Source organism: Rhizobium cauense (assembly GCF_019511525.1).
GTDB classification, from domain to species: domain Bacteria; phylum Pseudomonadota; class Alphaproteobacteria; order Rhizobiales; family Rhizobiaceae; genus Rhizobium; species Rhizobium cauense.
Map to the genome: position 1 here is coordinate 115,343 of NZ_JAEUAT010000005.1, position 55,618 is coordinate 170,960.

Sequence of the window (55,618 nt, forward strand, 5' to 3'; positions counted from 1 at the left end):
ACGCCGAACATGAAAGGGTTCGATGCCGCCGTAGCGGCAGGCGCAGACGAAGTCGCCATCTTCGCTTCCGCCTCGGAAAGTTTTTCTCAAAAGAATATCAACTGCTCGATCGCCGAGAGCATCGAGCGCTTCAAGCCGGTTGCGGAAGCAAGCCGCCGGCGGGGCATCCCGATGCGCGGTTATGTCAGTTGCGTCGTCGAATGTCCCTATGAGGGCGCCATTTCGCCGGATGCCGCGGCGCGCGTGGTCGAGAGCCTGCATGCCTTGGGCTGCTACGAAATCAGCCTTGGCGATACGATCGGCAAAGGTCAGCCGGAGGAGGTCGATCAGATGCTGGTGACGGTTCTATCCTATGCGCCGGCGACGATGCTTGCCGGCCATTTCCATGACACCGACGGCTGGGCTCTCGACAATATCGAAGTGTCGTTGAAGCACGGGTTGAGGGTTTTCGACGCGGCGATCGGCGGTCTGGGCGGTTGCCCTTATGCCCCGGGCGCGAAGGGCAATGTCGACACTTTGGCTGTCGCGCAATTTCTTGCCCGAAAGGGCTACCGGACCGGGCTTTTGCCGGAGAAGCTAGAGCAGGCCGCGCATTTTGCGCAAAGCCTCAGGAGCGCGTGATATGCCGGAAACGCTGATGATTTCGATCGACGAACGCGGTGTCGCGCGGCTTACACTCGCTCGCGAAGACAAGCACAATGCCATGTCCGCCAAAATGATCGATGAATTGACGGAGGCCGCAAATGTGCTTGGATCGGACAGGAATGTGCGCGCTATCGTGCTGGCCGGGGCGGGCAAAAGCTTCTGTGCCGGCGGCGACCTGGAGTGGATGAGAGCCCAGTTCAAGGCGGGCCGGACGGAAAGGATGACGGAAGCACGGCGGCTCGCAATGATGTTCAAGGTCCTGAACGAGGTTCCGAAGCCACTCATCGGCCGCGTTCACGGAAGTGCCTTCGGTGGTGGTATTGGATTGATCAGCGTCTGCGACACTGTGATCGCCTCGGAGACCGCGCGTTTCGGTCTGACGGAAGTCCGGCTTGGCCTGATACCGGCAACGATCAGCCCTTATGTGGTGGCGCGCATCGGCGCCGCCGCGCGATCTCTCTTTGTTTCCGGTCGAACATTCGACGCTGCCGAAGCCAAGTCAATCGGTCTTGTTGCTTCCGTTGTGGCGCCTGGTGACCTTGATCAGGCCGTGGGTAGGGAAGTGGCCGAATTTATCGCGGCTTCACCGCAGGCTGCAGCGCGCGCCAAGGCACTCGTGCGTTCTCTAGCGACGCCCATCACGAACGAGGTCATAGAAAGCGTGGTTGCTCAGCTCGCAGACAGCTGGGAAACGGACGAGGCAAAGGCTGGCATCGCAGCTTTTTTCGAAAAGCGTTCGTAGAACGAACGGGCATCAGGTTTTGAGAACTGCTGATTTGAATCAATGGCGGAGAGGGTGGGATTCGAACCCACGATACGGTTGCCCGTATGCCGCATTTCGAGTGCGGTGCTTTCGACCACTCAGCCACCTCTCCGCTTCGTTGGTCGGCGCTTGTTCGGCGCGGGCTGTCTCATAGCGATGAAAGTTCGGGCTGGCAAGACGAAATCTCAAGGTTTTCATCCTTTTGCCTTGACAGTGTTTTGGGCCTCGCGTATCTCGGCTTCGCAATAGGTGTGGATAAGTCTGCGCCTTACCAGTCCTGCGCTCGCGCGGGGCGGATCATCGGCAGTGAGATTCGGGGCGAAAGCCGCTGAAATCCCTGCTTAACCTCGACTGATAAAAAGACGGCCACCTGCTTGTTGCGGGTATGAGCCGGAACGAACATGAAAGGATAAAAAATGTTCGCAGTCATCAAGACCGGCGGTAAGCAGTACCGTGTGGCGGCAAACGACGTGCTGACCATCGAGAAGCTTGAAGCAACCGCTGGCGACGCAATTGAATTCACCGAAGTCCTCGTAATCGGCGAAGGCGCCGACGCTGCGATTGGTGCTCCCTTCGTCAAGGGCGCTTCCGTCAAGGCCGAAGTGGTCGAGCACAACCGCGGCAAGAAGGTCATCGCCTTCAAGAAGCGCCGTCGTCAGAACTCGAAGCGTTCGCGCGGCCATCGCCAGCACCACACTGTTGTCCGCATCACGGACATCGTGGCTGCCAAGTAAGATCACGGGACTTAAGGTTTAAAGGAGAACACCAATGGCACACAAAAAAGCTGGCGGTTCATCGCGCAACGGTCGTGATTCCGAATCCAAGCGCCTTGGCGTGAAGAAGTTCGGTGGCGAAACCGTCATCGCAGGCAACATCATCGTGCGTCAGCGCGGTACGCAGTGGCATCCGGGCGCCAACGTCGGCCTCGGCAAGGACCACACCATTTTTGCGCTTACGGCCGGCAATGTGAACTACCGTACGAAGGCCAATGGCCGCGTGTACGTGTCTGTAATGCCGAAAGCGGAAGCAGCGGAATAAGCCGGTAGCGCTCTAAAACAGCCGGCGTCTCATCGACCCGGCTGAGCGTATCAGGTTCAGTCCAGAAAACAGGGGAGATGGGGCGCCATCTCCCCTTTTTTCTTGTCCAACGAAGGAGGACTGAACATGCAAGGCGAATTGTTGAGGGAAGGCCAATCGCGGTCTTTCAGGGAAGACCAGCGGTCTCCCAAGGAACGGCTGAGGCCGGAGCGGTTAAGGACCGATTGCCCTGTCTTACTCTCGGAACGGCTCGTCATGCGCGCGCCGCACGAAGAAGACATTGACGCCCTTGCCCATCTTGCCAACAACGCCAAAGTCGCCACCATGGTGTCGCGTATGCCGCACCCGTACACGGCCAATGATGCCGCCGACTTCGTGCGACGCACGAAAAACGGCGAGATTGGCAAGTGCGTCTATGCGATTACCAAAGCCGAGAACGGCGCCTTCATGGGGTGCTGCGGAGTTGAGCCGCATCTTGACGGCCGGACCGTCGAGATCGGTTACTGGCTAGGAGAACCGTACTGGAATCAAGGCTTTATGACCGAGGCGTGCCACGCCCTGGTCGATATGGTCTTTCGCACGCGTGAAGATGTCGATCAGATCGATGCCCGGTGCCGGGTGATGAACGTCGCGTCGCGGCGGGTCATCCAGAAGTGCGGCTTCCAGTTCCAGGGATCGGGGCTTGCGGCGTCGCTGGCGCTTGGCAGCAACGTGCCGGTCGAGTGGTACAGGCTTGATCGGAAGACCTGGATGTCGCTGAGAAGCTGGGGGAGCGTCTTATGAACGCGATCAGTCTTCAACGACCCAGGAGCCAGTCGATGACGCCCGGCCCGTTGCCGGTCATTGCCACCGACCGGCTCGTGCTCCGTCCACACAGGCTGAGCGATGCAGATGCGATCGCGGACACGCTGTCCGATTTCGCTGTTACCCGCATGCTCGCGCGTGTTCCGGCCCCTTACGACAGGCAGGACGCGCTCGATTGGCTGGTACCGGTGACGGCTGGCAGCATGCCCGACTGGCAGTTTGCGATCACGACTGGCGACGATGCTCATATCGGCGTCGTCGCCGTCGAGCTTCGCCATGGTCTATGGCACGTTGGCTACTGGCTGAACCGCTTCTACTGGCGGCGCGGCTACATGAGCGAAGCGGTATCGGCCGTGTTGGAGCGCTTTTCGCACCGCATGCCCGATACGACGGTTCACTCCGGCGTGTTCGCCGACAATCCGGCCTCGCTGAAGTTGCAGGAAAAGCTCGGCTTTCGCATGATCGGCTGCAGTGAGATCTACAGCTTCGCGCGCAACACCATGGTCACACATGTCGAGACGATGCTGAAGCCGGGTGCCCTGCAACAGGCGAGGATCGCTTGAAGTGAAGAAAGAGGCGTCCCGATGCGTCGGGGCGCCTCAACCCTCAGCTGTCGATCTCGACCCAGACAGGGAAGTGATCGGAGCCGACCGAGTCGGTATCGATCTTTGCCGATGTAAGGCGGCCCACGAGGCCGCAGCTGACAAAGATGTAATCGAGATGCATGCGTTTGCCATGATCCTTGGGATCCATCCAGCTATAGCTGCCGGGCGAGTAAGCCTCCAACGCCGCAAGCGCGTCGACAGGCGTGCCAATGCGCGGAACGCGGCCGTAATAGCCGTCCTTGGCGCCGGCAAGAATGGAGTATTCCGGCGACTCCGGCGTCATGTTGAAGTCACCCATGACGACGTAATCCTCGGGCAATGGCGGGTCATCGACCTCGAATTCAACCGCGCCCGTGACGGAGCCGCCCTCGGAGACGAACGCGTTGATGCGCTCGTTCAGATGGACGAGTTGCCGGCTGCGCTCGTCGATGGAGACGTGATCGAGATGCACCGAGTAGACACGCATTGCCCCCGCTGGCGTTTCGATAACGGCCTCCGTTGCGCCGCGCTGGAGATTGACCTTGGAGATCGTTCGGCTGCGCGGCAGAAGCAGCGTTCGGGTCGAGAGGATCGGCCAGCGCGAGAGTATCATGTTGCCGAATTGGAAGCGCGTTCCGCGTGGCGGCCAGCCATCGGAACCCTCTTCGATATGCAGGTCGCAAGCCGGTCCATACACCCAGAAATGGTTGGGAAAAAGCGCCGCAAGGTCGGCCACCATGTCGGCATAGTCGTTCCTGGCGAAGCCGCGAGTGACCTCCTGGAGCGCGATGATGTCGGCGCCCTCGAGGCTCGCAGCGATTCGGTCGAGGTCGTAGATGCCATCAAGACCGAAGCCGTACTGTATGTTATAGCTCGCAAACTTCACGATAATCCTTTGACCTCCGATTGAACCGCCTATATCGAAAGCGGCAAGAGGGGCGATGAACAGCCACCGGACAATGGAAGTAAAATGAAATTTCTCGACGAAGCAAAGGTCTATATCAAGTCTGGAGACGGCGGCGCGGGCAGCGTCTCGTTCCGGCGCGAGAAATTCCTCGAATTCGGCGGCCCGGATGGTGGTGACGGCGGACGCGGCGGCGATGTCTGGGTCGAGGCAGTCAATGGCCTCAACACGCTGATCGATTTTCGCTACCAGCAGCACTTCAAGGCCAAGGTCGGCACGCACGGGATGGGCAGGGACCGTACCGGGGCCAATGGCGACCACGTGACACTGAAGGTGCCTGTCGGTACGCAGGTCTTCGAGGAAGACCAGGAAACGCTGATCTGCGACCTCACCGTGGAAGGTCAACGCTTCCGGCTCGCTACTGGCGGCAACGGGGGCTTCGGAAACGCGCACTTCAAATCCTCGGTCAACCAGGCGCCGGACTGGGCCAACCCCGGTCTTCCCGGGGAAGAAAAGACGATCTGGCTGCATCTGAAACTGATTGCAGATGCCGGTCTCGTCGGACTGCCGAACGCCGGCAAGTCTACGTTCCTTGCCGCTGTCACTCGCGCCCGGCCGAAGATCGCTAACTATCCCTTCACGACATTGCACCCGAACCTCGGTGTCGCGACGGTTGATGGCCAGGAGTTCATCCTTGCCGACATTCCGGGGTTGATTGAAGGCGCGCATGAAGGCGTCGGGATTGGGGACCGGTTCCTTGGTCACGTCGAGCGTACGCGTGTGCTGCTGCATCTTGTCTCCTCGCAGGAGGAGAAGGTTGGCAAGGCGTACACGACCGTTCGCCGTGAACTCGAGGCATACGGCGGTGATCTTGGCGACAAGCTGGAGATCGTTGCGCTTTCGCAGATCGATGTGCTTGATGATGCTACGCTGAAGAAGAAAACCAAGGAACTTGCCAAGGCCTGCGGCAGGACGCCGTTCCAGATTTCCGCAGCCACGGGCAAGGGCATGACGGAAGTGTTGCGTGCCTTGCGGGATATCATCGTCGAGGCGAATGCCGGCACGGCCGAAAAACTCGCGAAGGCACCGAAGCTGCGCCACCGCGATATGGTGTCGGACGATGAAGGCGAGGCCAATGACGACGCGTAAGTCGCTCGAGCGTTATCGCCGTGTCGTCATCAAGATCGGTTCGGCCCTCCTCGTCGATCGCAAGACGGGCCTGAAGAAGGCGTGGCTCGACGCGATGTGCCGCGATATCGCGGCCCTGAAGGCCAAGGGTGTTGATGTCCTCGTCGTTTCCTCCGGTGCTATTGCGCTTGGTCGCTCCGTCCTCGACCTGCCTTCGGGCGCCTTGAAGCTGGAGGAAAGCCAGGCGTCGGCGGCCGTCGGCCAGATTGCCTTGGCGCGCGCCTGGTCGGAAAGCCTGTCACGGGACGAGATCGTTGCCGGTCAGATTCTCCTGACGCTCGGCGATACCGAAGAGCGCCGCCGCTATCTCAACGCGCGCGCCACCATCAACCAGCTTCTGAAGATCGGCGCGGTGCCGATCATCAACGAGAACGATACTGTTGCCACCAGCGAAATCCGCTACGGCGACAATGATCGCTTGGCCGCTCGGGTCGCGACGATGACCGGGGCCGATCTGTTGATCTTGCTATCCGACATCGACGGCCTCTACACGGCGCCGCCGCACCTTGATCCGCAGGCGGAATTTCTCGCCACCATCCCCGAGATTACGGCCGAGATTGAAGCCATGGCAGGGGGCGCGGCATCAGAGTTGTCGCGTGGCGGCATGCGCACCAAGATCGATGCCGGCAAGATCGCGACGACGGCCGGCTGTGCCATGATCATTGCGTCAGGAAAGACGGACAGCCCGCTCTCGGCAATCGAGAACGGCGCGCGCTCCTCTTGGTTTGCCCCTTCCGGGACCCCTGTCACCGCCAGAAAAACCTGGATTGCCGGCCAGCTGCAGCCGGCAGGCGAGCTTCACGTCGATGAGGGCGCCGTTGCTGCACTCGGTGCCGGCAAGAGCCTGCTGCCAGCCGGCGTGCGCAAGGTTGTCGGGCTTTTCAGCCGCGGTGATACCGTGGCTATCGTCGGTCCGCATGGGCGCGAGATCGCGCGCGGACTTGCCGGATACGATGCCGAAGAGGCGCGGCAGATTACCGGGCGCAAATCGGCGGAGATCGAGGCAGTCCTCGGTTACGCGGGGCGCGCAGCAATGATCCATCGCGACGACATGGTGATGACGTCGCAGATCGGTTCGAAATCGGAAAGGCAGAAGAAGGACACAAGCTATGCTTGATACCGTTGCGCAGAGCCCCGACATTGACGCGCTGATGAACGACATCGGCCGCAAAGCCAAGGCTGCCGCGCGACCGTTGGGCTTTGTGTCCACCGAAGCCAAAAACAAGGCGCTGAATGCCATGGCGGATGCGATCCTTGCCAACAAGGATCATATCCTCGCCGAGAACGCAAAGGATCTGAAGGATGTCGCCGGCACGGATATGCTCGCGTCATTTGTCGACCGCTTAACACTGACTGAAAAGCGCGTGGCCGAGATGGCTGAAGGCATTCGCGCGATCGCTGCCCTCAAGGATCCTGTTGGCGAGGTGATTGCAGCCTGGGACCGTCCGAATGGCTTGAAGATCGAGCGCGTTCGTACGCCGCTCGGTGTCATCGGCGTGATTTTCGAGAGCCGTCCGAATGTGACGGCGGATGCCGGCGCGCTCTGCCTGAAAGCCGGTAACGCGGTAATTCTGCGTTGTGGTTCGGACTCGCGGCGTTCATCGCAGGCAATTCATGCCTGCCTCGTACAGGGCCTAAAGTCTGTCGGATTACCTGAGCACTCGATCCAGCTCGTGCCAGTAACCGATCGGGCCGCGGTCGGCGCGATGTTGCGCGGACTGGATGGTGCGATCGACGTTATCGTTCCGCGCGGCGGCAAGAGCCTTGTTGCGCGCGTTCAGAGCGAGGCGAGGGTGCCCGTTTTTGCGCACCTTGAAGGGCTTTGCCATATCTATGTGGATGCCTCGGCCGATCTTGCCATGGCCAAGGAGATCATCGTCAACGCAAAGATGCGGCGCACGGGAATCTGCGGCGCGGTGGAAACCATCCTTGTGGACAGCGCTGCGGCCAGCATCCATCTTCGCCCGTTGCTGGAGGCCCTCGCAGGCGCCGGTTGCGAGATCCGCGGTTCGGCGGCCGTCGTTCAGGCGATGCCCGGTGTGAAGGCTGCCACCGAGGAAGATTGGTCGACAGAGTATCTCGATGCCATCGTTTCTGTTGCCGTTGTCGACGGTATTTCCGGTGCGATCCAGCATATCCAGACCTACTCCTCTAATCATACCGAGGCTGTCATTGCCGAGGATCCAGATGTGGTTCAGCGGTTCTTCACCGAGGTCGATTCCGCAATCCTGCTGCACAATGCATCCACCCAGTTTGCCGATGGCGGCGAGTTCGGGATGGGGGCGGAGATCGGCATCGCCACGGGTAAGATGCATGCCCGCGGTCCCGTCGGCGTCGAGCAGCTGACATCCTTCAAATATCGGGTGCACGGCACCGGACAAACCCGGCCCTGACGTGACCAACGACGAAGTCGACCGACGCTATCTTCGCATGCCGCATACCGAGCGGGGGATGGTCGTCGGTCTGTTCGGCGGTTCGTTCAATCCGCCGCATGACGGTCATGGGCTGGTTGCCGAGATTGCGATCAAGCGGCTCGGCCTGGACCAGTTGTGGTGGATCGTCACTCCTGGCAATCCGCTCAAGGATAGACGCCAGCTTTTGCCGCTTGCAGAGCGCATTGCGTTGAGCGAGCGTCTTGCCCGACATCCTTCGATCAAGGTCACTGCGTTCGAGCGCGATTTTGCAACGAGCTTCACGGCGAACACGTTGGCGCGGGTCAAGGCGCGCAATCCGCATGTCCATTTTATCTGGATCATGGGCGCGGACAGCCTGAAGACGTTCCATCTGTGGCAGCGGTGGCAGGACATCGTCAACACGTTTCCAATTGCTGTTATCGACCGCCCGGGCTCCACGCTGTCGTTCCTGTCATCGAAGATGGCGAGGACGTTCGATTTTGCCCGTGTTGATGAGGACGATTCACGGGCGCTGTGGAAACGGCGCGCGCCAGCCTGGACCTTCATTCATGGTCCACGTTCCGGTCTTAGCTCGACCGCGATCCGCCAACGAATGGCATCCTGAAGTAACGCGATTTTTCTGCGGTTTGATAAACGAAAAGCCCGACGGGGGAGGAGATCCGTCGGGCTTCGTAAACTCGATCGACAACTGGGAGGAGGAGTGTTGCCGATCCTATCCAACGGCTTTGGGAGGAGGAGATGCCGTTCGATGAGTGTGTTGTACCATAAACCCCGGATTTTTGAAGCGGGTTCACTGCATTGCAGCAATGCGCCCAAGGCATGGCTTCGGATAGGCGCTGCGTCCAGTTTGCTCAATTCTTTTGCATCTACGACGATTTTTGCCGGAGTCTCAACTCGTTGGGAAGTTTTGCCCTAGAATTATGGGGGCACTCCTATCGTCTAGGGCGCTCGGCGACCTCAGTTATGCACTTCATGAATGCGTGAGGGCGGCCAGTGAACGGAATGGTTATGCTTGCATAAATATAGCGCTAGCCAAGGCGCTGGTAACGTTATATTTCTCCGGATATTTCGAAGAGCTCGGGGAGAAATCATGTACAGTCGCCGTCAATGGATCAAAGTCATCGCCGCTGCCGTTTCGGCAGTCTTCCTTGGTGTTGCCGCAACACCCGCAGCAGCTGCGGAGAAGGTTACCGTGTTTGCCGCGGCCAGCCTGAAGAACGCCCTCGACGCCGCCAACGCCGCTTGGGCGAAGGAGGGTAAGGAGGCTGTCGCCTCATACGCAGCGAGTTCGGCGCTTGCGAAGCAGATCGAAGGTGGTGCGCCCGCCGACATCTTCATGTCGGCTGATCTTGATTGGATGGAGTACCTTGCCAAGAAAGATCTCATCAAGGCCGACACACGATCTAATCTTTTGGGCAACAAGATCGTCCTTGTTGCGGCCAAGGATCATGCCAAGCCGGTCGATATCAAAAAGGGGTTTGACCTTGCTGCTCTGCTCGGTGACGGCAAGCTCGCCATGGGCGAAGTGAAGTCTGTGCCAGCTGGCAAGTACGGCAAAGCCGCGCTCGAATCGCTGGGTGTCTGGTCCTCGGTCGAATCCAAGGTAGCGGGTGCGGAAAGCGTTCGGGCTGCGCTCGCCCTGGTGTCGCGCGGCGAGGCGCCTTATGGCATCGTCTACCAGACCGACGCGTCCGCAGATCCGGGCGTTGCTGTGGTCGGCACGTTCCCGGCGGAATCGCATCCCCCGATCATCTATCCGGTCGCTATTCTCTCCGAGAGCAAGAACCCGGAGGCTGCTGCCTATCTGGAATTCCTGAAATCAGAAAGGGCGGCTCATTTCTTTGCCGAGCAGGGTTTCACCGTTTTGAAATGATTGCGGATTTTCGCATGAAGACATAGCGTGAGAAGGCCCGTCAGATCGGGCCTTCTATTTTTGGAGAAACGGCTTGAATGCGTTTGGCTTGAGCAACGATGAGTGGACGGCAATCTTGCTCAGCTTGCGCGTATCAGTGGTCGCGATGCTGGCGAGCCTGCCATTCGGCATCGGCGTTGCTCTCTTGCTGGCGCGCGGACGGTTCTGGGGCAAGTCGCTTCTCAACGGCTTTGTTCATTTGCCGTTGATCCTGCCGCCTGTGGTCACAGGTTTCATCTTGCTGATCCTATTTGGTCGGCGTGGACCGATCGGCAGTTTCCTGGACCAATATTTCGGCATCGTCTTCTCGTTTCGCTGGACTGGCGCGGCTCTCGCTTGCGCGGTCATGGCCTTCCCCTTGATGGTGCGCAGCATCCGGCTTTCGATCGAAGCGGTCGACAGAAAACTGGAGGAGGCGGCAGGGACGCTGGGAGCCAGTCCACTTTGGGTCTTCATGACCATAACATTGCCGCTGACGTTGCCCGGGATCATTGCCGGAATGATCCTTTCCTTTGCCAAGGCGATGGGGGAGTTCGGGGCAACAATTACGTTCGTCTCCAACATTCCAGGGGAGACACAGACGCTTTCGGCCGCGATCTACTCCTTTACCCAAGTCCCGGGCGGGGACGCCGGAGCACTACGGCTGACGCTCATCGCCGTCGCCATTTCAATGGTCGCGTTGCTTGCCTCGGAGTTTCTATCGCGTCTCGCCGGTCGGAGGATCGATCCGGAATGACGCTCGTTGTGAAAGCAAAGCAGCAACTCGGCGCTTTTTCGCTGGATGCTGCCTTTACCTCGGAGCGGGGAATTACCGCGCTCTTCGGACGTTCCGGTTCCGGCAAGACGTCGATGATCCGCATCATTGCCGGATTGGCGCGGCCAGACAGCGGACAGGTTATTCTGGACGGCGAGACAATGACCGACACGGGCCGGCGGATCTTCGTCGCCAAGCATCGCCGGAGATTTGGCTATGTCTTTCAGGAAGCGCGGCTTTTTCCGCACCTCAATGTTCGCCACAATCTGTCCTATGGTCGCTGGTTCGCCAAAGCTGGTGGTTCGCCGGAGAGCCTGGACCGCATTGTTGAATTGCTTGGTATCGAAAGCCTCCTCGAACGCCGACCGGAAAAGCTCTCGGGCGGCGAGAAGCAGCGAGTGGCAATTGGGCGGGCTCTGCTGTCGCTTCCCCGTCTATTATTGATGGACGAACCGCTGGCGGCTTTGGATGATGCCCGGAAGGCCGAGGTCATGCCGTATCTCGAGCGGTTGCGTGACGAGATGGATATCCCGATCGTCTATGTCAGTCATTCGATCACGGAGGTAGCGCGCCTCGCTGACCAGGTCGTGGTCATGCGGGATGGCAAGGTAGAAGCGGTCGGTTCGGCCCCTGACGTGCTCAGCCATCCGCCTGCCTCATTTGAGCGGCGTGAGGCCGGGGCTCTTCTTGAGGGGAAAGTCGAAACCATTAACGGCCATCATCAAATCGCGACGATTGCCCTGAAGTCGGCGCAACTTCATGTCCCGGGAACGATGCTTGCCCCCGGCAAGGTGGTCCGAGTCCGCATTCCCTCCCGCGATGTGATGCTTGCTCTGCGTAAGCCCGAAGCGTTGAGCGCTTTGAACGTTCTGGAAGGAACCGTGAGAAGTCTGACGCCGGCCGACGATGCAACGATCGATGTTCTCGTCGACTGCGGTGGAGACGCAATTCTTGCCCGGATCACGAGCTTTTCGGGAGAGCGGCTCGGCTTGAGGATCGGGACGCCCGTCTTCGCCATCATCAAGACCGTTGCCCTGGAGCCATGATCAGCCATGGTCGTTTGGCGATCGGTTCTCCTCCAGCCACGCCAGATCCTCGGCAAGTGCAGACTTCAACACGCGTTCCATCTTTCGGAAGCGGGCAAGCAGTTCATCGCCAAATGGCGTTAGGGCAGCGCCCCCTCCCTTCTGACCGCCACGTTGGGACTCGACGACGGGCTCGCGGAACATCCTGTTCATATCACTGACAAGCAGCCAGGCCCGACGATACGACATGTCCATCGCTCTGCCCGCGGCGGAAATCGAGCCCGTCTCCCGGATCTGCTCCAACAGCTCCATTTTGCCTCGCCCCAGCCGGTCTTCGTGGGGAAAGCTGATGCGAAGAATTGGAGTGAGTGTATCTGCGGCAGGGCTTTTCATGGACGGGTCTTTTGGAGTCTTGAACGGGAAGCTTACTTTACGTGCGGTCACAACGACTGTACACGGCCGGTAGCCTACAGTTTGCCGCCAAGGATAATCTGTCGTGTCAAAACGGTTGTTCACGCTTTGTGATTGCCCGCGTCTTGAAACGTTAATGGTTTGGTGCCTATCTTAAGCATGATTTGGTCACCAAATCAGTGATGTGCATGCTTTGTCATTCCGAGAAAGGAAAAGCACTGACAACAGTACACGCCAAGGGAAAAACGCTTGCCGTTGTCCCGAAGAGCCCGGAACGTGGCGCCGATGCTGCCGCCCGCGCCCTACACGCCGTTCTCACAAGCCTTGAGGACTCTAAGGCCGAAGATATTGTCACCATTGACATTGCTGGAAAATCTGCGCTTGGAGACTTCATGGTTGTCGTCTCAGGGCGCTCGAGCAGGCATGTTCTGGCGATCTCCGACCACCTGCTGACTGACCTGAAAGATGAGGGTTTCGGAAGTGCCCGCGTCGAAGGTCAAGAAGGCGGCGATTGGATCCTGATCGACACCGGCGACATCATCGTGCATGTCTTCCGCCCAGAGATACGCGAGTTCTACAACATCGAAAAGATGTGGGCCGCGCCTGATATGGACGAGGAGACGGTGCACTGACAGGTTGCCTGGACGTCGCGTCCGGCGCCTGATAGACGGCATTTCATTGGGTCGGATTAGCGAACTCGGCCCGCGGTACGAATGTGCCGCAAAATGCCGAATTTGCGGGAGCGGGCGATGCGTGTTGGTCTTTTTGCAGTGGGGCGGCTGAAGTCCGGCCCCGAGAAGGATCTTGCAGCCCGTTATTTTGACCGTTTTGCCAAGGCTGGCCCCGCAGTCGGCCTTGAATTCTCTCGTGTGTCCGAAGTTGCCGAAAGCCGCTCTTCGAATGCCGATACCCGCAAGCGCGACGAAGCGTTGATGCTGCAAAAGTCGCTCACCGACGGGAGCGTTCTCATCTTGCTGGACGAGCGGGGCAAGGCACTGGACAGTGAAGGATTTGCCAATCTTCTGGGAAACTACCGTGACCAGGGAAAGCGCGATTTGACGATCGCGATCGGTGGCGCCGATGGCCTCGATCCATCCCTCTATGACCTTGCCGACGCCACGCTTTGTCTCGGAAAGATGACCTGGCCACATCAGTTGGTTCGTACATTGATCGCTGAACAGCTGTACCGGGCTGTCACCATTCTCTCCGGCCACCCGTATCATCGAGTTTGACCCTCGCCCGCTCACGCAGGAGTGTCCGGCAGCATAGGCCCCAGACCTCAATGGATCTGGAAATGCATGTCAAATCAGCTTAATCTCCGCGCGATTTGAAAGGGTCTTCCAGCTCCGTATGCTGACACGTGTGCTCAAGCAAAAGTATGTCATTCTGCCGGCGCTCGCCGCAGGCTTGAGCGTGTCTGTGGCGTCGCTGGATCGCCCCTTCGCGATCAACGCGTTCGCGCAGGAAGCGCCAGAGGGGAATGCGGCCGCGCCTTCGACGACGTCAACGGTAACAGAAGCCTCAGCGACAACGAAGCCCACGGTCGCGCCGCCGCCACCGGACCCGGCGGCCGAGCTGGCGCGGAAGCGGGACGAGACACGGGCCGAACTCGAATCCCTGTCAAAGACCATAGGCCTTTCCTCTGATCGAGTTGTTGAGCTTCAGAAAAGCATTGACGAGCTCGATAAAAGCACCAGCAGCGTTCGTCAGGCGTTGATTGATTCAGCGACACGCCGCAAGTCGCTCGAGAAACAGATTCTGGACAGCGAGAGAAAGCTTGCCGACCTTGGTGTCAAGGAAGATGCGGTTCGGCGGTCTCTGCACGAGCGACGCGGCTTGCTTGCCGAGGTGTTGGGCGCCTTGCAGCGGATGGGGCGAAATCCGCCGCCAGCACTCCTCGTCACTCCTGACGACGCATTGGCTTCAGTGCGGAGCGCGATTTTGCTCGGCGCCGTTGTCCCTGGTGTCCGTAAGGAAACCGACAAGCTTGTTGCCGACCTTGCTAATCTTTCCTCTCTGCAGGCGGCAAGTGCGGCGGAGAAGGCCAGCCTGACCGCGACGATGACGAACAGCCTCGAAGAGGAACGTCGCATGGACCTGCTTCTTGCTGAAAACGAGAAGCTGAGTCGCAGCAACGCCGCCGAACTGGATGCCGAGAAGAAGCGCTCGGAAGATCTTGCAAGCAAGGCGACGAGCCTGGAGAGCCTCGTCGCTTCGATGGAAACCGAGATTGCGTCGGTTCGTGAGGCTGCCGCCGCAGCGCGCCAAGCCGAGGAGAACCGTAGGCTCCTGACCGATGAACAGCGGGCCCAGGCCAAGGCGCTCGCGGAGAGCGGCGTGCCTGATAAAAACCGCATTGCGCCCGCATATCCGTTCGGAGAATTGAAGGCTAAGTTGGAATTGCCTGTGGCTGGCGATATCCTCCGTGAGTTCGGCGATGCCGACGGAACTGGCCATGAGGCGATGGGAATGACGCTTGCCACCAATCCGGAAACGGTGGTCACCGCGCCCGCCGATGGACTCGTTGTGTATGCGGGAGCATTCCGCAGCTATGGCCAAATGATCATCCTCGATGCCGGCGACGGTTACCATCTCGTTCTCTCCGGAATGGAGACAATCAGCGCGCGCCAGGGCAAGTTTGTTTTCGCCGGCGAACCGCTGGCCGTCATGGGCGCAAAAAGAGTGGCGAGCGCGACCGCATTGGCGCTGGAAACCAACCGTCCAACGCTTTACATTGAATTTCGAAAAGGTGGAAAACCGGTCGATTCCCGGCCGTGGTGGACCGCTAAAGACACTGGAAAGGCACGCAATGATTCGTAGGGCTTCTCTTGTTCTGGTCGGCGCATTGATGGGTGCGACCGCGATGAGCGTCATCTATTCGGCGGGTGTGCCTGCGGAAGCGGCGGGAGCGTCCACTTACAAGGAGCTTTCCGTTTTTGGTGATGTGTTTGAACGTGTGCGTGCTCAGTACGTGACACCGCCGGCCGAAGATAAACTCATTGAAAACGCTATCAACGGCATGCTTTCCTCGCTGGATCCGCATTCGAGCTACATGAATGCGAAGGATGCGGCCGATATGCAGACCCAGACCAAGGGCGAGTTTGGCGGCCTCGGTATTGAAGTCACGATGGAAGATGAACTCGTCAAGGTCATCACGCCGATCGACGACACGCCTGCAGCAAAGGCCGGCGTTCTTGCGGGCGACTACATTTCCGAGATCGATGGCCAGTCCGTTCGTGGTCTGAAGCTGGAAGATGCGGTCGAAAAGATGCGCGGTCCGGTCAATACGCCGATCAAGCTGACGCTGATCCGCAAGGGCGCCGACAAGCCGATCGAACTGACGATCGTCCGCGATGTCGTTGCGGTTCAGGCCGTGAAGTCGCGCGTCGAGGATGATGTCGGTTACCTGCGCGTCATCTCCTTTACGGAGAAGACCTATCCTGACCTTGAGAAGGCGATCGAGAAGATCAAGAAGACAGTTCCGGCCGACAAGCTGAAGGGCTATGTTCTCGACCTGCGCCTGAACCCGGGCGGTCTGCTCGATCAGGCAATTCAGGTTTCGGATGCGCTGCTGCAGCGCGGCGAAGTGGTTTCGACCCGCGGGCGCAATCCGGATGAGACGCGTCGATTCAATGCCGGTCCAGGTGATCTGACCGATGGAAAGCCCGTGATCGTGCTGATCAACGGCGGCTCGGCATCTGCGTCGGAAATCGTTGCCGGCGCGTTGCAGGATCTGCGCCGTGCGACCGTGCTTGGCACCCGCTCCTTCGGTAAGGGGTCGGTTCAGACGATCATCCCGCTCGGCGAAAACGGCGCATTGAGACTGACGACGGCACTCTACTACACGCCGTCGGGCCGCTCTATCCAGGGCACCGGCATCACACCTGATATCAAGGTCGAGGAGCCCCTGCCGGAAGAACTCAAGGGCAAGATGGTCACCGAAGGTGAATCGAGCCTGCGCGGCCATATCAAGGGTCAGAGCGAAACGGACGAGGGCTCCGGCTCGGTCGCCTATGTTCCTCCGGATCCGAAGGATGACGTCCAGCTCAACTACGCGCTCGACCTGCTGCGTGGCAAGAAGACCGATCCGGCCTTCCCGCCCAATCCGGACAAGGCCGTTAGCGCCAAGTAACCGCAATTCGAGGCGTCAGGCCGGATCGTGTGTCCGGCCTGACGCCTTTTTGCTGTCCTGATTCCGAACGGGAAAGACGCTTGAACACCGATCTTCATGCACCACTGGGACAGAATCGCAAGGCAAGCCGCGAACGGCCGGGCATCCTGCGAACGGGTCGTGTTGTCGCCGGGCTTTGCCTTGTACTGATTGGCGCGTCGTCCCTCTACACAGCGTTTCGTGGTGATGGGCTGGACCGCCAGAACCCGCCGACGCAAGATCAGCCGGTGCCGCCTTCCGACACCATTCAAAATCAGGTTCCGCCGCAAGACCAGTCTGCCCCTGCTCCCAGCGGTATGTTGATATCCGACCCACGATCGGGCGCCAATGTGGAGCAAATGGTGACTGGAGATGGTTCGGTCGTCACGAAATACTCTCCAAGACAGCGTGACGGGAATGGTCCGGTGCTAGTTGATGCGTCGCAGGTCGGCCAGGATCCAAGGATGGCGGCCATACCGAACGAGGCCCTTCTGGAAGAGACGCCGCTGGGACGGTTGCCAATTGTCGGGACGGACGGGCGTCGCCCGATGGACCAGTATGCTCGTCCGTGGTCCGGCGCGCACGGGACACGGATTGCCATCGTCGTAAGCGGTCTCGGACTGAGCCAGACAGGCACCCAGCGTGCCATTCAGCAACTGCCGGAGGAGGTGACATTTGCGTTCGCCGCCAGCGGCAATAGCTTGCAACGCTGGATGCAGGAGGCGCGCCGGGGTGGCCATGAGATCCTGCTGCAGGTGCCATTCGAGCCGTTTGATTACCCGGCGAACGATCCTGGGCCCGACACGCTGCTGATCTCGAAGCCGGTCGCCAAGAATATCGAAAGCCTGCATCGCGCGATGGGCGAGATCACCAACTACACCGGCATCATGAATTATCAGGGTGGGCGCTTCCTTTCCGATCCCAATGCTATGGAGCCGGTCATGCGCGACATTGGCAAACGTGGGCTGCTGTTTCTCGATGACGGAACGTCGGCCCAGTCCAAGACAGCGATCATTGCGAAGGGAACCGAGCTGCCATACGCCTTCGCCGACGTTCAGTTGGACAAGCAGCTTGACGTGAACGCCATCATCCAGAAGCTGGACGAACTAGAGCGAGTTGCAAGGCGCAACGGGCAGGCGATCGGGGTCGCTGCCGCATTCGATGAGAGCATCGATGCGATTGCACAATGGACCGAGGAGGCCGCGATGCGCGGCATTGAGATCGTCGGTGTCGCTGCGCTGACCAATGACCCCAAGAGACCATAGTAGAGAGAGCGAATGAGCAAGCCGATCGTAAAAGCTGAAGACCTGCCGTATCGTCCCTGTGTCGGCGTTATGATCCTCAATCGTGAAGGTCTTGTTTGGGCGGGAAGGCGAATCCCGGAGGAGAACTCCGAATACGACGGATCGCCGCAACTTTGGCAGATGCCGCAAGGCGGCATCGACAAAGGCGAGGATCCATTGGAGGCCGCTTATCGCGAGCTTTACGAGGAAACCGGCATTCGCACGGTGACGCTGCTGGCGGAAGCGAGGAACTGGATCAACTACGATCTGCCGCCGCAACTGGTTGGCATCGGGCTGAAGGGGAAGTTTCGCGGCCAGACGCAGCGCTGGTTCGCATTCCGTTTCGATGGAGACGAGAGCGAGGTCGCGATCAATCCCCCGCCGGGTGGTCATGCGGCGGAATTCGATGCGTGGGAGTGGAAGCCAATGGAGAGCCTGCCCGATCTGATCGTGCCCTTCAAGCGGACCGTCTACGAACAGGTCGTCGATGAGTTCAGGCACTTTGCCGCTTTGGGCGCGGCAAAGTGAATGACCGGCGACCAAGGTCGCCGGTCATTGCCAATCTTTATTCGGCCTCGTTGGCAGAGTCGGCGTTGAGTTGACCGTACTTCGCTTCGCCAATCTTGCCGAGCAGCTCCAGCTGCGTTTCGAGGAAGTCGATATGACCTTCCTCATCCGCCAGCAGCTCCTCGAAAAGCTTCATCGAGACATAGTCGCCGGCCTCATGACAGATGTCGCGTGATTTCTTGTAGGCTGTACGCGCCTCGTACTCGCCAGCAAGATCGGCTTCCAGAACTTCCTTCACGTTCTGGCCGATGCGAAGTGGCGCAAGGGTCTGTAGATTGGGATGGCCTTCGAGGAAAATGATACGCGCGACCAGGCGGTCGGCGTGATGCATTTCTTCGATGGATTCGGCGCGCTCCTTTTTAGCCAGCTTGGTGTAACCCCAATCCTCAAGGAGTCGGTAGTGGACCCAATACTGGTTTACGGCGCCTAGCTCTAAAAAGAGGGCCTCGTTAAGCCGCTCGATGACTTTTTTGTCGCCTTTCAATGTCCGCTCTCCTGTTTTCTTCGTGGAAGTTTCTGAGGCGGGACATGAAATCAAATATTTCGGCTTCCGTCGAGTGGTGACGGGCGTGATATTCCTCTGTTGTTTGGATGATAATGTCCACCACGTTCGGGAAGCAGCCACAGCAGCGGCCCCGTTTCTCCATGGCGTGGTAGACTTTTGCAGGCACTATGAGCTGCCAACAGTCCTGATCGAGAAGTTCGTTGATGACTTCGCGGATTTCGTGATCAGTTATGTAATTGCAGCTGCAGACAAGCACGTCGTCATTCCAAACATGACATTCACTATCGCCTTTTGTGCAAAAGAAGACGGCGGTTGTCAAGAAAGAATCGAATCACCAACTGGTCCATTCGTCGCATGCGGTGAAAACGCAAAGGAGCCTCGTTGGGCGTGCGCGGTGCAGAAAGGAGAGGCTTGATGAGCCGCCTCAGTGGAAATTACGGCCTTTTGGCATGACTTGAGTTGTTTCTCGCACGCCGGCGCCGCTTGAAATCAGCCTTTTCTCCATGACTGCCTTTTCCAGTGAGTTTGCGAGTTTCCTTTGGCGAGGATCCATGGTCGGATTTAGCGCTTCATCTGAACGATCGCTAACGCCAAAACGACGGGCTTCCTTTTGCAGGAGGCCGAGCGCAGGCGTCATATCCTCGATATGCTCGACGACAGTATGGATCACGCCGCTATGGCTCTGAAGCTTGCCATATATCTTCACAAGCCGTGCGCCCATGACGATCGGGCGGTACTTCTCGAATACCTTCGTCCAGACAATGGCATTGGCAACACCCGTCTCGTCCTCCAATGTCATGAAGATGACGCCCTTGGCTGAGCCCGGGCGCTGACGCACCAAAACAAGACCGGCGATCGTTACTCTTTTTCCGTTCGGGATAGTCAGAAGATCGACACTCCTCACGACACCTGCCTTGTGAAATTCTTCGCGCAGGAACGAGACCGGATGTGCCTTCAAGGAGAGCGAGAGATAGCGGTAGTCCTCTATGACCTGTTCGCCAGGCAACATTTCCGGCAGTCTTGTCTCGGGCTCGACCTGCAGGTCGATGTGGCTTACCTGGTCAAACAGAGGGAGCTTTTCGGCGGCGCTCTTCGCATCGAGCGCCCGCACGGCCCAAAGCGCATCCCGTCGCGACAGTCTTATGGAATGAAAAGCATCCGCATCGGCAAGCCGCTCTATATCCGCTTTCTGCAGGCCTGAGCGCAGCCAGAGATCGCGAATGGAAGAATAGCCCTTGCCTCTATTGGCAATGAGCTTCTCCATACTCTCTTCCGAAAGGCCCTTTATCTGCCTGAACCCAAGCCGAACGGCTCGCTTTGTCTTGATGACATCCCGCATGCTGGCATGCCGGAAGTCGACTGCACGTCTGTTGAATTCGCTCTCCTCAAGCAAGCAATCCCAGTTCGATTCATTGATGTCGACAGGCCTGATCTCGACGCCGTGTTCCCGTGCATCCCTGACGAGCTGTGCAGGGGCATAAAAGCCCATGGGCTGCGAATTCAGCATCGCGGCACAGAAGACGTCGGGATAATAGGCTTTCACCCAGGACGAGGCATAGACCAGCAGCGCGAACGAGGCCGCATGGCTTTCCGGGAAGCCGTATTCGCCAAAACCCTTGATCTGATTGAAGCATTGTTGGGCGAAATCACGCGGGTAGTCCTTTGCGACCATGCCTTCGATGAACCGTGTTTCGAAATTGCCGATGGTGCCTGTTCGTTTGAATGTCGCCATGGCGCGTCTCAGCTGATCTGCTTCGGCAGGTCTAAATCCCGCAGCCGTGATTGCGATCTGCATGGCCTGTTCTTGGAACAAAGGCACGCCAAGCGTTCGCTTTAGAACCCCCTCAAGTTCCGGGCTCGGATATGTCTCTGGGATGCCCCGTGCCTTTTCCTCTCTACGTTTCAAATAGGGGTGGACCATATTCCCCTGGATGGGTCCTGGCCTGACAATGGCGACTTCGATGACAAGGTCATAGAACTCCTTCGGTTTCAGACGCGGCAGCATGCTCATCTGCGCTCGGCTCTCGATCTGGAAGACGCCAAGAGTGTCGGCCCGGCACATCATCGCATAGACCGGCTTCTCGTCTTCATGCGTGGCGTTGCCGAGATCCGCGAGCGTCTTCTTGACGTCGTAGTGCAGGAGGAGCAGATCGAATGCTCGTTTCAGGGCAGTCAGCATTCCGAGCGCCAGGATGTCGACCTTGAGGATCTTCAGATTGTCGAGGTCATCCTTGTCCCATTCGACCATGTAGCGTCCGGGCATCGCCGTCTTCATGATCGGAACGACTTCATCCAGCCTGTCTCTGGTGATGACGAAGCCCCCGACATGCTGGGTGAGGTGCCGGGGGAAACCAAGAAGTTCGGACGCATACTTCAGCACGTTTTTGGTTATTGGATCGGACGTTTCGAGCCCGGCCGCCTTTGCTTCCCGCTCGGACAGTTTTTCTTCCGACCATCCCCAGACCAGGCTACCGATGGCAGACTGGACGTCCTCGGAGAGACCGAAGGCCTTTGAGACCTCGCGCCCGGCTGATCGAGTGCGGTAAGTCGTTACGCCTGCCGTCAGACCGGCATGTTCTTTGCCGTATTTCGCGTAGATATGCTGGATGACCTCTTCGCGCCTTTCGTGCTCGAAATCGACATCGATATCCGGCGGCTCGTCGCGGTCCATCGAGAGGAAGCGGTCGAAGAGCAGAGTGCTCTTTTCCGGATTGACCTCGGTTATCTCGAGGCAATAGCAAATGACCGAGTTGGCCGCGGAGCCGCGCCCCTGGCAGAGGATCTTCTTCTCGTGCCTGGCATATTGGATGATCCGATGGACCGTCAGGAAGTATGGTTCATATTGTTTACGACGAACGAGATCCAACTCGTATTCGATATTCTGTTGGACTTTCTCGGGTATCTTTCCAGGGAAGCGTTTCGCGGCGCCTAATCTGGTAAGACGTTCCAGCGTTTCATACGGCGTTTCTCCCTCGTCATTCTCGGAGGGGTAGTTGTGCTCCAGTTCGTCGAGCGAAAAGGAAAGGCTTCCAAAGAACTTCGCCGTGTTCGTTACGGCGTGCGGATAGTCTCGGAGGAGACGCAGAATTTCGCTGCCACTCTTGAGATAGCGTTCGGCATTCGAAGCCAGGAGAAAGCCAGCCTCGGGGATGGGAACATGCTCGCGGATCGATGTCACGATATCGGCGAGGGGACGGCGGGCCGTGTCGTGGTAGAGCGGCTGGTTTGTGGCGATCAGCGGGATACGGCTGCGATCAGCCAGCATGGAGATGGTCGCAAGCATGCGCTTGTCGCGGCCATCGTAGACGGGAGCGAGCGCCATATAAACGTTTTTCCGAAAGCGCTTTCTGAAACGCTCCAGACAGGCTTCGAACGCTGCGTGATTGTTATCATCGGCAATGGACGGATGCGGAATGACCGCAAGCATCATGTCGTCGCCCCATTCCATCAGATCCGCTTCCGACAGAATGCACTTACCCTTCTCGGCTCTTAGGTTTCCGGCGCTTAGCAGTCGGCAAAGATGCGCCCAGCCTTGACGATCTCGGGGGTAGGCAAGAATGTCAGGCGTTCCATCCGCAAAGACAAGGCGTGCTCCCGGCTGGAAACGGATCGGATCGAGAATGATGTCCTTCTTTTCGCGCTCCTCCAGAAGCCCGGCTTTCTTTCGTTCGAACTTCTTCAGGATCGCCTTTGCCTGTGCATGCGCCCGGACGACGCCGGCAACGGAATTGCGGTCGGCTATGCCAAGGCCTCCGAGCTTCAGAACGGCAGCTTGAACGACCATTTCTTCGGGCTTGGAGGCGCCCTCCAAAAAGGAGAAATTGGTCTTGGCGCCGATTTCGAAGAAGGCGGACATCAGGCAATGACCCCATGCATGAACCAGTTCTGCGCTGCGTCACGCTCATAATGGCCCTGGCGATAGATCCAGAAGCGGCGTCCCTTATCGTCTTCGATTCGGAAATAGTCTCGATCAGCGGCTTCCTTCCCATCTAGGCCATCGAGCCACCATTCCATCGCCAGTCGCTCCGGGCCCTCACTCTTCAAGACACGGTGCTGCATGCGCCGCCAGTGAAAGCTCGCTGGTGCACCATCAGGGATTTCGATGGCAAAGGCATCCATTGGCTCCGGTTTCCGCAACAACCGAATAGGTCGCTCGCTCCTGGCCGGCGGCGGATGTCCCTCCCGGGTTTTCGGGGCGGACAGGCGATCGATTGCAGGAACGGCAATGACGGCTCTTTCCGGTATGTGGCTCTCCCGCAATTGGAAGGTTTGCAGGCAGTCCCCGCCAAGGCGCGCTGAAACCCGATCCACGAAGGCAGCAAGAGACGCGTCCTTCTGCTGGCGATGTTCGAAATCACCCTGTGAGCTCACGAAGTCCTCGTGCAGGAGAACGTTGAGGCGAAGGATTTCGAATCCGTAACCGGCATCGAAATCGTCGTGAATTGCCTGCAGGCGTTCGGCAAAGAGAGCGGCGATGCGCTTCGGTTCCCGCAAGGGCTGCGCGGTTCCGGCAGAAATCCTGAATACCTTGCCGTCGACACGAAACAGCACCAGTTCGAAGATGCGACCGCCGACGCCACGCGCTTCCAGGGAGGGCTTCAGGGAGACTGCAATCTGATCGGTGAGCGCAAGAATGTCATCTTCGGCTCCGATCGGCTCGATCAGGCGGCGTTCAACCGAGAGGCTTGCAACGGGCAGGCGCGGAGAGACCGGCTCTTCATCGGTTCCAACCGCCTGATCGAGCCTCAAGAGTACAGTGCCTCCAAAGCGGCGGGCGAGCGGGGCGCGGGGCGCGGTCAGCAAATCACCGATATATTTGAGCCCCATCTTGTTCAGGCCCCCTATGGTTTCCTCCTCGAGGCGCAAGGCTGCGACGGGCAGGGGGGCAAGTGCCCGTTCGGCCTCTCCATGCTCGATGATGCCGCCATGGCTGAAGCGGCTGATGGCCCAGGACAATCCGGGCGAAGAAGAGATGGCGCCGCGCGCGTCAATTCCCATCTGGAAGAGCCGCACGAGAATATCCTTGAGAAGGGATGTCTCACCGCCGAACAGATGGGCGCAGCCGGTGATGTCGAGGAACAAGCCATCCATGCCGTCGAGAGCGACAAGCGGAGTATAGCGATCGCACCAGTCGGCGATTGCTTCCAGGAAGCGCCGGTTGGCGGTCGGGTCGTCCTCGATCACATCAAGTGTGGGGTAGATGGCGCGGGCTTCGGCGACGCCCATATGCTTTCTAAGATTGAGGGTTTCGGCTGCTTCGTCCAGTGCCGTCAGCCGCATCGTATTGTTGAGGCGGCTGGAACAGACGATCGGTGCTGCTTCAGGACGTCCGCGCGAACGCCAGGAGAGCCCCCATTTCTTTCTTGATATCCGGTCGGTTGGAAGATGCGGAAAGTGGAGTGCCAGAATGCGCTGCGCGTTCGTCTGGAAGGCGAAGGTCGACTGATTGTGAGACGGCGAAAAAACGGCGGTCATGAGGGTTCCACTCCAGTAGAAAGGAGAGGGGAGCCGGGTTGCGGCTCTTCTCCAGGGTGAGATGAAAAACCGGATTGCCGATGCTACCGCCCAGCATCGTGCCATCCGGCAAGGGGCGCGCCTGTGCCGGCGCGGGTGCCACAAGGAAGCGGAAGCAAGCGCTGCTGGCCTCTTCCTCTCCAGCCTGCCGCAACAGGAAAAGCGGGCGTTTCGATGCTTTCGCCCGCAAACTCAAACGACGGCTTTCGGTCAGGCCGAAGGGCTTCGGATTGCCGCGAACCTCCAGAATTGTCGCAGGAAAGACGCCGCTTTCGACTGCGGCCTCAGCAAGCCAAAGGGCATCTTCAAGCTTGCGTGGACTGGCATAGAAGAACTGGTCCGGTTTCAGACCGAAATCGCGCAGGCCGACGGCGTAAGGGATGCCTGCCTCCATCGTGGAAACCATGTCCGCGATCCACAGGATCGGCAGCGGAACACTGGGGGCCTCTCCCACCTGGCGCTGCAGCATGGCGGCAAGCGCCAGCACAAAGCCGCTACCAGCACCGGCTTCGCGCAAGAGGTCGGAACGAACCTCGGTGATCCCGTCGAGTGGCAGGCCGCCATCAATCGCCTCGTCGAGCGCGGGGATTCCCAGAGGAAGACGAAGGCCATTGTCGTTCTTGGCGGAGAGGTCCTTATCGGCCAAGGCTTCGCCTTGCACGGCAGCCAAGGCAGGCGCGGGCTTTCCTTCAAGCTTTGCAATGGTTTCGCGGAGCGCAAAAAGCCGCTCGCGCGTCACGGCCGACTGTGCCATGACGTTCTCCAAGTCTTGTATGTTCCTGTTATGTTCTTATGGATTCCAGAGGCTGATGAAAGAGTCAACAGGCATTCGATGTGAATTTATTCCTGCCTTTGATTCCGCTCTCGAAAATCGTGCGCAAAGGTTCTATATGGGCGGCAAAGGAAGGAATATTCATGGCCCGCATAGACCAGAGCGAGGATTGGCGGGATCGCCACGCGCCGACGATCAGCACTTTCGAGTCGTTGGCAATGGAGGCGTATAGCCACCTGCCGGAAGAATTCCGCTCGCTGACCACCAATCTGACGATCGAGATCGAGGATTTCCCTGACGACGACGTGTTCGAGGACATGGCGCTGGAAACGCCGTTCGACCTGCTTGGCCTCTTTGAGGGACGAGGCATCTCCGAGCGTTTCACGATGGAAACCGGTGAATTGCCGAACCGTATCCGCCTCTACCGACGGCCGATCCTCGACTACTGGGCCGAGAACGACGAGACGCTGGGCGATATCATTACCCACGTCCTCATCCACGAGATCGGCCACCATTTCGGTCTCAGCGACGACGACATGGAACGGATCGAGGCGAGCGCCGAAGAAGCGGCCGAACGCTAAGCCTTCGCTTACTGTTCGGACAGCTTCATGTCCGGATGGTAGTCCCTGCCTTCGATTTCCTTGACGATCGCCTGAGCGCACATCACCTGGCCGGTCTGGGTGTTGAAGGTCATCGACGGCGAGCCGTTCAGCGACCAGCCCTTGTTGAGGGCGTCGGTCACGCGGTGACAGAAAGCGGCATCATCCTGGCCGGTCAGAAGGCGATAAAGCTTCATCTAAAGTCGTCTTTCACTTCGCCGTTTGGCGTTCTGCAATCAGGCGGGCTTTATGAACCAGACTTTCCGCCTGGACAAGATGCAGGCGCTCGATCATCCGGCCATTGGCATTGATGACATTCAGGCCTTCGGTAGCGGGGTCGGCAAAGGCGGCGATGATCGCCTCTGCTTCGGCAATGGCAGCCTCATCGGGGCCGAAATGCTGGTTGGCGGTTTCGATCTGCGCCGGGTGGATCAGCATCTTGCCGTCGAAGCCCATGGCGCGGGCATGCGCGCACTCGGCATTGAAGGCATCGGCATCCCTGAAATCGTTGAAGACGCTATCGATCGCGTCGAGGCCATAGGCGCGTACGGCCAGAACCACCTGCATAAGCCAGGGCACGAGATAGGTGCGGCCGGGCTGCGGCAGGACGCCGGTTTCCTTGCGAAGGTCGTTGAGGCCGACGACAAAGCAATCCAGTCTCGAGCCGGGTGTACGCCCGGCCTCGGCAATCGCTGCGGCGTTCAGAATGCCGCGTGGGGTTTCGATCATCGCCCAGATGCGAAGATTCTCCGGCGCGTCGGCATCGGCGAGCCGGTCGCTGACGGACATCACATCCTGAGGTTCATTCACTTTCGGCAGGAGTAGGGCATCTGGCTCCAGTGCCAGGACCAGTTCCATGTCCGCATTGCCGAATGTGGAATCAAGCGCATTGATGCGGATGATCCGCTCCTTGTTCACAAGAGGAGGGCCCGAAAAAAAGGCTTTCAGATTGTCGCGGGCTTCCGCCTTTCGCTCCGGCGCCACCGAGTCCTCGAGATCGAAGATCACGGCGTCGCAATCGAGCGCATGGGTTTTTTCCAAGGCGCGTGCATTGATGGCCGGAACGCTCAGCACCGAACGGCGGAGATTCAAGGAACGAGTCGGAGAATTGCGGGTCATCACAAATCTGTGCCAAGCTTTGTGATGGGTGGCAAGACAACAAAAAGCCATGCTCACCTTGCAGAGAAAGAAATGAAGGACCACATTCCTTTCCGAAGAAAGGTCTAAACACATGCAAAGCATTCGTTCCGTCTTCCTCCTGCTCGCAGGCATCACCGCCTTTGTTGCGCTCGCGCTCGTCACTTTTTCCGTGACACTCGCAGTCGGTGGTATTTTGACGGTGCTTATGGTCGGTCGCGCGCTTTCGCTGAAGATGAAGCCGGCGCCAATCCGCGCAACGGCAAAGGCAAAGCCTTACTCCGGCGAGAACATGCGCATCTGGAACGACGGTCGCGGTACGATCATCGACCTCTGACCGCTAGGTCGCTTCTGAAAAATTTCGACTTCGCTGTCGGCTCGACTGATCTTCCTGCGTCTTTGAAAGGTCAGGGCTTCTGCCCGAACCAATCAAGCAATGGAGGACAGTATGGATACCGCAACGGAAACCGGCACGACAACGATGCCGCCAGTCAAGAATGGCTTGTTGCCTTATGTCACCGTCGATGGTGCGTTGAAGGCCGCGGAATTCTATAAGCGTGCGTTCGGCGCCGAGGAGGCGTTTGTGGTCCCTCCGGATGAAAACGGCCGGACGATGCATGTTCACCTCTACATCAACGGAAGCTCGCTGATGTTATCCGATGCCTATCCGGAGCATGGTCATCCGTTTCAAAAGCATCAGGGTTTCACTCTCCAGCTTGTTATCGACGATATCGATTTCTGGTGGGATCGTGCCGTTGCCGCCGGCGTAGAGGTGATCATGCCGGTTCAGCTGATGTTCTGGGGTGATCGATATGGCCAGCTGCGTGACCCGTTCGGGGTTCTCTGGGCGATGAATGCGCCGGCTAAGGCAAACTGATATCACGGCAACTATGGCCGGCTGCGCGTCGAATCCGCGCGTGGCCGCTCCTACGATATAAATTTTCCTTCATTTCGGTCGAAATCTGGACTAAACGCTGATCAACAAAACTACGTCTGCTGACATTGGAGCCAGGCCATGGACAAATTCGTAAAGCTGACGGGCGTCGCTGCCCCTCTGCCGGTTGTCAACATCGATACCGACATGATCATTCCGAAGGATTACCTGAAGACGATCAAGCGCACGGGTCTTGGCAAGGGTCTTTTCGCCGAAGCCCGCTACAATGAAGACGGATCCCTGAACGAGGATTTCGTGCTGAACAAGCCGGCCTATCAGAATGCAAAAATCCTCGTTGCCGGTGACAACTTCGGTTGCGGCTCCTCGCGCGAGCATGCGCCGTGGGCACTCCTCGATTTCGGCATCCGTTGCGTCATCTCGACCAGCTTTGCCGACATCTTCTACAACAACTGTTTCAAGAACGGCATTCTGCCGATCAAGGTCAGCCAGGAAAACCTCGACAAGCTGATGGACGACGCTTCGCGCGGTTCCAACGCGATCCTGACGGTCGATCTGGAAAACCTCGAGATCACAGGTCCGGACGGTGGCTCGATCAAGTTCGATCTGGACGAGTTCAAGCGCCACTGCCTGCTGAACGGCCTCGACGATATCGGTCTGACGCTCGAAAAGGGCAAGGCAATCGACAGCTTCGAAGCCAAGAATGCTGCAGCCCATCCCTGGGCTGCGTAAGTCTTGCAAGATTGCATGGTCAAAGCCGGGCTTTCGCCCGGCTTTTTCTTTGATCGGCTTACAGCAGCCGTTCTTTCCAGGTCTTCAGTTTCTCCAGCGAGACGCCAATGCCACCGCAGACTTCGATCAGCGGATTTTTGAAGCGGGCGAGACTATCGGCATGGACGTCAGCGACGGCGAGTGCGGCGCCGCAGGCAGGCTCGACCAGAATACGATAGGCATCGGCGAACTTCAGGCAGGCGGCGACCGCCTGTGCATCGCTCACCGTCACGCTTTCGATCGGGTGGTGCTTCGGCAGATTGAAAACGTGCTCTGCCACCTGGCGCGCACCGAGCGAGCTGGCGATGGAGGTGATCCCCGGTAAGGTGATGCGTTCGCCAGTGGCAAGGCTGGCGTGAAGGGATGCTGCCCCTTCTGTTTCAACGGCAATGACGGGCACATCAGACAAGCCGTTGCGCTGAAGGCCTGCCACGATGCCAGCCAGCAAGCCGCCGCCGCCGACGCTTGCGATGACGCAATCGAAATCGGCACCTTTTGCGACAACTTCATCGATCAACGTGCCGTGCCCTTCCCACAGGAGCGGATGGTCGAACGGGTGCACATAGGCAGCCTTCCTGGCATTCGCTTGCTCGATCGCAAAAGCGTTGGCTTCATCGAATACCGTTCCGTGGACGATCACCGCGGCACCGGTCGCCTCGATCGATCGACGCACTTCCGCCGACGTCGTCTCGGGCACGACGATCGTGACGGGAATGCCGAGTGCCCGTCCGGCGTAGGCGGCGGCGATCCCGGCATTGCCGCCCGAGGCGCAGAAGATCTCCCGGGCGCCGTTTTCGATTTCATGCTGGCAAAGCCCGCCGACGCCGCGGAGCTTGAAGCTTCCGGAGGGCTGCAGCGCGTCGAGCTTCAGCCAGAGTGGCTTGTTGCTCGCACTGTAGTCAGCAGAGGTGCGGAAAAGTGGGGTGTCCAGGTGGAGCGGTGCAGAAGGCATGATCGTACCCGATGAGCTTGGCGACATAGCCCCTTGTGGACCCGCTTGCGCTGGTCGGTCAACGAGCGATGGCACAGTAATTCCGCAACCGTACCGAATCGGCCTCCCACTCGCTTGAAATGCCGTTTTTGCGGGTCTAAGAAGCCGCAACTTGTTTTTCCGCGGAGGGTTTCATGACAGCGCGCAATCTTTTCCTGCTACCCGGCGACGGCATCGGCCCAGAGGCCATGGGCGAGGTCCGCAAGATCATTGCCTATATGAACGAGGCAATGGATGCGGGCTTCGTTACTGACGAAGGCCTGGTCGGCGGCAGCGCCTATGATGCGCATGGTGCTGCGATCTCCGAAGGCGACATGCAGAAGGCGCTTGCTGCCGATGCGGTTCTCTTCGGTGCCGTCGGTGGCCCGAAGTGGGATGATGTTCCCTATGAAGTGCGCCCCGAAGCCGGCCTGCTGCGCCTGCGCAAGGATCTGGAGCTTTTCGCCAACCTGCGTCCGGCCATCTGCTACCCGGCCCTGGCAAACGCTTCCTCGCTGAAGCCGGAGCTGGTCGAAGGCCTCGATATCCTGATCATCCGCGAATTGACCGGCGGCGTTTATTTCGGCGAGCCGAAGACCATCACCGATCTCGGCAATGGCCAGAAGCGCGCCATCGACACGCAGGTTTACGACACCTACGAAATCGAGCGCATCTCGGCCGTGGCCTTCGAAATGGCCCGCACGCGCCAGAACCGCGTCTGCTCGATGGAAAAGCGCAACGTCATGAAGTCGGGCGTATTGTGGAACCAGGTGGTCACCGCGACGCACAAGGACAAGTATTCAGACGTCAAGCTTGAGCACATGCTGGCGGATGCGGGTGGCATGCAGCTGGTGCGCGCGCCGAAGCAGTTCGATGTCATCGTCACCGACAACCTGTTCGGCGACATGCTGTCCGACGTTGCCGCGATGCTTACGGGCTCGCTCGGCATGCTGCCGTCGGCTTCGCTCGGCGCTCCGGATGCCAAGACCGGCAAGCGCAAGGCGCTCTACGAGCCGGTTCATGGTTCGGCTCCTGACATTGCCGGCAAGGGCATTGCCAATCCGATCGCGATGATCGCTTCCTTTGCCATGTGCCTGCGCTATTCCTTCAACCTCGTGAAGGAAGCCGACAACCTGGAAAAGGCGATCGCCAACGTGCTCGACAAGGGCATTCGCACCGGCGACATCATGGCCGAAGGCTGCACGAAGGTTGGAACCATTGAAATGGGTGACGCGATCCTCGCCGAGTTCAAGGCGCTTTCTGCCTGATATTTCACGTGAAACACGTTTCTGGCCCTTCGCATCATCAGATGCGGAGGGCCTTTGCTTGAAGGAGGCGGATGCCGCGCCTATCTCCCGTTCTGCATTGATGAAAGAGCGGAGTGGAATGAGCGAGACAGTCGATCGTAAGCCCAGTTCCTGGGGCTATCTGCGGAAGCGCTATGAGGCGCGGCGCACGATCCATCGGCGGGTTCCCTGGAAGTGGTTTGCATTCTCGGCGGTCAATGCGATTGCCATCGCCTTCTTCGTCTTCGATCGCCCGCTCGGCCTGGCGGCCAAGGATCTGGCGCCGCCACTCATCTCGATCGCCGGCGATGTTACCGATATCGGCAGACTTGCCTGGATCCTTGCCGGTCTCCTTACAATCTTCGCCACCGGCTATCTTGTCCGTCGCCGGCTCTGGAAAATCCGCAGGCGGTTCCGCATGGTCTATTTCGGGCAGATGACGGCCTATGTCGCGCTGAGCGTGCTGTTTACCAGCATCGTCGCCAACGTTCTGAAGTTCGCAATCGGCCGGGCGCGACCATTGATCTATGATCAGGAGGGGATCTTCAGCTTCGCGCCCTTCAACATGGATTTCCTGCACCAGAGTTTTCCGTCCGGACATTCAGCCAACATCGGCGCGCTGTTCGTGGCGCTCGCGCTTCTCTTCCCGCGCTTTCGTCTCGGTTTTATCGGTATCGGACTTTGGCTCGGCGCAACGCGCATCATCATCGGCGTGCATTATCCAAGCGATGTCGTCGCCGGTCTTGCGCTGGGTGCCTGGTTTGCCTTTGCAACCTCGATCCTTTTCGCGCGCTTCGGTCTCGTCTTCTCGATCGGTCGGGATGGCGGCTGGCCAACGCCGCGGCTGAGCCGCCTTCTCTGAGGCCCCCTTAAACGAAAAAGCCCGGCGCTTTGGGCGCCGGGCGACTGTTTTGACCTTGTTGTTCGGATTAATCCATGGCGTGGATATCGCGGTCCTTTGTTTCCGGCAGGAAGATCAGGCCGATGACCAGCGTGATCGCTGCGAAGACGATCGGGTACCAGAGGCCGAAGTAGATATCGCCGGTAGCCGCGCTCATTGCGAAGGCCGTTGCCGGCAGCAAGCCGCCGAACCAGCCGTTACCGATATGGTAGGGCAGCGACATGCCGGTGTAGCGGATGCGGGTCGGGAAGAGTTCGACCAGCAGAGCTGCGATCGGGCCGTAGACCATCGTCACATAGAGAACGAGCACGAACAGAATCGCGATCGTGCCGATCCAGTTGACGCGGGCCGGGTCGGCCGTCATGGCGAAAGTGCCACCGCCGGCGATATTGTAGACTGCCATGTCGGTGACGCCGTTTGCCTCATCCGCCGTCAGAAGCTTACCAGCCACGAGCTTGTCGGCGGGCAAGGTTTCCTTGGTACCAGCGCGGACCGCATCTGCGTTCAGCGCAAGCTCTGGATTGGCGGCAATGAAGGCATCCAACTTGGCGTCCGGAACCTTGATGGCGCCGCGGTTCAGCGGGTAGCCGCCGTCATGCAGGGCGATGTTGACGCTCTTTTCGAAGGCCGCCGTCATGCCCTTTGCCTTGTCGCCGGCCGCAATGGCGTCGAAGCTGGCGATGGTTTCGTCGCCGATCTTGACCGTTGCCGGCTGGCCGGCTGGACCGGGGACGACGTCATAGGGCACCGAGTTCTTGGTCAGGAAGGCTGTTGCCACATCGCAGGAGCTGGTGAACTTCGAGGTTCCTGTCGGGTTGAACTGGAACTTGCAGTCAGCCGGGTCGGCCGTCACGGTTGCGCGGACAGAGGCCTGCGCTTCAGCAAGCGCCGGGTTAGCCGTCCAGGTCATGGCCTTGAACAGCGGGTTATAGGTGACCGCGGCAATCAGCAGGCCGGCCATGATGATCGGCTTGCGGCCGATCTTGTCGGAGAGGCCGCCAAAAACGACGAAGAAGGGTGTGCCGAGAATGAGGGCAATGGCAACCATGATGTTTGCCGATTGCAGGTCGACCTTGAGTACGTTCTGCAGGAAGAACAGCGCGTAGAACTGACCGCCGTACCAGACGACTGCCTGACCCATCGTTGCACCCAGCAGGGCGATCAATGCGATCTTGGCATTCTTCCATTGGCCGAAAGCTTCGGTCAGCGGCGCCTTGGAGCCCTTGCCTTCAGCTTTCATTCTCTGGAATGCCGGTGACTCGTTCATCTTCAGACGGATCCAGACAGAGACGCCGAGAAGCACGACCGACAGCAGGAACGGAATGCGCCAGCCCCATGCGGCAAAGGCTTCCTTGCCCATCAGGAACTGAACGCCCACGATGACGACCAGCGACAGGAACAGACCAAGCGTTGCCGTTGTCTGGATCCACGAGGTGAAGTAGCCGCGGCGCCCATTGGGCGCGTGTTCGGCCACATAGGTTGCCGCGCCGCCATACTCGCCACCGAGTGCAAGACCTTGCAGGAGGCGAAGGCCGATCAGAATGATCGGTGCTGCGATGCCGATCGATGCCGCGCCGGGAAGAATACCGACAAGGAACGTCGACAGGCCCATGATGAGGATCGTCACCAGGAACGTGTACTTGCGGCCGACCAAGTCGCCGAGGCGACCGAAGACCAGCGCGCCGAACGGGCGAACCAGGAAGCCGGCTGCAAAGGCCAGGAGCGTAAAGATGTTTCGCGTTGCTTCCGGATACTGGGTGAAATAGGTCGCGCCGATATAGGTGGCGAGCGAACCGTAAAGATAGAAATCGTACCATTCAAAAACGGTACCGAGCGATGAGGCGAAGATAACCTTCTTCTCCTCGCCCGTCATCGGACCGGCTTTTGTGCCGTCGACGCTTGCGACATTTGCCATTTTCTGTCCTCCACAGAGCGAATGTGAAATGCGGCGCGCGACCATACTCTCCTCAAAGCATACCCCAGGTCGCGGTTCGCCTGACGAGAGTGTGACAGAAAATCTCCCTCATACAGAGAGCGGCTTTGGGATTATGACTTTAGTCTAAGCACTTGCTCAGCTTGTGCGGTGGGGCGCGCGCCTACGGATTTGCCGCGGAAAGATCGGCCTCGCACATGACTTGCAAACGTCCTTGCGCCCTCATGCTCGAAGTAGCGGTTTCCGTCGAGTAATAAAAAAGCCGGATGGCAGAACCATCCGGCTTTGATCAATCGACTTGCCTGTTTCCGATCAGGCAGCCTCTGTCGTGTGGGCCTTGCGGACTTCTTCATCCGTGAGGATGCCGCTGGCGCGGAGCAACGCAGCGAAGCGACCGTTGCTCTGGCTGAGCTCATCAAAGCTGCCTTCTTCAACGACACGGCCGCCATCCAGGAACAGCACCTTGTCCGCTTCACGAACCGTCGAAAGGCGGTGCGCGATAATGAAGGTCGTGCGGTTCTGGCGCAGGTTGTCGATTGCAGCCTTCACGCGGTTTTCCGTCTCGACGTCAAGCGCACTCGTTGCTTCGTCAAGCACCAGGATCGGCGCATCCTTGAGGATGGCACGGGCGATCGCCACACGCTGACGTTCACCGCCCGAGAGCTTGTTTCCGCGCTCTCCGACATGGGTGTCGTACTGATCTTCACGCGTCTCGATGAAATCGGCTGCGGCAGCAGCTTCGGCTGCGCGACGCATGTCTTCATCCGAAGCACCTTCCCGACCGAGGCGAATGTTGTCGCTGATCGAGCGGTTGAGCAAACCAGCATCCTGGAACACGGTTGCGATGTAGCGGCGAAGCGACTTGCGCGTGATCTTCGTCGTATCGTGACCATCGACCAGGATCTGGCCGCTGTCCGGGTCGTAGACGCGCTGCAGCAGGTTGATCATCGTGGTCTTGCCCGAGCCGGTCGGGCCAACGATCGCAACCGTCTGGCCAGCCTTGGCGGTGAAAGACACGTTGTGCAGGCCCTGTGCGGTGTTGCCGAAGCGGAACGACACATTGCGGAACTCGACCTCACCCTTGACGTCGGTGATATCGGCATTGCCGGCCGGCTCTTCGCGATCGCGGACCGAGTCTTCAAGCGAATAGAAGTCCTCGAGCTTCGAGCGGGCTTCGAAGATCTGCGTCGCGAACTGGCGCATCTGGTCGAGGCGTGAGATCAACAGGTTCGCAAAGCCGATGAAGGCAATGACGTCACCGATGCGAAGCTCGCCAGACTGAACCATCAGCGTACCGATCACCAGGATGACCATCATCGCAATGGTCGATGCCATGCGGTTCATGGCACCTGCGAGGGCCCACCAGTCGAGAACCGGATACTGAGCTTGCAGCAGGCGGTCGGCAAAGGACTTCAGCGCCTTCGTTTCCGCCTCGATGCGGTTGTAGCTGTGCAGCACCGACACGTTGCTGATCGAGTCGCTGACATGCGAGAAAACGGTGTGGTAGTGGTTCTCAACGGACGCCTGACCATCCTTGGTGCGGCTCATGACGAGACGACCGATCAGCCAGTAAGCCACGCCCAGCACGACAAGCACGCCCGAAAGACGCAGATCCATGGACATTGCGGTCGGCACCAGAAGCGCGATGGCTACGGCCGTTGCCAGGTGATTGCGCATGAACTCCAGCCACAGGCCGAAAAGCGTTTCACAAGCACGAAGCAGTGTATGCAGCGCATTCGACGTGCCGCGCTGGTGATGCCAGGAGAGCGGCATGGAGATAATGCGGCCAAATGCTTCCGTCAGCAGCGTAGCACGGCGGCCGTGAGCCAGCCGGTCGGCCTCACGAGCGACCAGAACAAATGCGATCGTATTGAAGACAGCAAAGCCGGCCCACATGAAAAGGATGGGCTTGACTTCGCCCTTGCCCGAAATCGCATCAATGATGCGACCGAACAAAATCGGTTCCGCGATCGTGATCGCGGCAAGCACGATGTTCGCGATAACGACCAGGGATACGCGGAGCTTGTAGGCGCCAAGATAGCGCAAAGCTCTTGCATAGACCTTGAATAGCGACACGGCGATACCTCTTGTGCACCTGCGAAATAGTGGATGTTGCGACGCTACAAAAAGATACCTGAACCGGCGATTAACGGAGCGTTCAGGCGGCGACCGCGGAAGATCCCTTTGGAAGGAGGCGGCTAACAATCGAGCCTGAAATTTTTTGGGGCAGTGTGAGAATTTCGCAATTTTCGCTTGCGTTGCAGGGCTGCGCTGGCACACCATAGATTGACGTTTTTGATTGCATTAAAGGGCGTGGGTCAAACCACCACGCCCGCTCGTCGTGGCCATTCGGCGCAGAGCCCAGTTTGGTAGGGGCATTTTTATGAATATTCATTCGTTAATTCAATTGCTTGTCGTTCTTGAAGAGTGTCGGAAGCCGGAGGGAGTGGTCTTTGAACTTGAACAGGTCATCCGTTCCTACGGATTTCACTATTATGGTCTCCTGAGACATTTCAAACCGACCGAAGATCCGATCAGCCTGATGTTTGCCGGCCATTGGCCGGAGAAATGGCCGCAGATCTATCTTTCGAAAAAATATGTTCTCAGCGATCCCACGGTTCGTTACCTCGCCTACGCTCAAAGACCCTTCCGCTGGAAGGACAGCCTTGCAGCTTTTCGCAAGGATCCGCATCATCGCCGCATGGAGCAGATGATGGCTGATGCACACAGCCATGGCCTGAAGGACGGGTATATTTTCCCGATCCAGGGTCGAAACGGCATTCTCGGAAATATGAGCGTCGGCGGACCACAGGTGGATCTCTCGCCAGTCGAAATCTCGCTTTTCGACGCAGTCGCACGAAAGGCCTTCTGGCGTTTGCTCGACCTCAAGGGAGAAGCGCAGTCTCTCGAAGAGGTTTCCGGCATCGACACGCGCCTGACGCGCCGAGAGATGGAAATTCTTCAGTATCTCGCGGAAGGCATGACGTCGGTGGAGATCGGCAAGCGGTTAAAGATTTCGAACCACACGGTCGACTGGTACATGAATGGGCTGCAGGACAAGTTGAAAGCAAAAAACAGACAGCATGCAGTTGCCGTCGCCTTCCGGCATGGGCTCATCACCTAGTCTTAGAGAAATTCTATTTCGTGCGGTCCAGGAAATTGAACTTTCCGTGACAGCGCGTTAAGACTTCTCTTCGCGGGTGCAGCATTGCCCGTTTCGATGCCGTGAGGAGACTGCATTGCCCATTTCCAAGATACTTGTTGCCAACCGTTCGGAAATTGCCATCCGCGTGTTTCGCGCGGCCAATGAGCTCGGGATAAAAACGGTCGCGATATGGGCGGAAGAAGACAAACTGGCGCTGCACAGGTTCAAGGCCGACGAGAGCTACCAGGTCGGACGCGGGCCGCATCTTGCCCGTGATCTCGGCCCGATTGAGAGCTATCTGTCGATCGACGAAGTGATCCGTGTCGCCAAGCTTTCGGGCGCCGATGCGATCCACCCCGGCTACGGCCTTCTGTCGGAAAGCCCGGAATTCGTCGACGCCTGCAACAAAGCGGGTATCATCTTCATCGGCCCGACGGCCGACACAATGCGCCAGCTCGGCAACAAGGTGGCGGCGCGCAATCTCGCCATCTCCGTCGGCGTGCCTGTCGTGCCGGCAACGGAGCCTCTGCCTGATGATATGGCTGAGGTTGCCAAGATGGCGGCGGCGATCGGCTATCCTGTGATGCTGAAGGCGTCGTGGGGCGGCGGCGGACGCGGCATGCGCGTCATCCGCTCGGAAGCCGACCTTGCCCGCGAGGTGACGGAAGCCAAGCGCGAGGCGATGGCCGCCTTCGGCAAGGACGAGGTCTATCTGGAGAAGCTCGTCGAACGCGCTCGCCACGTTGAAAGCCAGATCCTTGGCGATACGCACGGTAATGTCGTTCATCTCTTCGAGCGCGACTGCTCGATCCAGCGTCGCAACCAGAAGGTCGTCGAGCGTGCGCCGGCCCCCTACCTTAGCGAAGCCCAGCGCCAGGAACTGGCGGCATACTCGCTGAAGATCGCGGGCGCTACGAACTACATCGGCGCGGGCACCGTCGAGTATCTGATGGATGCCGACACCGGCAAATTCTACTTCATCGAAGTCAATCCGCGCATTCAGGTCGAGCACACGGTTACCGAAGTCGTCACCGGCATCGATATCGTCAAGGCGCAGATCCACATTCTTGACGGATTTGCCATCGGCACGCCGGAATCGGGGGTTCCCGAGCAGAAGGACATTCGCCTCAACGGCCACGCCCTGCAGTGCCGTATCACCACAGAAGATCCGGAGCACAACTTCATCCCGGACTACGGCCGCATCACCGCCTATCGCTCGGCGTCCGGCTTCGGCATCCGTCTCGACGGCGGTACGTCCTATTCCGGTGCGATCATCACCCGCTACTACGATCCGCTGCTGGTCAAGGTTACGGCCTGGGCACCGAGCCCGTCGGAAGCGATCTCGCGCATGGATCGCGCGCTGCGGGAGTTCCGTATCCGCGGCGTCGCTACCAACCTGACCTTCCTGGAAGCGATCATCACGCATCCGAAGTTCAGGGATAACAGCTACACGACGCGCTTCATCGACTCGACGCCGGAGCTCTTCCAGCAGGTGAAGCGACAGGACCGCGCGACGAAACTTCTGACCTACCTCGCCGATGTCACCGTCAACGGCCATCCCGAAGCCAAGGACCGGCCGAAGCCATCGGCTGACATAGCCGAGCCGATCGTCCCCTATACCAACGGCAACGGCATTCCTGACGGTACCAAGCAGCTGCTCGACAAGCTCGGCCCGAAGAAGTTCAGCGAATGGATGCGCAATGAAAAACGCATCCTGATGACCGATACGACAATGCGCGATGGTCATCAGTCGCTGCTTGCGACCCGCATGCGCACCTATGACATCGCCCGGATCGCCGGCACTTATGCCCACGCCCTGCCGAATCTCTTGTCGCTCGAATGCTGGGGTGGAGCGACCTTTGACGTCTCGATGCGCTTCCTGACGGAAGATCCGTGGGAACGCCTGTCGCTCGTCCGGGAGGCCGCACCAAATCTGCTGTTGCAGATGCTGCTGCGCGGGGCAAACGGCGTCGGTTACAAGAACTACCCTGACAACGTCGTCAAATACTTCGTTCGGCAGGCGGCTGCCGGCGGTATCGATCTCTTCCGCGTTTTCGACTGCCTGAACTGGGTCGAGAACATGCGCGTCTCGATGGATGCGGTGGCCGAAGAGAACAAGCTCTGCGAAGCAGCGATCTGCTACACGGGCGACATCCTGAACTCCGCGCGTCCGAAGTACGATCTCAAGTATTACACGGATCTCGCCGTCGAGCTCGAAAAGGCCGGTGCGCATATCATCGCCCTCAAGGACATGGCCGGGTTGTTGAAGCCGGCTGCTGCCAAGGTCCTCTTCAAGGCGCTACGTGACGCGACCAGCCTGCCGATCCACTTCCACACGCACGACACCTCGGGCATCGCCGCGGCAACGGTTCTCGCTGCCGTCGATGCCGGCGTCGATGCCGTCGATGCGGCGATGGATGCGCTATCGGGTAACACCTCGCAGCCCTGCCTCGGTTCGATCGTCGAGGCGCTGCGCGGTTCCGAACGCGATCCTGGTCTCGATCCGGAATGGATCCGCCGCATCTCCTTCTACTGGGAGGCAGTGCGCCATCAGTACGCGGCCTTCGAAAGCGACCTCAAGGGGCCGGCTTCGGAAGTCTACCTGCACGAAATGCCGGGTGGTCAGTTCACTAACCTCAAGGAACAGGCCCGCTCGCTCGGCCTGGAAACGCGCTGGCACGAAGTGGCGCAGGCCTATGCCGACGCCAACCAGATGTTCGGCGATATCGTCAAGGTGACGCCGTCCTCGAAGGTCGTCGGCGACATGGCGCTGATGATGGTTTCGCAGGATCTCACAGTCGCCGATGTCGTCAGCGCCGACAAGGAAGTCTCCTTCCCGGAATCGGTTGTCTCCATGCTCAAGGGTGACCTCGGGCAACCTCCGTCTGGCTGGCCGGAGGCGCTTCAGAAGAAGGCGCTGAAGGGTGATACACCCTACACGGTGCGTCCGGGCTCGCTTCTTGCCGATGCCGACCTCGATGCCGAGCGCAAGGCAATCGAGACCAAGCTGGAGCGGGAGGTCAACGACTTCGAGTTTGCTTCCTACCTGATGTATCCGAAGGTCTTCACCGACTTCGCTCTGGCTTCCGACACCTACGGCCCGGTCTCGGTGCTGCCGACGCCGGCCTATTTCTACGGCTTGGCCGATGGCGAGGAGCTGTTTGCCGATATCGAGAAGGGCAAGACGCTTGTCATCGTCAATCAGGCGATGAGCCAGACCGATAGCCAGGGCATGGTCACTGTCTTCTTCGAGCTCAATGGCCAGCCACGCCGCATCAAGGTTCCGGATCGCGCCCACGGTGCGACTGGGGCTGCTGCCCGCCGCAAGGCGGAGCCCGGCAATGCAGCACATGTCGGTGCACCAATGCCTGGCGTCATTTCCCGTGTCTTTGTCTCACCGGGACAGACGGTCAATGCCGGCGACGTGCTTGTTTCCATCGAAGCCATGAAGATGGAAACGGCGATACACGCTGAAAAGGACGGCGCGATCGCCGAAGTGCTCGTCAAGGCGGGCGATCAGATCGATGCCAAGGACTTGTTGGTCAGTTACGCCGGCTGATGGACATAGGAACAAAGCAACGGGGCGGCCTTTGGGTCGCCCCGTTTATTTTCCATGAAAAGGATTGATATGAGTAAGCTCAAGATTGCCGTTATCGTCGGAAGCACACGTATCGGCCGCTTTGCGGATCATCCCGCCAAGTGGATTGCCGAAATTGCCGCAAGCCGCCCCGACCTCGAGGTCGAGGTTCTCGATCTCCTGGACTATCCGATGTCATTCCTCGGACAGGCAAGCGCGACCGAAGCCCAGAACCAGACCGCGGAGCGCTGGAAAAAGAAGCTACGCGAGTTCGACGGCTACATTTTCACGGCGGCCGAGTACAATCATGCCCCGACCGCAGTCCTCAAGAATGCGATCGACCTCGGCGAATTCATCCATAAGCCTGTCGCGTTCGTTGGCTACGGCGGCGTCGGTGGCGCACGCGCGGTCGAGCAGTTGCGGTTGATCTTCGTCGAAATGAGCGCTGTTTCAGTGAAGACCGGCGTTCACATCTCGTTCCCGGAATATCTCTCGGTCGCCAAGGACGGAAAGAGCCTGAACGACTACGCGCATCTCGTCGAGGCCGCCAAGAACCAGCTTGACCAGCTCATCTGGTGGGGCAGAGCGCTAAAGGCGGCACGCGCGGTCTGACGCTCTACCCGCCGCCCGTGCTTAAATGTCGTAAGTATGGGCGGCGTTAATCGTCGAGATGAAGCGCTTGGTGCGCTCGCGCTCCGGCGCTGTGAAGATGTTCCGTGCGCTTCCCGTCTCCACCACGCTTCCGGCCTCGAGGAAGACAACGTCATTAGCGATCTTCGAAGCAAGACGCAGGTCATGCGTCGCCATCACCATCGTCGTGCCCTCGGTCGCGAGACGACCGAGAACATCTACCACTTCAGCCGAGAGTTCCGGATCGAGCGCCGATGTAGGTTCGTCGCAGAGAAGAACGCGCGGCGATGGGGCAAGCGCACGGGCGATTGCGACACGCTGCTGTTGACCGCCCGAAAGCGTTGACGGCCAGGCGTCGGCCTTGTGTGCCATGCCGACCTTCGTCAGCAGTTCCATTGCGCGTTCCCGCGCCTTCTCTTTCGGCCATCGGAGCACGGTGACGAGTCCTTCCATCACATTCTCGATGGCGGTCTGATGCGGGAAGAGCTGGAAGTTCTGGAATACCATGCCGGTCTGCCGGCGGATCTTCTGGATCGCCTGCCAGCCGGTTTTCTGGCCCGGGGCGAAGCTCAGCTTCTCCTCGCCGAGGCGGATCATGCCCGATGTCGGGATTTCGAGCAGGTTGATGCAGCGCAGAAGCGTGCTCTTGCCACCTCCCGAAGGACCGACGAGCGCCGTGACGCTTCCTTCTGGAATGCGGATGCTGATGTCCTTGAGGATGACGGCGTCGCCGAAGCGCTTTTCGATATGAGAAAGCTCGATCATGCGTTTGCCTCCAGCATGCCGCCGTAGCGGGCGAAGCGACGCTCAAGGCGGACCTGCAGCGCTGACAGAACGGAACTCAGGGCAAGGTATATCAATGCGGCTTCGATGTAGAGGATCAGCGGCTCGTAAGTGGTTGCGACGATGCGCTGCGCCGCCTGGAACAGCTCAGGCACCGTGATGGCGGCTGCAAGCGAAGTGTCCTTCACCAGCGAGATGAATGTATTGGAGAGCGGCGGCACCGCAACGCGCCCAGCCTGCGGCAAGATGGTGCGGCTCATCGCCTGGCGCCAGCTCATGCCGATCGAATAGGCTGCTTCCCACTGCCCCTTCGGTACGGACGAGATGACGGCGCGGATGATCTCCGAACTATAGGCGCCGATATTGAGGGTGAAGCCGATCAGTGCCGCCGGAAAGGCGTCGAGCAAGATGCCTATGCTTGGCAGCCCGTAGAAAATCACGAAGAGCTGCACCAGAAGCGGCGTGCCTCTGATAACCCACACATAGAAGCGGGCAATGGCGACAACAGGTGCCGGCCCGAAGAGCCGCGCTATTGCGGTGATCAGCCCAAGGATAAGACCGAACGTGAAGGACAGGAGGGTGAGCGGGATTGTGAAGATCAGGCCAGCCCAGAGGAGAGGCCCGAGCGAATCCGCCATCAATTGGAGCCAGTTCGGCAAGGTGCAATCCCCAAAGAAAGACGCGTCCAGCGAGGTTTCGCTGGACGCTTTTCAGGCACATATAAAGGATGTGGCGGCGGCAGCAAGCCGTCTGTAGCCGCGACTTACTTCGAAACGTCCTGGCCGAAGTACTTGTCGGAGATCTTCTTGTAGGTGCCATCAGCCTTGATCTCTGTCAGCGCCTTGTTGATTGCTTCCAGCAGTTCCGGCTCACCCTTGCGGATAATGATACCGGAGTAATCGGCATTTTCCTGCTCTGCGACAATCTTCACCGGCGCTTCCGGCTTGTGCTTCTTGAAGTCGAGGAAGGAAAGGCTGTCATTGATCGTCGCGTCGGCGCGCTTGGTCAGCACCAGCTGGATGGACTGGTCAAAGCCGTCGGTACCAACGAGTTCGGCACCTGCCTCCTGGGCGAGCTTGCCGAAGTTGCTGGTCAGTGATTGAGCGGATTTCTTGCCCTTGAGATCCGCGAAGCCCTTAATGCTGTCGTCGCCATCGCGAACGATAAGCACGGCCTTAGAGGCGATGTAGGGCTCGGAGAAATCATACTTCTGCTTGCGCGCCTCGGTGATGCCGACCTGGTTGATGACGGTGTCGTAACGCTTTGCGTCGAGACCGGCGATCAAGCCATCCCATTTGCCTTCGACGAACTCTGGTTTGACGCCGAGCTTGGCAGCGATCGCTTCGCCGATCTCTACGTCAAAGCCGACCAGCTTGCCGCTCGCGTCGTGAAAGGTGAACGGAGCATAGGTTCCTTCGGTGCCGATCTTGAAGACACCAGCGGATTTGATGGCGGCGAGGTTATCGCCTGCGACGGCGGGAAGAAGTGCGGCGGCCTGGATCAGTGCTGCGGCAGCGATGGTCTTCAGGAGGTTCATTTTTCTGTCCAATTCACGGTGTGTTCGATGCATGGAAAATCGCAGAAAAGCATTCAAGAGGAAGCGTAGAAAACTGCGAATAAAATCGGCAGGTGCGAATATTTTTCTCATATCTCACGATTTCGGTGTGCCTTGTTTCGTGGCGTGACGAAACGTGTATGCGCCCACCTTGCGTGCCTACTCTCATTTGTTTATGCACGTTATTGCCTGATTGGCGAGAAGATTGAGAAAACCGGCACGAACATGAATGAACTTCTGATGCAAGAACGGCAAAGCGCCATTTCGCGCAAGCTGCAGACCAACGGTCGTGTCCTTGCCGCCGAGTTGGCGGAAGAGTTCGGTGTATCCGAGGATACGGTGCGGCGGGATCTTCGCGAGATGGCGGCCGCGGGCCTCTGCGAGCGCGTTTACGGCGGTGCGCTGCCGGTTTCACCTGCCAGCACCAGCTTGAACCACCGGATGGGGGTTGCGCGGGATCGCAAGCACACACTGGCGCTCGCTGCCGTTTCGCAGATAGTGCCGGGATCGACAGTCTTCTTCGATGCCGGCAGTACGAATCTTGCTATCGCCGCGGCGCTACCAGCCGACATGGTATTGACTGCGGCCACGAACGCGCCGGCGATCGCTACCGCACTGCTCGAAAAGCCTTTGGTCAATGTCATTCTCATAGGGGGTCTTGTCGATCGGCAGGTTGGTGGTGCGCTTGGTGCGAAAGCCATGCGGGATATGGAGTCGCTGTCGCCTGATCTCTGCGTGCTCGGCGCCTGCGGTATTGATCTGGCAGCCGGTGTTACGACCTTCGGGTTCGAGGATGCCGAGTTCAAGCGCTTTGCGGCATCGCGGAGCAGGGAGGTCCTGGTTGCGGTGACCTCGGAGAAATTTGCCACCGCTGCGCCGCATGGCGTTCTTCCAGTGGCGCATTGTGGGTGTCTGGTGGTGGAGAGCGACGCCGATCCAGCCGTGCTGGCTCACTATCGCGAACGCGGCTGCAAGACGATCGTGGCCGGTGAGACGGTGAAAGCTTAATTCAATCGAGCGCCGGGCTGGTTCCGTCGCCACGCATATTGGGAAGAGACATGGATAATCAAGTGAAGGTGGCAACGACCGCAAGAAGCGGTTTCGTGACCAAGGGCAGGGCGGCAGTCTCGTTGCTGTTTTTGATGAACGGCTTTCTGGTCGGCTCCTGGGCGCCGAAGATTCCAGACTTCGCCGAACGCCTGCAACTCAGCAAGTTCGAACTCGGTCTCATGATCCTTGTTTTTGGCGTCGGTTCGCTGATGTTGATGCCGATCGGAGGGACGCAGATCGCACGCTACGGTTCGAAGCGCGTGGCGCAGGTTGCTGCGGTTTGCCTGTTGCCTTGCCTGCTTGCGCTGACGCTGTCGCCAAATGTCCTGACCGGAGCAATCTCGATCTTTCTGTTCGGCGGCTTCATCGGCGCGATGGACGTTGCCATGAATGCGAATGCCGTCGCTGTCGAACAATCGATGCGGCGAGCCATCATGTCTTCGTGCCATGCCTTCTGGAGCCTGGGGGGTCTGATCGGCGCGGGTCTCGGAGGGTTGCTGATCTCCCAATTTGGCGTGCTTTGGCATGCGCAGATCGCAACCGTGCTGGCTGCAGTCTTCCTCGCAGTCGCGTGGCCGATGATCCTGACAGATCAGCCGCACCCCGACGAAAAGAAGGAAAAGCTGCGGCTGCCGCTCACTCCGCTGCCCTGGCTGCTCGGCCTGATGGCGCTTTTCTCCATGGTTCCGGAGGGCGCCGTGTTGGACTGGGGTGCGCTCTACCTGCGCCAGGAACTCGGCGCATCCGTGGCCGTCTCCGGCTTCGGCTTTGCTGCGTTCTCGCTCACCATGGCGATCATGCGGTTTGGCGGCGATCTCGTTCGTGATCGTCTCGGCGGCGTGATGACGCTTCGCATCTGCACACTGTTTGCTATCGCAGGCATGCTTCTGGCCGCCTTCGCGCCCAACGCCGAAATTGCGATTCTCGGCTTTGCCTTCTGCGGGATCGGGATTTCGAACATGGTTCCGATCGCCTTCTCGGCTGCCGGCAATGTTCCGGGTCTGAGGGCTGGCATCGGCCTGTCTGTTGTCACCACAATGGGTTACTCCGGCATGCTGGTTGCGCCCTCCGTGATCGGTTTCGTGGCAGAGCACATCGGCTTCAGCGTGGTCTTCATGGCGCTGCCCGTCTTGCTTGTCGTCGTCCTGCTGTTCTCGAACCTCGCGCGCTATGCCGATGGTATTTCGGGCGGCGGTCACTGAGCCGTGCTCCAAACAAAAGTGATGCGCGGGGCGGGTTGACAACAAAGCAGGCATGATCCACCTGAAAGACACGAATTTTAGGGGTTCAAGAACTCTACATGTCTTCTGCTGCAGATTTTGATCCGAAGCCGCGCCGTGCATCCGTCGCCGTCGATGTTGGCGGCGTCATCGTGGGCGGCGGCGCGCCTGTCGTCGTTCAGTCGATGACGAATACCGACACGGCGGATATCGATGCCACGGTCGCCCAAGTGGCGGCCCTCTTCAAGGCGGGATCAGAGATCGTCCGCATCACCGTCGACCGCGACGAGAGCGCGGCCGCGGTTCCGAAGATCCGCGAGCGGCTGTTGCGCCTCGGCATGGACGTGCCGCTCGTCGGTGATTTCCACTACATCGGCCACAAGCTTCTTGCAGATCATCCGGCTTGTGCCGAGGCGCTGGCGAAATACCGTATCAATCCGGGCAACGTTGGCTTCAAGGACAAGAAAGACAAGCAGTTCGGCGACATCATCGAGATGGCGATCCGTTACGACAAACCGGTGCGCATTGGTGTGAACTGGGGGTCGCTGGATCAGGAATTGCTGACGGCGTTGATGGATCAGAACGCTGAAGCCGGCTCGCCGCTTTCGGCGCGCCAGGTGACCCGTGAAGCGATCGTCCAATCTGCGTTGATCTCGGCCAATCTGGCCGAAGAGATCGGTCTGCCGCGAAATCGTATCATCCTGTCTGCCAAGGTCAGCCAGGTACAGGATCTGATCGCCGTCTATTCGATGCTCTCCGAGCGCTCGGATCATGCCTTGCACCTCGGCCTTACCGAAGCCGGAATGGGCAGCAAGGGGATCGTGGCTTCTTCAGCCGCCATGGGCTATGTGCTGCAGCACGGCATCGGTGACACCATCCGTGTCTCGCTGACGCCGGAACCGAACGGCGACCGGACGCGCGAAGTGCAGGTCGCCCAGGAACTGCTTCAGGTGATGGGATTCCGTCAGTTTATCCCTGTCGTTGCCGCTTGTCCCGGCTGCGGGCGCACGACCTCGACAGTCTTCCAGGAGTTGGCGCAGAATATCCAGAGCGATATTCGCAAGAACATGCCTATCTGGCGCGAGAAGTATCCGGGCGTCGAAGCATTGAATGTTGCGGTCATGGGCTGCATCGTCAACGGACCGGGTGAAAGCAAGCATGCTGACATTGGCATTTCGCTGCCTGGTACCGGTGAAACGCCGGCGGCGCCCGTCTTTATCGATGGCCAGAAGGCGCTGACCCTACGCGGGCCGAACATCGCTTCCGACTTCGAAGCGCTTGTCATCGACTACATCGAAAAGCGCTTTGGACAGAAGACGGCGGCTGAATAGAGCGCGACCGAAAACGGTTCGGCTTCAGTTCTTCCGTCCGGCAATGAAGCGGGCCGCTTCGGCAAGGACGATGCTGCGCTCCGCGTAAGGAGCCAGCAATGCTTCTGCCTCGCGCACCTGCTCGGCAAGCTTGGCTTCCGCCCATGCCATGCCATGCATTGCCACCAGTGTGCCCTTGCCACGGCCAGCGTCCTTGCCCGTTGCCTTGCCCATGGTGGCAGCATCGGAAGTGAGATCGAGAACGTCATCGGCGAGCTGGAAGGCAAGACCGATCCGCTCGCCGAACTGCCGCAATCTCGCGCGATCCTCCAAAGAGGCGCCGGCGACGATCGCGCCCGCCTCGCAGGCGAAGCGGATAAGCGCTCCTGTTTTCATGGCCTGAAGCGTGACAATGCCCTGTTCGTCCGGCGCCTGTTTCTCGGCGGCAAGATCGAGAGCCTGCCCGCCTGCCATGCCTCCGATGCCCGCAGCGCGGGCCAGCGCCAGCGTCAACGCCAATTTGGCCTTATCAGGCAGGTTCGTCTCGGGAGCCGCAATGATGTCAAAGGCATAGGTCAGCAGGCTGTCACCGGCGAGAATGGCGGTCGCCTCATCATAGGCGATGTGCACCGTCGGTTTGCCGCGGCGCAGATCGTCATCGTCCATTGCCGGCAGATCGTCGTGAACCAGCGAATAACAGTGTACGCATTCGAGCGCCGCTCCAATCCTCAGCGCCGCGTCCCTGTCGCCCCCGAGCAACAATGCCGTTTCCGCGACAAGGAAGGGCCGCAACCGTTTGCCGCCGTTCAGGACGGCGTAGTGCATCGCCGACCGCAGCCGTTCCGGCCTGGTAGTCTCGTCGTTTAGCGCCGATGGCGACAGCAGAGTGTCGAGCACGGTTTCAACTTCCCGCGCCGTGGCGGTCAGTCTGGCTTCGAATGTTTCAGAGCTTGCGTCTTCCATGGCGCGCTGTTTGGCATGAGCCACAGTCCTTCTGCAACGGAATTGTCGATGGTCCGGCGAAGATTTCCTTTGTCTCTGGCAATGCCAGTTCGCAAACGGTATGGAGGAGAAGGGCAAGAGACTGGGTCGGGGAATTGGATATAACGCCGGAGAGAGAGGACAGCATGACCGTGCCGTTTCACAGGCACGTGTTTCTTTGGGTGAAAGGGCGTCCCGTCATAATGCGCATCGCACTCGCGCTGGCGGCGCTTGTCATCCTTCCCTATGTCCTGATCGTCCTCTATCTGCTTCCGTTCATCCATCCCGTCTCCACGCTCATGCTTCGCGATTTGGTCTTGCTGCGCGGTTACGACCGGCAATGGGTGTCGCTCGACGATATTTCTCCGGTTCTCGTGCAGTCGGTGATGATGTCCGAGGATGGGCAATACTGTTTCCACGGCGGTGTCGATTGGGGTGAGATGCGTATGCTTGTCGAGGATACGTTGAGCGGCCAGGCCACTCGCGGCGGCAGTACGATCCCGATGCAGACGGTGAAGAACTTGTTTCTGTGGAACAGCCGTTCCTTCGTTCGCAAGGGGCTCGAGCTGCCACTGGCTGTCACCGCAGACTTTATCTGGTCAAAGCGACGCTTGATGGAGATCTACCTCAACATTGCGGAATGGGGGCCGGGGATCTACGGCATCGAGGCTGCGGCACGCCATCACTTCAAGGTGCCGGCGTCAAAGTTGACCAGCCGGCAGGCCGCCCTTCTGGCCGTGTCGCTTCCCAACCCCTTCGACCGCAACGCCGGCAAGCCTGGGCGAGGGCTGCGACGCCTGGCGAGCCTCATCGAGCGGCGCGCCCGTGGCTCGGGCGAATACATAAGATGCATTTATGATTGATATCGGAATAAGTCGTTGGTCTTTATGAGTGTCATCCGGCATTCGTGATTCAAAAGTATGGACGGAAATCCCGCCACCAACGACCGGATCGCCAGCGATGATGACCGCCTTTTCGCCTAGCCTTCTTACCTATTCCGCTACCCACAAGCTTGTCCCGCCAAAGCATCTGGGGACACGCTATGATGCAAGCGGTACATTTCTGCGCGAGCCGGGCAATACCGTCGTCTGCCACTTGGTCGAAGGATCGCCTGCGCAGCAGGCGATCATCGAGGCACGCAAGAGCTTTCTGGAGATGCCGGAAGCATCTCAGTTTGCCTTCACGCCGATTTCCAGTCTTCACATGACGCTGTTTCAGGGGATCATCGAGTATCGCCGCAGGCTGCCCTACTGGCCGCAGGATGTGGCGCTTGATACCGCGATCGAGCGCATGAGCGAGATCTACCTGGATCGACTTCAATCCTTCGAGTCGCTCGGTCCCTTCGATGTTGAAGTTACCGAGGTAACGCCGGTCGGGCTTACCGTGAACGGTGCTACGGCCGCGGATCGGCGCGTTATGAAGGAGTGGCGTGACGCTCTCGCCAGGGTGTTCGGCTACAGGCACCCGGATCACGATACATATGAATTCCACATTACATTCTGCTATCCGATAGCATGGCTACAGGACGCAGCGCTTCCGGCATGGCAGGCCATGCTTGACCACCTGCTCGCCACGCTGCGTGAAAGTGCTCCCGTCATAGCGTTGAGGCCGCCCGCGTTTTGCACTTTCGAAGACATGAACCATTTCGAGGAGCGACTTGTGTTCGCGCCCGAGGAATAGAAGGAGATCCCATTGGACAAGCTCACGCTCTATATCGGCAACAAGAACTATTCGTCATGGTCGTTTCGGCCATGGATCGCCATGGCGGCCGCGGGCATTCCCTTTGAGGAGGTACTGGTTCCCTTCGATTTCGCCGCGGGCAATCCGCGCTTCCGGGAGTTTTCGCCAACCGGTCAGGTCCCGGTGCTTCAACACGGCGATGTTCGTGTCTGGCAGTCGCTGGCAATCATTGAATATGTAGCCGAGCTTTTCCCTGAAGCCGGCATATGGCCAAAGGATCGTGCGAAGCGAGCGGTTGCGCGCGCGGTTTCGATGGAGATGCTTGCAGGTTTCAGGGCATTGCGTAGCGCTTGCCCGATGAATATCCGACGGCCGAAGGGCAAAATTGCTCTAGCTGACGGCGTCATGGCCGATGTCGCCCGCATCGAGACGATCTGGCGCGACCTGCGTGCCCACTCTGGCGGACCATTCCTTTTCGGCAGTTTTTCCGGTGCCGACGCGATGTTCGCTCCTGTTGTGAGCCGTTTCGAGGTCTATGACCTCGTATCGGCAGGCGACACGCTGAGCTACATCGCAGCCGTCAAGGCGCATCCTGCCTGGAAGAAGTGGGAAGAAGCGGCGCGGTCCGAGCCGTGGATTGTCGAGGAAGACGAGGTCTGACCCTTGAATCGCCAGAATTCCAAAAAATAAACTTGGGGACTGGTCAAGCCCCCTCAAGGCATGTATAAGCGCGCAAAATTTCCGAAATCGCGATACGTCGTTTCGGCCGCCAGTCTGGCCGTAGGATGTGTTTGCCCGTGAAGTGGAGTAAGAGAAATGGCTGTACCGAAGAGAAAAACGAGCCCGTCCAAGCGCGGTATGCGCCGCTCTGCCGACGCGCTGAAGGCTGCGACCTACGTTGAAGACAAGAACTCCGGCGAGCTGCGCCGTCCGCACCATATCGATCTGAAGACCGGAATGTATCGCGGCCGTCAGGTTCTGACGCCGAAGGAAAGCGCATAATACTTTTGCGCTTTGCTTGTAAGAGTTGAAGGTCGGCCATGCGCCGGCCTTTTGCTTTTCTCAGGATAAATACATTCTTCTGATATCTTGAAGTGATGCGGCTGTTTACGGCACTATTCTCCTGTTGAGGGGAGATATGCCATATGTTCAATGCCGTACCGCTGATGATTATTCCATTCATTCTTTACAATATGTCGATGCTGGGCCTGATGGGCGGTGGCGGGCTTCCGTCGCTCGAAAACGACGTCATTGTTCTGTCGATGATTTCGGGAGCCATGTGGAGCATGTCGCTCGGCGATCTGTTCATCGTCGTCGCACTTGCAGTATTGTTCTTCGAAATACTGAAGGCCACGCGCAATGACGGCGGCCTGACCAATCACATGCTGTCGATGCTCGTCTTCATTGCCTTCCTGGTCGAGTTTCTCCTCGTCCAGGATGCGGCCACCCAGGTTTTCTTCATCCTGATGACGATTGCGTTGATCGATGTGATTGGCGGCTTTGCCGTATCTATTCGCACCGCCGGGCGCGACGTTTCGATCGGGCTCTGAAGTCTAGAGATTATCGAGCTTGTTCTGAAGCGCGCGCAGCTGTTCTTTCAGCTCGTCGATGTCCTTTGCTTCCGCCTTGCGGCTTTCCTTGGCCGGTGGGGTCATGAACGGCGAGAACATCTGCATGGCCTGCTGGAACATCTCTGTATTGCGACGGACTTGGTCTTCGACCATCTGCATCGGCAGTTGCAGGTTCTTGCCGATTGGCGTTTCGCCGAAAGCGCGCGTGACCTGCTCGCGCATCTGCGCCTGCTGTTCGGTAAAGGCGCGCATGGAATGTTCCAGGAAACTCGGGACGACCATCTGCATCTGGTCGCCGTAGTAGGTAATCAGCTGGCGAAGGAATGAGATCGGTAGCAGTGTGTTGCCTGTCTTCGATTCCTGCTCGAAAATGATCTGTGTCAGCACGGAGTGTGTAATGTCGTCGCCGCCCTTGGCATCCTGAACGGTAAAATCCTCCCCCTTCTTCACCATCTCCGCCAGGTCTTCCAGCGTCACGTAAGTGCTGGTGCCCGTATTATAGAGGCGGCGATTGGCGTATTTCTTGATTACGATCTGCCCGTCATTCTTCGCCATATCAGTCTCCCGAAGCCCGTCTGATTGTTATGGAAATTCCTCCACCTAGGAATGTAGACGCAAAAGAAGCTCAGTGACAATCTCTTTGTGCGATGCGGCAACCCCTTTTGCGGCAGAGATAATTTGTCCCAACGTAAGCAATCCCTAAAATTGAGTGGCACACTCTTGTCGTTTGACTCGACAGTGAAGCTTTGTCAGTTTCCTCCTATCTGGTGGAGTTAACGAGGAGATCGTCATGTCGAGTTCATCCATCGTCATCGCTAGTGCGGGCCGCACTGCCGTTGGCTCATTCAACGGTGCTTTCGCTACCGTTCCAGCCCATGAACTGGGGGCCGCTGCGGTCAAGGGAGCGTTGGAGCGCGCAGGTGTCGACGCCGCGGAAGTCGACGAGGTCATTCTCGGTCAGGTGCTCCCGGCTGGTGAAGGTCAGAACCCGGCCCGGCAGGCGGCCATGAAGGCTGGCGTTCCCAAAGAGGCAACCGCGTGGGGCGTCAACCAACTCTGCGGCTCGGGCCTTCGCGCAGTGGCGCTCGGCATGCAGCAGATTGCGCTCGGTGATGCAAAGATCATCGTTGCGGGCGGCCAGGAGTCGATGTCGATGGCGCCTCATGCCGCGCATCTGCGCGCGGGCACGAAAATGGGCGACATGAAGATGGTCGACACGATGATCAAGGACGGCCTGACGGATGCTTTCTATGGATACCATATGGGCATCACCGCCGAGAACATCGCACGCCAGTGGCAACTCTCCCGCGAGGAGCAGGACCAGTTCGCGGTCGCTTCGCAGAACAAGGCGGAAGCCGCGCAGAAGGCTGGCCGTTTCGCCGATGAAATTATTCCTTTCGTCATCCAGACACGGAAGGGCGATGTCACGGTCGATGCCGACGAATACATCCGTCACGGCGCGACGTTGGACTCGATGGCAAAGCTGCGTCCTGCCTTCGACAAGGAGGGCACGGTCACCGCGGCGAACGCCTCCGGTTTGAACGATGGCGCGGCGGCGGCCGTATTGATGAGCGAAGCTGAGGCCGCTCGCCGGGGTATCCAGCCGCTCGCCCGCATTGTCTCTTGGGCGACGGCGGGCGTCGATCCGCAGGTCATGGGAACCGGCCCTATCCCTGCGTCGCGCAAGGCGCTGGAAAAGGCCGGTTGGTCTGTCGGTGATCTTGATCTCGTCGAAGCGAATGAGGCCTTTGCCGCGCAAGCTTGTGCGGTCAACAAGGATCTCGGCTGGGATCCATCGATCGTCAACGTCAATGGTGGTGCGATTGCGATCGGCCATCCAATCGGCGCGTCCGGTGCACGGGTGCTCAACACGCTCCTCTTCGAGATGAAGCGTCGTGGCGCGAAGAAGGGGCTGGCGACGCTCTGCATCGGTGGCGGTATGGGTGTCGCAATGTGCTTTGAAGCTCTTTGAATAGCAGGCAATGCAACTATAACCTGAGCCCCGCAGCATAGCGGGGCCTTCAACTGAGGGAGCGGAACATGAGCAGGGTGGCTATCGTCACTGGTGGTACGCGCGGTATTGGCGCTGCGATTTCCGTCGCACTGAAGAACGCAGGCTATTCAGTTGCCGCCAACTACGCGGGCAACGATGAGAAAGCAAACGCCTTTCACGGCGAAACAGGCATTCCTGTCTTCAAATGGGATGTTTCCGACTACGAATCCTGCGGCGAGGGAATCGCGAAGGTCGAGGCCCAACTGGGGTCGGTCGATGTCCTTGTCAACAACGCCGGCATCACGCGGGACGCAATGTTTCACAAGATGACGCCGCAGCAGTGGCACGAGGTCGTCAACACCAACCTCACCGGCCTCTTCAACATGACCCACCAGGTCTGGGGTGGCATGCGCGACAGAAGCTACGGGCGGATCGTCAACATTTCCTCGATCAACGGCCAGAAAGGCCAGATGGGGCAGGCGAACTATTCCGCTGCGAAGGCAGGAGATCTCGGTTTCACCAAGGCGCTTGCGCAGGAAGGTGCCGCCAAGAACATCACCGTGAACGCGATCTGCCCCGGCTACATCGGCACGGAAATGGTTCGCGCGGTCCCGGAAAAGGTGCTGAACGAGCGGATCATTCCGCAGATCCCCGTGGGCCGCCTTGGAGAACCTGAAGAAGTCGCGCGTTGCGTCGTCTTCCTGGTTTCCGACGATGCCGGCTTCATCACCGGATCGACGATCAGCGCCAATGGCGGGCAGTTGTTCGTTTAGCGGATGGATGCCGTAAGGCCGTTATCGTGGCTCTCGATCTGCTGCGAATAGCGGCCTTGCTGGCTACGCGTATCGTACGGATTCAAGTATGCCGCATAGGCCGCCATGGCGATGGTCAACATTGCGGCCGCACCGATAATTCTGGTCATTGCCCTGCGCTCCAAATTCCCCACGACCCATTGGTCGTTCAACCCGGTGTCGATATTGGGGCCGATTTGAGGAATTATTTGGCTGTCTTTCAGTTCTTTGGGTGGCGCCTTGTCTTGGCCCTGGCTGGCACTTTCTGCATAGCGCGGTTTTCGCCGCGAAGAGCGGCAGTGGCGGTCGTTACGAAGGCGGCCGCAATGAGGATGGCGACGGCTGAATTCAGAATGATCTGAGTCATGGGATCGTTCCTTTCGAGGCGGCGGGATAAAAGCCCTGCCGCTGTTCTTGAAGGAAATATGCGCCTCATGCTCGCGGTGCGGTAGATTGAACTTTGGCGACCGACTGTCGACGTAGCGTTGACAGTCGGTCGCCGTTCGCTCTCAAAGGTGTGGATTGCGCGGCCGATACTTTTTTACCAGTCGCTGGTTCACCGCAGCTGCCCCGGGCATATTGGCGCTGAGATAAATCGGTGCATCGCCCTCCTTCGACAGTTGTGACGCCACCTCGGCAAAGATGGCATTCAGGACCGTTGCACCAACAGCGGTAGAAACCGGGCCCACCTTCAGTTCCGTACCCGGGAGGTCGATCACGGCATCACCGGGAGGAAGGCCATTGTCCAAGACGACGTCGGCAATATCCGCCAGTCGGCGCCGCCCGTTGGCAACCGCGCTCGAATAGGAGACGGAGGTGATCGCAATCACCTTGGCACCGATTTCGCGGCCATAATCGGCGGCTTCGACCGGAGCTGCATTTACGCCGGAGTTCGATGCGATGATGATGACGTCTCCCGGCTGCATGCCATAGCGTTCAAGCACCGGCCGCACCAATCCTTCAGTGCGCTCATAGACGGAGCTGATCACCGCGCCCTCGTGCAGCATCGCCGAGCCGACGAGAACCGGAACGGTGAAGGCAAGCCCGCCTGCGCGATAGTGTACCTCCTCCGCCAGCATGTGCGAGTGGCCCGTACCGAATACATAAACCCGCTTGTCGCTGCGTGCGGCCTCGAGGATTGCATCGGCTGCCAAGGCCATTGGCTCCGCGAGTTCCGTCTTCAAGGTCTCGAGTCTGCTGATCAGATTGGAGAAATAGGAATCGGTGATCGCTGTCATCACGTCCTCGATTCTAGGCGGCTTCGCCGCTGATGAAAGTCTCTGTGACCTCCAGGGCGTCGGTCAGATGCACCAGATCAGCCCGGGCACCCGGTGAAAGATGGCCGTAGTCGTCAAGGCGCAGGAACCGTGCCGGGTAGAGTGTCGCCATGCGAAGGGCTTCTTCGAGCGTCAACTCGAGATAGGTCACGCCATAGCGGATGGTGGAAGCCATATCGACATCGGAGCCGGCGAGCGTGCCATCCGACAGAACCAGTTTAGAGCAAAAGCCACCCCTTTCGCGCCGGACGGTCCGGCCGTTCAACGTGAAGGAGTCTTGCTCCGATCCAACCAGCGACATGGCGTCCGTTACGAAAAAGAGCTTGCCTTCGC

Annotated in this window: 59 protein-coding genes and 1 tRNA gene (2 of these 60 cut by a window edge); 38 read left to right on the top strand and 22 right to left on the bottom strand. The window is 59.0% G+C overall.

The genetic code is table 11. From position 1 onward, the window contains the following. Both JNB88_RS11180 and JNB88_RS11185 read left to right on the top strand, forming a co-directional pair. A protein-coding gene (locus tag JNB88_RS11180; protein ID WP_220355532.1) for a hydroxymethylglutaryl-CoA lyase crosses the window boundary here: on the top strand, positions 1-621 show its 3' portion. It extends 264 nt beyond the left edge of the window; only the last 621 of its 885 coding nucleotides appear in the window; the start codon falls outside the window, past its left edge; its stop codon occupies positions 619-621. A gap of 1 nt (position 622) precedes the next feature. Further along, positions 623-1,387: a crotonase/enoyl-CoA hydratase family protein gene (locus JNB88_RS11185; protein ID WP_220355533.1), complete on the top strand. Its 765-nt coding sequence runs from the start codon at positions 623-625 to the stop codon at positions 1,385-1,387. Between the two features lie 43 nt (positions 1,388-1,430). Here the strand turns inward: JNB88_RS11185 and JNB88_RS11190 are convergent. Continuing rightward, positions 1,431-1,520: transfer RNA gene (locus JNB88_RS11190), tRNA-Ser, on the bottom strand. A 304-nt stretch (positions 1,521-1,824) separates the two neighbouring features. Here JNB88_RS11190 and rplU point away from each other — a divergent pair. The 4 genes from rplU to JNB88_RS11210 all read left to right on the top strand — a co-directional run bounded on the left by rplU (position 1,825) and on the right by JNB88_RS11210 (position 3,813). After that, a complete protein-coding gene (gene rplU / locus JNB88_RS11195) occupies positions 1,825-2,142 on the top strand; it encodes a 50S ribosomal protein L21 (RefSeq protein WP_007528566.1) in 318 nt (105 codons plus the stop codon). Between the two features lie 34 nt (positions 2,143-2,176). Continuing rightward, positions 2,177-2,446: a 50S ribosomal protein L27 gene (rpmA, locus tag JNB88_RS11200; protein WP_018855954.1), complete on the top strand. Its 270-nt coding sequence runs from the start codon at positions 2,177-2,179 to the stop codon at positions 2,444-2,446. 126 nt (positions 2,447-2,572) lie between these two features. Continuing rightward, the gene (locus tag JNB88_RS11205) at positions 2,573-3,229 is read left to right on the top strand and encodes a GNAT family N-acetyltransferase (protein ID WP_037131714.1); all 657 of its coding nucleotides are present in this window, start codon (positions 2,573-2,575) and stop codon (positions 3,227-3,229) included. Continuing rightward, positions 3,226-3,813, top strand: coding sequence for a GNAT family N-acetyltransferase (locus JNB88_RS11210; RefSeq protein ID WP_220355534.1), 588 nt, complete (start codon positions 3,226-3,228; stop codon positions 3,811-3,813). Before JNB88_RS11205 ends, JNB88_RS11210 begins: the two co-directional genes overlap by 4 nt. A gap of 43 nt (positions 3,814-3,856) precedes the next feature. On the opposite strand, the gene JNB88_RS11215 is transcribed toward JNB88_RS11210, so the two are convergent. After that, positions 3,857-4,720 carry an endonuclease/exonuclease/phosphatase family protein gene (locus JNB88_RS11215; protein ID WP_220355535.1) on the bottom strand — a complete coding sequence of 288 codons (864 nt, stop codon included), beginning with the start codon at positions 4,718-4,720 and terminating at the stop codon, positions 3,857-3,859. Positions 4,721-4,804: 84 nt separating this feature from the next. Between JNB88_RS11215 and obgE the strand changes: the two genes are divergently transcribed. From obgE to modC, 7 genes are all read left to right on the top strand, one after another. Next, positions 4,805-5,887, top strand: coding sequence for a GTPase ObgE (gene obgE, locus JNB88_RS11220; protein ID WP_220355536.1), 1,083 nt, complete (start codon positions 4,805-4,807; stop codon positions 5,885-5,887). After that, positions 5,874-7,043, top strand: coding sequence for a glutamate 5-kinase (gene proB, locus JNB88_RS11225; protein ID WP_037131721.1), 1,170 nt, complete (start codon positions 5,874-5,876; stop codon positions 7,041-7,043). Before obgE ends, proB begins: the two co-directional genes overlap by 14 nt. Then, positions 7,036-8,319, top strand: coding sequence for a glutamate-5-semialdehyde dehydrogenase (locus JNB88_RS11230; RefSeq protein ID WP_220355537.1), 1,284 nt, complete (start codon positions 7,036-7,038; stop codon positions 8,317-8,319). The genes proB and JNB88_RS11230 overlap by 8 nt, the downstream gene beginning before the upstream one ends. A gap of 37 nt (positions 8,320-8,356) precedes the next feature. Further along, on the top strand, positions 8,357-8,944 hold the full coding sequence (locus JNB88_RS11235; RefSeq protein WP_222858007.1) for a nicotinate-nucleotide adenylyltransferase: 588 nt from the start codon (positions 8,357-8,359) through the stop codon (positions 8,942-8,944). Between the two features lie 486 nt (positions 8,945-9,430). Further along, the gene (gene modA, locus JNB88_RS11240) at positions 9,431-10,213 is read left to right on the top strand and encodes a molybdate ABC transporter substrate-binding protein (RefSeq protein WP_220355539.1); all 783 of its coding nucleotides are present in this window, start codon (positions 9,431-9,433) and stop codon (positions 10,211-10,213) included. 73 nt (positions 10,214-10,286) lie between these two features. Further along, on the top strand, positions 10,287-10,988 hold the full coding sequence (gene modB / locus JNB88_RS11245) for a molybdate ABC transporter permease subunit (RefSeq protein ID WP_220355540.1): 702 nt from the start codon (positions 10,287-10,289) through the stop codon (positions 10,986-10,988). After that, entirely contained in the window at positions 10,985-12,052 is a 1,068-nt protein-coding gene (gene modC, locus JNB88_RS11250) for a molybdenum ABC transporter ATP-binding protein (RefSeq protein ID WP_220355541.1), read from the top strand. Before modB ends, modC begins: the two co-directional genes overlap by 4 nt. Here the strand turns inward: modC and JNB88_RS11255 are convergent, their stop codons facing one another. Then, complete coding sequence (locus tag JNB88_RS11255) at positions 12,053-12,424, bottom strand: winged helix-turn-helix domain-containing protein (protein WP_037131736.1); 372 nt, start codon at positions 12,422-12,424, stop codon at positions 12,053-12,055. 206 nt (positions 12,425-12,630) lie between these two features. On the opposite strand from JNB88_RS11255, the gene rsfS reads away from it, so the two are divergent. The 6 genes from rsfS (at position 12,631) to JNB88_RS11285 (ending at position 18,403) form a co-directional block, all read left to right on the top strand. Then, positions 12,631-13,074, top strand: a complete 444-nt coding sequence (gene rsfS, locus JNB88_RS11260) for a ribosome silencing factor (RefSeq protein WP_220355542.1) — start codon at positions 12,631-12,633, stop codon at positions 13,072-13,074. A gap of 117 nt (positions 13,075-13,191) precedes the next feature. Then, entirely contained in the window at positions 13,192-13,674 is a 483-nt protein-coding gene (gene rlmH / locus JNB88_RS11265; RefSeq protein ID WP_220355543.1) for a 23S rRNA (pseudouridine(1915)-N(3))-methyltransferase RlmH, read from the top strand. A 118-nt stretch (positions 13,675-13,792) separates the two neighbouring features. Next, entirely contained in the window at positions 13,793-15,262 is a 1,470-nt protein-coding gene (locus JNB88_RS11270; RefSeq protein ID WP_220355544.1) for a murein hydrolase activator EnvC family protein, read from the top strand. Beyond that, positions 15,252-16,574 carry a S41 family peptidase gene (locus JNB88_RS11275; protein ID WP_037131747.1) on the top strand — a complete coding sequence of 441 codons (1,323 nt, stop codon included), beginning with the start codon at positions 15,252-15,254 and terminating at the stop codon, positions 16,572-16,574. Before JNB88_RS11270 ends, JNB88_RS11275 begins: the two co-directional genes overlap by 11 nt. 80 nt (positions 16,575-16,654) lie before the next feature. Then, positions 16,655-17,857: a divergent polysaccharide deacetylase family protein gene (locus JNB88_RS11280; protein WP_220355545.1), complete on the top strand. Its 1,203-nt coding sequence runs from the start codon at positions 16,655-16,657 to the stop codon at positions 17,855-17,857. A gap of 12 nt (positions 17,858-17,869) precedes the next feature. Then, on the top strand, positions 17,870-18,403 hold the full coding sequence (locus tag JNB88_RS11285) for an RNA pyrophosphohydrolase (RefSeq protein ID WP_220355546.1): 534 nt from the start codon (positions 17,870-17,872) through the stop codon (positions 18,401-18,403). A 37-nt stretch (positions 18,404-18,440) separates the two neighbouring features. Here JNB88_RS11285 and bfr read toward each other — a convergent pair whose 3' ends face one another. The 5 genes from bfr to JNB88_RS33550 form a co-directional block, all read right to left on the bottom strand. Beyond that, the gene (bfr, locus tag JNB88_RS11290) at positions 18,441-18,926 is read right to left on the bottom strand and encodes a bacterioferritin (RefSeq protein ID WP_037131754.1); all 486 of its coding nucleotides are present in this window, start codon (positions 18,924-18,926) and stop codon (positions 18,441-18,443) included. Further along, positions 18,892-19,266 carry a (2Fe-2S)-binding protein gene (locus JNB88_RS33545; protein ID WP_081930819.1) on the bottom strand — a complete coding sequence of 125 codons (375 nt, stop codon included), beginning with the start codon at positions 19,264-19,266 and terminating at the stop codon, positions 18,892-18,894. The genes bfr and JNB88_RS33545 overlap by 35 nt, the downstream gene beginning before the upstream one ends. A gap of 105 nt (positions 19,267-19,371) precedes the next feature. After that, positions 19,372-22,803, bottom strand: coding sequence for an error-prone DNA polymerase (locus JNB88_RS11300; protein ID WP_220355548.1), 3,432 nt, complete (start codon positions 22,801-22,803; stop codon positions 19,372-19,374). Then, a complete protein-coding gene (locus JNB88_RS11305; protein WP_338110988.1) occupies positions 22,803-24,356 on the bottom strand; it encodes a Y-family DNA polymerase in 1,554 nt (517 codons plus the stop codon). The genes JNB88_RS11300 and JNB88_RS11305 overlap by 1 nt, the downstream gene beginning before the upstream one ends. Next, positions 24,268-25,215: an ImuA family protein gene (locus JNB88_RS33550; protein ID WP_223217170.1), complete on the bottom strand. Its 948-nt coding sequence runs from the start codon at positions 25,213-25,215 to the stop codon at positions 24,268-24,270. The genes JNB88_RS11305 and JNB88_RS33550 overlap by 89 nt, the downstream gene beginning before the upstream one ends. Before the next feature lie 161 nt (positions 25,216-25,376). Here JNB88_RS33550 and JNB88_RS11310 point away from each other — a divergent pair, with 161 nt between their 5' ends. Then, positions 25,377-25,814 (top strand): metallopeptidase family protein, encoded by a 438-nt coding sequence (locus JNB88_RS11310; RefSeq protein WP_018855933.1) that lies wholly within the window; start codon positions 25,377-25,379, stop codon positions 25,812-25,814. An 8-nt stretch (positions 25,815-25,822) separates the two neighbouring features. Here JNB88_RS11310 and JNB88_RS11315 read toward each other — a convergent pair whose 3' ends face one another. Then, complete coding sequence (locus tag JNB88_RS11315; protein WP_220355550.1) at positions 25,823-26,029, bottom strand: DUF1737 domain-containing protein; 207 nt, start codon at positions 26,027-26,029, stop codon at positions 25,823-25,825. Between the two features lie 13 nt (positions 26,030-26,042). Continuing rightward, entirely contained in the window at positions 26,043-26,951 is a 909-nt protein-coding gene (locus JNB88_RS11320) for an HpcH/HpaI aldolase/citrate lyase family protein (RefSeq protein ID WP_220355551.1), read from the bottom strand. Positions 26,952-27,063: 112 nt separating this feature from the next. Here JNB88_RS11320 and JNB88_RS11325 point away from each other — a divergent pair, with 112 nt between their 5' ends. The 3 genes from JNB88_RS11325 (at position 27,064) to leuD (ending at position 28,593) form a co-directional block, all read left to right on the top strand. After that, positions 27,064-27,306: a hypothetical protein gene (locus JNB88_RS11325; protein ID WP_220355552.1), complete on the top strand. Its 243-nt coding sequence runs from the start codon at positions 27,064-27,066 to the stop codon at positions 27,304-27,306. A 111-nt stretch (positions 27,307-27,417) separates the two neighbouring features. Beyond that, on the top strand, positions 27,418-27,846 hold the full coding sequence (locus tag JNB88_RS11330) for a VOC family protein (RefSeq protein ID WP_220355553.1): 429 nt from the start codon (positions 27,418-27,420) through the stop codon (positions 27,844-27,846). 138 nt (positions 27,847-27,984) lie between these two features. Beyond that, positions 27,985-28,593 carry a 3-isopropylmalate dehydratase small subunit gene (leuD, locus tag JNB88_RS11335; RefSeq protein WP_037131773.1) on the top strand — a complete coding sequence of 203 codons (609 nt, stop codon included), beginning with the start codon at positions 27,985-27,987 and terminating at the stop codon, positions 28,591-28,593. Positions 28,594-28,651: 58 nt separating this feature from the next. Here leuD and JNB88_RS11340 read toward each other — a convergent pair whose 3' ends face one another. Then, entirely contained in the window at positions 28,652-29,584 is a 933-nt protein-coding gene (locus JNB88_RS11340; RefSeq protein WP_220355554.1) for a pyridoxal-phosphate dependent enzyme, read from the bottom strand. Between the two features lie 173 nt (positions 29,585-29,757). On the opposite strand from JNB88_RS11340, the gene leuB reads away from it, so the two are divergent. Together leuB and JNB88_RS11350 are read left to right on the top strand one after the other, a co-directional pair. Continuing rightward, positions 29,758-30,870: a 3-isopropylmalate dehydrogenase gene (gene leuB, locus JNB88_RS11345; RefSeq protein WP_220355555.1), complete on the top strand. Its 1,113-nt coding sequence runs from the start codon at positions 29,758-29,760 to the stop codon at positions 30,868-30,870. Positions 30,871-30,988: 118 nt separating this feature from the next. Then, positions 30,989-31,750, top strand: a complete 762-nt coding sequence (locus JNB88_RS11350; RefSeq protein WP_220355556.1) for a phosphatase PAP2 family protein — start codon at positions 30,989-30,991, stop codon at positions 31,748-31,750. Between the two features lie 67 nt (positions 31,751-31,817). Here the strand turns inward: JNB88_RS11350 and JNB88_RS11355 are convergent, their stop codons facing one another. Then, positions 31,818-33,704 carry an MFS transporter gene (locus JNB88_RS11355; protein ID WP_220355557.1) on the bottom strand — a complete coding sequence of 629 codons (1,887 nt, stop codon included), beginning with the start codon at positions 33,702-33,704 and terminating at the stop codon, positions 31,818-31,820. 330 nt (positions 33,705-34,034) lie between these two features. Beyond that, positions 34,035-35,798 (bottom strand): glucan ABC transporter ATP-binding protein/ permease, encoded by a 1,764-nt coding sequence (locus JNB88_RS11360; RefSeq protein ID WP_037131785.1) that lies wholly within the window; start codon positions 35,796-35,798, stop codon positions 34,035-34,037. A gap of 307 nt (positions 35,799-36,105) precedes the next feature. Here JNB88_RS11360 and JNB88_RS11365 point away from each other — a divergent pair, with 307 nt between their 5' ends. The 3 genes from JNB88_RS11365 (at position 36,106) to JNB88_RS11375 (ending at position 41,056) form a co-directional block, all read left to right on the top strand. Then, entirely contained in the window at positions 36,106-36,846 is a 741-nt protein-coding gene (locus tag JNB88_RS11365) for a helix-turn-helix transcriptional regulator (protein ID WP_037132381.1), read from the top strand. 115 nt (positions 36,847-36,961) lie between these two features. Further along, positions 36,962-40,426, top strand: a complete 3,465-nt coding sequence (gene pyc, locus JNB88_RS11370) for a pyruvate carboxylase (protein ID WP_220355558.1) — start codon at positions 36,962-36,964, stop codon at positions 40,424-40,426. Between the two features lie 69 nt (positions 40,427-40,495). Continuing rightward, positions 40,496-41,056 carry an NADPH-dependent FMN reductase gene (locus tag JNB88_RS11375; protein ID WP_220355559.1) on the top strand — a complete coding sequence of 187 codons (561 nt, stop codon included), beginning with the start codon at positions 40,496-40,498 and terminating at the stop codon, positions 41,054-41,056. A 21-nt stretch (positions 41,057-41,077) separates the two neighbouring features. Here the strand turns inward: JNB88_RS11375 and JNB88_RS11380 are convergent, their stop codons facing one another. The 3 genes from JNB88_RS11380 to JNB88_RS11390 form a co-directional block, all read right to left on the bottom strand. Next, the gene (locus JNB88_RS11380; RefSeq protein WP_220355560.1) at positions 41,078-41,839 is read right to left on the bottom strand and encodes an amino acid ABC transporter ATP-binding protein; all 762 of its coding nucleotides are present in this window, start codon (positions 41,837-41,839) and stop codon (positions 41,078-41,080) included. Then, the gene (locus JNB88_RS11385) at positions 41,836-42,516 is read right to left on the bottom strand and encodes an amino acid ABC transporter permease (protein ID WP_220355561.1); all 681 of its coding nucleotides are present in this window, start codon (positions 42,514-42,516) and stop codon (positions 41,836-41,838) included. Before JNB88_RS11385 ends, JNB88_RS11380 begins: the two co-directional genes overlap by 4 nt. Positions 42,517-42,620: 104 nt before the next feature. After that, positions 42,621-43,394 carry an amino acid ABC transporter substrate-binding protein gene (locus tag JNB88_RS11390; protein ID WP_220355562.1) on the bottom strand — a complete coding sequence of 258 codons (774 nt, stop codon included), beginning with the start codon at positions 43,392-43,394 and terminating at the stop codon, positions 42,621-42,623. A gap of 243 nt (positions 43,395-43,637) precedes the next feature. Between JNB88_RS11390 and JNB88_RS11395 the strand changes: the two genes are divergently transcribed. The 3 genes from JNB88_RS11395 to ispG all read left to right on the top strand — a co-directional run bounded on the left by JNB88_RS11395 (position 43,638) and on the right by ispG (position 47,013). Next, the gene (locus JNB88_RS11395; RefSeq protein WP_220355563.1) at positions 43,638-44,420 is read left to right on the top strand and encodes a DeoR/GlpR family DNA-binding transcription regulator; all 783 of its coding nucleotides are present in this window, start codon (positions 43,638-43,640) and stop codon (positions 44,418-44,420) included. Between the two features lie 50 nt (positions 44,421-44,470). Next, the gene (locus tag JNB88_RS11400) at positions 44,471-45,664 is read left to right on the top strand and encodes an MFS transporter (RefSeq protein WP_220355564.1); all 1,194 of its coding nucleotides are present in this window, start codon (positions 44,471-44,473) and stop codon (positions 45,662-45,664) included. Between the two features lie 98 nt (positions 45,665-45,762). Then, a complete protein-coding gene (gene ispG / locus JNB88_RS11405) occupies positions 45,763-47,013 on the top strand; it encodes a flavodoxin-dependent (E)-4-hydroxy-3-methylbut-2-enyl-diphosphate synthase (protein ID WP_037131804.1) in 1,251 nt (416 codons plus the stop codon). Between the two features lie 24 nt (positions 47,014-47,037). On the opposite strand, the gene JNB88_RS11410 is transcribed toward ispG, so the two are convergent. After that, complete coding sequence (locus JNB88_RS11410) at positions 47,038-47,955, bottom strand: polyprenyl synthetase family protein (RefSeq protein WP_220355788.1); 918 nt, start codon at positions 47,953-47,955, stop codon at positions 47,038-47,040. A gap of 134 nt (positions 47,956-48,089) precedes the next feature. Between JNB88_RS11410 and mtgA the strand changes: the two genes are divergently transcribed. The 5 genes from mtgA (at position 48,090) to JNB88_RS11435 (ending at position 51,203) form a co-directional block, all read left to right on the top strand. Next, a complete protein-coding gene (mtgA, locus tag JNB88_RS11415) occupies positions 48,090-48,836 on the top strand; it encodes a monofunctional biosynthetic peptidoglycan transglycosylase (protein WP_220355565.1) in 747 nt (248 codons plus the stop codon). A gap of 97 nt (positions 48,837-48,933) precedes the next feature. Next, positions 48,934-49,653: a DUF1868 domain-containing protein gene (locus tag JNB88_RS11420; protein WP_220355566.1), complete on the top strand. Its 720-nt coding sequence runs from the start codon at positions 48,934-48,936 to the stop codon at positions 49,651-49,653. 12 nt (positions 49,654-49,665) lie between these two features. Continuing rightward, positions 49,666-50,313 (top strand): glutathione S-transferase family protein, encoded by a 648-nt coding sequence (locus tag JNB88_RS11425; RefSeq protein ID WP_220355567.1) that lies wholly within the window; start codon positions 49,666-49,668, stop codon positions 50,311-50,313. Between the two features lie 156 nt (positions 50,314-50,469). Next, on the top strand, positions 50,470-50,655 hold the full coding sequence (gene rpmF / locus JNB88_RS11430; RefSeq protein WP_016556742.1) for a 50S ribosomal protein L32: 186 nt from the start codon (positions 50,470-50,472) through the stop codon (positions 50,653-50,655). 143 nt (positions 50,656-50,798) lie between these two features. Next, complete coding sequence (locus JNB88_RS11435) at positions 50,799-51,203, top strand: hypothetical protein (protein WP_037131815.1); 405 nt, start codon at positions 50,799-50,801, stop codon at positions 51,201-51,203. Between the two features lie 3 nt (positions 51,204-51,206). Here the strand turns inward: JNB88_RS11435 and phaR are convergent, their stop codons facing one another. Next, positions 51,207-51,779 (bottom strand): polyhydroxyalkanoate synthesis repressor PhaR, encoded by a 573-nt coding sequence (gene phaR, locus JNB88_RS11440; protein ID WP_220355568.1) that lies wholly within the window; start codon positions 51,777-51,779, stop codon positions 51,207-51,209. A gap of 235 nt (positions 51,780-52,014) precedes the next feature. Between phaR and JNB88_RS11445 the strand changes: the two genes are divergently transcribed. Together JNB88_RS11445 and phbB are read left to right on the top strand one after the other, a co-directional pair. Then, positions 52,015-53,196 (top strand): acetyl-CoA C-acetyltransferase, encoded by a 1,182-nt coding sequence (locus JNB88_RS11445; protein WP_220355569.1) that lies wholly within the window; start codon positions 52,015-52,017, stop codon positions 53,194-53,196. A gap of 68 nt (positions 53,197-53,264) precedes the next feature. Further along, entirely contained in the window at positions 53,265-53,990 is a 726-nt protein-coding gene (gene phbB, locus JNB88_RS11450) for a beta-ketoacyl-ACP reductase (RefSeq protein ID WP_037131820.1), read from the top strand. Here the strand turns inward: phbB and JNB88_RS11455 are convergent. From JNB88_RS11455 to nagA, 4 genes are all read right to left on the bottom strand, one after another. Continuing rightward, positions 53,987-54,139, bottom strand: coding sequence for a hypothetical protein (locus JNB88_RS11455; RefSeq protein WP_167546215.1), 153 nt, complete (start codon positions 54,137-54,139; stop codon positions 53,987-53,989). The genes phbB and JNB88_RS11455 overlap by 4 nt on opposite strands. Positions 54,140-54,228: 89 nt before the next feature. Continuing rightward, positions 54,229-54,375 (bottom strand): hypothetical protein, encoded by a 147-nt coding sequence (locus JNB88_RS11460; protein WP_220355570.1) that lies wholly within the window; start codon positions 54,373-54,375, stop codon positions 54,229-54,231. A 142-nt stretch (positions 54,376-54,517) separates the two neighbouring features. Further along, positions 54,518-55,246, bottom strand: coding sequence for an SIS domain-containing protein (locus JNB88_RS11465; protein WP_220355571.1), 729 nt, complete (start codon positions 55,244-55,246; stop codon positions 54,518-54,520). A gap of 13 nt (positions 55,247-55,259) precedes the next feature. Beyond that, positions 55,260-55,618 carry the final stretch of an N-acetylglucosamine-6-phosphate deacetylase gene (nagA, locus tag JNB88_RS11470; protein ID WP_220355572.1) on the bottom strand. The gene runs 793 nt beyond the window's last position, so only the last 359 of its 1,152 coding nucleotides appear in the window; its start codon lies off the right edge, out of view; the stop codon is at positions 55,260-55,262.

Excerpts from the sequence above, each read along its gene's own strand:
- leuB (WP_220355555.1), top strand. The coding sequence starts at position 29,758 with ATGACAGCGCGCAATCTTTTCCTGCTACCCGGCGACGGCATCGGCCCA.
- JNB88_RS11420 (WP_220355566.1), top strand. The coding sequence starts at position 48,934 with ATGATGACCGCCTTTTCGCCTAGCCTTCTTACCTATTCCGCTACCCAC.
- phbB (WP_037131820.1), top strand. The coding sequence starts at position 53,265 with ATGAGCAGGGTGGCTATCGTCACTGGTGGTACGCGCGGTATTGGCGCT.
- JNB88_RS11300 (WP_220355548.1), bottom strand. The coding sequence starts at position 22,803 with ATGTCCGCCTTCTTCGAAATCGGCGCCAAGACCAATTTCTCCTTTTTG.
- modA (WP_220355539.1), top strand. The coding sequence starts at position 9,431 with ATGTACAGTCGCCGTCAATGGATCAAAGTCATCGCCGCTGCCGTTTCG.
- proB (WP_037131721.1), top strand. The coding sequence starts at position 5,874 with ATGACGACGCGTAAGTCGCTCGAGCGTTATCGCCGTGTCGTCATCAAG.
- JNB88_RS11210 (WP_220355534.1), top strand. The coding sequence starts at position 3,226 with ATGAACGCGATCAGTCTTCAACGACCCAGGAGCCAGTCGATGACGCCC.
- JNB88_RS11270 (WP_220355544.1), top strand. The coding sequence starts at position 13,793 with ATGCTGACACGTGTGCTCAAGCAAAAGTATGTCATTCTGCCGGCGCTC.
- JNB88_RS11185 (WP_220355533.1), top strand. The coding sequence starts at position 623 with ATGCCGGAAACGCTGATGATTTCGATCGACGAACGCGGTGTCGCGCGG.
- modC (WP_220355541.1), top strand. The coding sequence starts at position 10,985 with ATGACGCTCGTTGTGAAAGCAAAGCAGCAACTCGGCGCTTTTTCGCTG.
- JNB88_RS11325 (WP_220355552.1), top strand. The coding sequence starts at position 27,064 with ATGCAAAGCATTCGTTCCGTCTTCCTCCTGCTCGCAGGCATCACCGCC.
- JNB88_RS11380 (WP_220355560.1), bottom strand. The coding sequence starts at position 41,839 with ATGATCGAGCTTTCTCATATCGAAAAGCGCTTCGGCGACGCCGTCATC.
- JNB88_RS11285 (WP_220355546.1), top strand. The coding sequence starts at position 17,870 with ATGAGCAAGCCGATCGTAAAAGCTGAAGACCTGCCGTATCGTCCCTGT.
- rlmH (WP_220355543.1), top strand. The coding sequence starts at position 13,192 with ATGCGTGTTGGTCTTTTTGCAGTGGGGCGGCTGAAGTCCGGCCCCGAG.
- JNB88_RS11465 (WP_220355571.1), bottom strand. The coding sequence starts at position 55,246 with ATGACAGCGATCACCGATTCCTATTTCTCCAATCTGATCAGCAGACTC.
- rsfS (WP_220355542.1), top strand. The coding sequence starts at position 12,631 with ATGCTTTGTCATTCCGAGAAAGGAAAAGCACTGACAACAGTACACGCC.
- obgE (WP_220355536.1), top strand. The coding sequence starts at position 4,805 with ATGAAATTTCTCGACGAAGCAAAGGTCTATATCAAGTCTGGAGACGGC.
- JNB88_RS11355 (WP_220355557.1), bottom strand. The coding sequence starts at position 33,704 with ATGGCAAATGTCGCAAGCGTCGACGGCACAAAAGCCGGTCCGATGACG.
- JNB88_RS11460 (WP_220355570.1), bottom strand. The coding sequence starts at position 54,375 with ATGACTCAGATCATTCTGAATTCAGCCGTCGCCATCCTCATTGCGGCC.
- JNB88_RS11255 (WP_037131736.1), bottom strand. The coding sequence starts at position 12,424 with ATGAAAAGCCCTGCCGCAGATACACTCACTCCAATTCTTCGCATCAGC.
- JNB88_RS11390 (WP_220355562.1), bottom strand. The coding sequence starts at position 43,394 with ATGAACCTCCTGAAGACCATCGCTGCCGCAGCACTGATCCAGGCCGCC.
- JNB88_RS11330 (WP_220355553.1), top strand. The coding sequence starts at position 27,418 with ATGGATACCGCAACGGAAACCGGCACGACAACGATGCCGCCAGTCAAG.
- JNB88_RS11365 (WP_037132381.1), top strand. The coding sequence starts at position 36,106 with ATGAATATTCATTCGTTAATTCAATTGCTTGTCGTTCTTGAAGAGTGT.
- JNB88_RS11445 (WP_220355569.1), top strand. The coding sequence starts at position 52,015 with ATGTCGAGTTCATCCATCGTCATCGCTAGTGCGGGCCGCACTGCCGTT.
- JNB88_RS11275 (WP_037131747.1), top strand. The coding sequence starts at position 15,252 with ATGATTCGTAGGGCTTCTCTTGTTCTGGTCGGCGCATTGATGGGTGCG.
- JNB88_RS11375 (WP_220355559.1), top strand. The coding sequence starts at position 40,496 with ATGAGTAAGCTCAAGATTGCCGTTATCGTCGGAAGCACACGTATCGGC.
- JNB88_RS11315 (WP_220355550.1), bottom strand. The coding sequence starts at position 26,029 with ATGAAGCTTTATCGCCTTCTGACCGGCCAGGATGATGCCGCTTTCTGT.
- JNB88_RS11395 (WP_220355563.1), top strand. The coding sequence starts at position 43,638 with ATGAATGAACTTCTGATGCAAGAACGGCAAAGCGCCATTTCGCGCAAG.
- ispG (WP_037131804.1), top strand. The coding sequence starts at position 45,763 with ATGTCTTCTGCTGCAGATTTTGATCCGAAGCCGCGCCGTGCATCCGTC.
- JNB88_RS11320 (WP_220355551.1), bottom strand. The coding sequence starts at position 26,951 with ATGACCCGCAATTCTCCGACTCGTTCCTTGAATCTCCGCCGTTCGGTG.
- JNB88_RS33550 (WP_223217170.1), bottom strand. The coding sequence starts at position 25,215 with ATGGCACAGTCGGCCGTGACGCGCGAGCGGCTTTTTGCGCTCCGCGAA.
- rpmF (WP_016556742.1), top strand. The coding sequence starts at position 50,470 with ATGGCTGTACCGAAGAGAAAAACGAGCCCGTCCAAGCGCGGTATGCGC.
- phaR (WP_220355568.1), bottom strand. The coding sequence starts at position 51,779 with ATGGCGAAGAATGACGGGCAGATCGTAATCAAGAAATACGCCAATCGC.
- JNB88_RS11205 (WP_037131714.1), top strand. The coding sequence starts at position 2,573 with ATGCAAGGCGAATTGTTGAGGGAAGGCCAATCGCGGTCTTTCAGGGAA.
- JNB88_RS11350 (WP_220355556.1), top strand. The coding sequence starts at position 30,989 with ATGAGCGAGACAGTCGATCGTAAGCCCAGTTCCTGGGGCTATCTGCGG.
- JNB88_RS11230 (WP_220355537.1), top strand. The coding sequence starts at position 7,036 with ATGCTTGATACCGTTGCGCAGAGCCCCGACATTGACGCGCTGATGAAC.
- JNB88_RS11455 (WP_167546215.1), bottom strand. The coding sequence starts at position 54,139 with ATGACCAGAATTATCGGTGCGGCCGCAATGTTGACCATCGCCATGGCG.
- JNB88_RS11400 (WP_220355564.1), top strand. The coding sequence starts at position 44,471 with ATGGATAATCAAGTGAAGGTGGCAACGACCGCAAGAAGCGGTTTCGTG.
- rplU (WP_007528566.1), top strand. The coding sequence starts at position 1,825 with ATGTTCGCAGTCATCAAGACCGGCGGTAAGCAGTACCGTGTGGCGGCA.
- JNB88_RS11410 (WP_220355788.1), bottom strand. The coding sequence starts at position 47,955 with ATGGAAGACGCAAGCTCTGAAACATTCGAAGCCAGACTGACCGCCACG.
- JNB88_RS11235 (WP_222858007.1), top strand. The coding sequence starts at position 8,357 with ATGCCGCATACCGAGCGGGGGATGGTCGTCGGTCTGTTCGGCGGTTCG.
- JNB88_RS11340 (WP_220355554.1), bottom strand. The coding sequence starts at position 29,584 with ATGCCTTCTGCACCGCTCCACCTGGACACCCCACTTTTCCGCACCTCT.
- rpmA (WP_018855954.1), top strand. The coding sequence starts at position 2,177 with ATGGCACACAAAAAAGCTGGCGGTTCATCGCGCAACGGTCGTGATTCC.
- leuD (WP_037131773.1), top strand. The coding sequence starts at position 27,985 with ATGGACAAATTCGTAAAGCTGACGGGCGTCGCTGCCCCTCTGCCGGTT.
- JNB88_RS11435 (WP_037131815.1), top strand. The coding sequence starts at position 50,799 with ATGTTCAATGCCGTACCGCTGATGATTATTCCATTCATTCTTTACAAT.
- JNB88_RS11310 (WP_018855933.1), top strand. The coding sequence starts at position 25,377 with ATGGCCCGCATAGACCAGAGCGAGGATTGGCGGGATCGCCACGCGCCG.